Origin of the sequence: Shewanella sp. 10N.286.52.A9 (assembly GCF_041468985.1) — a bacterium.
Lineage (GTDB): Bacteria > Pseudomonadota > Gammaproteobacteria > Enterobacterales > Shewanellaceae > Shewanella > Shewanella japonica.
In genome coordinates this window covers 1-57,671 of sequence record NZ_JBFRJQ010000029.1, presented here as the reverse complement: position 1 = coordinate 57,671, position 57,671 = coordinate 1, and the positions used below count along the sequence as shown (strand labels likewise).

Sequence of the window (57,671 nt, the reverse complement as noted above, 5' to 3'; positions counted from 1 at the left end):
TTAATGTGGCAACAGAGTCAGTCAACGACGCCTCTTTGGTGCCAGGGCAAGGGGTAAAAATCAGCTGAGCACCGTTATCCAAAGTTAATGCATCAAACGGATGTGTCGACATTATCATCTCCTAATTTTAGCGAATTATTTTCAGTGATTGGCGACATTGATGTAAGATCGTTTGCCAAAATTCAAGGGTTGTATTAAGTAGATTATGTCACTTGATACATTCATTTGTACAAGTAATTTAAACTTTTTACGAAACGAGTCTTGAGTCCCAATAGGGTTTGATGATATTCCAAATAAGCTCCTGATGCTGCCGGATAGGCGCTTCTCCAAAACTTGCACTAGGTCCAAACTCAAATTGTGGGCTAGTGAATGATTTTTGCAGCTGCTCGCATATGTAAATATCTTCTCGCATAAAGTCTGCCGATCCTAAAGGATGGTTTTGATCGAAACTTGCGTATTTCGGTTTCACTTTTTTGTCCCAAAAAGCCGCTGAACTTAGACTTTGTTTAAGGTAGTCAAGTGTGCCACAGTCCTTCATTTTAGTTCGAACAATAACCCTGCTTTTGGATGGCGAAATGGGATTAATGTGAAAAACAGACCAAGAGGACTCCAACTCAGCTAAACCGATTCCAGGAAATAGCATCGGCACCCACACACCAATATTGTTCAGTCCAGATTGATAAACCAATGGTGAGGCAGCATTTTGTTGCAGGTTGCGTTGATAATCATCAGTCAGTGGCTCCCAGAATTTAAAATGTTGACCCACAAAACCAAACTGAGCTTTTTTATGGTTATACATATTAAGTGTGCCAGCATGAAGCTGAGCAAGGTGGTAATGGTCGATGTAGTTCTCAACAATCACCTTCCAGTTAGCATTTATGTCTTCAATAACCACACTGTCTTTAAATTCTACTAACGATTCAACCTCGTGGGGGCCTAATTGATTTTCTATTGGTCCAAACCAATCTTGTAAAGAAGTGGAATTGGGATCTGGGTGTACCCAAATCATGCCTCGCCAAATCCCAACATTTGCAGGTTTCAGGTTCAAACAATCTTTTTCAATACCAGCAAATTCACTTCTGAATTTTGGTAAGGACACAAGCTCACCCGATAACTGATATGTCCAGTCATGATAGGGGCAGGTTAACTTTTTCAAGCCACTTCCTTTACCTTCCAATAATTGGGTCCCTCGATGGCGACACATATTATGGTAAGCAAGCAGGTCTCCATGTTCATTTATAATAATAACGATGTTACTCAGTCCAGCTTGCACCGTTAGGTAATCACCGGGGATTTTTACGTCCTCAATTAATCCAGCAAATGCCCATGTATTTGAAAATATATGCTTCTGCTCTAACTCAAAAAAGTGAGAGTCAATGTAAGCTTCAATAGGTAAACCATTATTTGAATTCATTTTTCCCTGCCACTACACAAACGGCCAATAAGGATAAATAAAACAACTCGCTGCAACGGCAGTCCATATCAGCATGGTAAACCAATACATGGCTGGTTGAGTGTCTCTTTTATATGACTCCCAGATATACGCCTCCCCTCTAACGAGATCGAATAGCAACCAAAGAATTAACGCAAAGCCTAACCAATAAGACCAAGGTAAAGATAACCACATAACCACACTCCCCAATACGTTTATTTTCACTGTGACAATTTATAGCTTATATTGAACCAAAGTTAATTGTCAAGGTGACAATTAAAATCAAAATGCTATCATGTTAGCTTTGATGACTAGGGAGAATGGTATGGCAAGGCCGAGCATGGCGACTCAACGTCGAGAAGAAATTCTCGATGCCCTCGAAGCGTGTATATTGGATAAAGGTATTCAAGCAACGTCTTTAGAAAATATCGCCGAAACCGCAAATATGAAGCGTACTATTTTGAGGCACTATATTGGTAATAGAGATGATATTATCTGCGCATTAAGTGAACGTTGGACCTTGCGATACACGCAACAATGGCAAGAAATACTCAATTGGCTCCCCAAAACAAATAGAGCTCAAGCCCTTGTAGATAGCCTTTTTAGCACGAGAACTAAGGAAATGGTCAATAACACCGTCATAGGTGAAGCGATATTTTCAGAGGCTAAAAGGTTAGAGACAATTAAAGCGCATCAGCAACAAATCATGCATGAGTTTATACAGCATTTAATTACCGAGTTTACGGCTCAATACCCAGAAGTCAGCCAAGAAAAAATTGAATTAATTGCATATGGTATTTATTCAAACTATTTAATGAGCGAATCCTTGTTACCTCTTGGTATGTTTGAAGAAATGTACAAGTTAAAGCAATCATCTGTTCTGCTGTGTGAGCAACTTGTTTTAAAATAGTTAATTTTCATGTTGACAATAAATATCCAAAAACGTAAATTGCACTGACTATTTTTTGTATAGGTGTCATTTATGAATTTGTTCAACTCGATATTAACCTCGGTATTGATAGTGATACTAGTCTGGGGTGCTGCTCTATTTCAAAGCCCTGATGCCAATGCGCTCATACAAGCATCTCCACAGCCCAATAAATCGATAACGTCAAACACTATCGAGCCTACATCAGTTGATTCAAACTCAACCCCTGCAATCAAGGTTAATCAGCAAATTAACATCGCAGGGATTAGACAAAACATTGCCATAGCTGATATCCACCAGCTTTGGCAAACATTCAATGATCAAGCAGAGTTACATGCCTCATTAGTTGTGCAGCCCACTAAAGTGTTTGTCTTATATTCAGCAATGACAAATAGCTTTGAGCGAGCTGATGTCACCATTGGCTATGATGTAAAAGAACTAAAACCACATCCCAACACATATAGTATTGATACAAAAAATGGCGACATTATTTTGCCAGAACACGCTTATACCGCTGCGCAATTGGCAACAGCCTGGGAGAAAATTGACTATAGTAAAACGGTCAACTTTGTCCTTGAAACTCACTTTTTAGATAATTCCGGCAATGCAACATCGACGACGATGCTTGTTTCATATCAATAGGGAGCAATGATGGATTATTTATCACAACTGCTTACGCCTAATGATGTGTGGGGATTAGAGGTCTGGATTGATAATTGGTTTTTTGTCCTCGCCATTGGGTTATTTATTATTGAACTGCTTCGATATGGAATAAAGAAGCAGTTCACTAAAAACCTGTTAGGGGACAGCGTAGCCAATTTTGTCACGCTAGGACTATTTGGGTTAATTATTACGATTGTTGCTGCGAGTTATGCTGGCGTATTTCTTTTTTCTTATGAACACTTTAGCCTAGTACAACTTCCTATAACGGGATGGACAGTGCTGTGTTGTATTATACTTGCCGATCTTGCCTATTACTGGGAACATCGCTTTTTACACATGAATGGCTTTGGCTGGGCAACTCATACTGTGCATCATAGCTCTCCCCATTTTAATATTTCGGTGGCATACCGACACGGACCAATGGATTGGTTTTTTCCGTTGTTCTTCTACTTACCATTAGTCTTTTTAGGCTTTCACCCCTTTGTGATTTTTTTAGCAGAAATCATTGTGCAAGTTTTCCAAACACTACTGCACACTGAAACAGTGAAAAAACTTCCACGCCCGATAGAAGCCATATTTAATACGCCTTCTCATCATCGAGTGCATCATGCGACCAATAAACAATATCTCGATAAAAACTATGCGGGTATGTTCATTATTTGGGACAAAATGTTTGGTACTTTTGCGGAAGAAAAAGAACCAGTGAAATATGGTGTCTACCCAAGAATAAACACAGTAAACCCCATTAAGGTGTTCTTTTCTGGTTACGTCACGCTTATCAAGCGGCTATGGCATGCCCCTAGCTGGCGTTACCGCATTCACTTACTGATAAAGTCCCCAACGTGGGCTTGGCAGCAGGAACAAATAAATAAAAACTAGCCTGCTTAGACTGAGTGTCTTTAGTTAAGGGGTTTAGTGTCTTGGTTAAGGCGCAGTTAGCAATGGAATTATCCTCAAGCTTCCGCATTCGTTTCGTTTGATTGGCAAATGAAGACACAAAAAGCGAACCTCGTCGTTCGCTTTTTTTTGTTTTTGCATCGATATCAACCTCATTGACGCTGACCAGCTTCATATCGACTAATAAGCAACAGCTGAAACATAGCAACGAGAAAACTAGCGATTAATCTCGTTTGCCTTACAACTTGAGCTGTTCTCTAAATACATCACCAAACCGTTAACTGACTGTTTTTAGATATTAAAGACTTGCCAATGTAAATTATTGCAAAGAACAACAGGATATTGGCCAAATATTGATCTAGATTTATAAAACGCCAAAACAGCCGTATACAATAATTCCGCTTTGAAATATTTCTTACTGTGTTTACCCCACGCTAAAAGGTAATACACAAGTACGGCTTCAAAGTCAGCTTTAACATGTAGGCTCAGCCATCTGTTAACTAGCCGAGCCTATATAACCGTTTAATTTCTCTGTCTTTTTTAATGGTAACAACGATTTAAGTACGTTCAATCAAGAACTCACCTAATTTAGTGGGAGTTCTTGATTATGTTTATCACATCACTCAGCAAGGAAATAGCGTAATGGATAGCTCAAAGTCAGCCGGAAAATGCCCTGTCATGCATGGGGGCAACACCAATCAACAAAGCCAAGATCAGCTATGGTGGCCCAAGTCGCTTAACCTCGATATTTTGCATCAACACGATACTAAAACCGATCCTATGCCCAACAGTTTTAGTTATGCCGATGCGTTTAATGCATTAGATTTAGATGCAGTTAAGCAAGATTTAATTGAGCTAATGACCAGCTCACAATCCTGGTGGCCTGCCGACTGGGGACATTATGGTGGCTTGATGATCCGCATGGCATGGCACTCAGCTGGGACATACCGTATTGCCGATGGGCGCGGTGGTGCAAGCCGCGGTAACCAGCGCTTTGCTCCTTTAAACAGCTGGCCTGATAACGGCAATTTAGATAAAGCCCGCCGTCTACTTTGGCCAATTAAAAAGAAGTATGGCGACAGTCTATCTTGGGCAGATTTAATGATTCTTGCTGGTAACATGGCTTACGAGTCAATGGGCCTTAAGATGTACGGTTTTGCTGGCGGACGGGAAGATATCTGGAGTCCAGAGAAAGATATTTTCTGGGGCGCTGAAAAAGAATGGCTCGCCACCAGTGATAACGAAAATAGCCGTTATTCTGGCGAGCGAGATTTAGATAATCCATTAGCTGCGGTCATGATGGGGCTGATTTACGTTAACCCAGAAGGGGTCGACGGTAAGCCAGATCCAATTAAAACCGCCCATGATGTTCGCATCACCTTTGCGCGTATGGCCATGAATGATGAAGAAACCGTCGCTTTAGCGGCTGGCGGCCACACTGTGGGTAAATGTCACGGTAATGGCGATGCAGCGCAATTAGGCCCTGAGCCAGAAGCGGCTGAAATCGAAGATCAAGGTTTTGGTTGGCTCAATAAACAACACCGTGGGATCGGCAGTGACACTGTCACCAGTGGTATTGAAGGCGCTTGGACAACAAATCCTACCCAGTGGGATAACGGATACTTTCACCTGTTGTTAAACTACGATTGGTGGACAACCAAGAGCCCAGCTGGTGCATGGCAATGGGAACCGGTCAATATCAAACCTGAAGATATGCCAGTTGATGTTGAAGACCCAACTAAGCGCCATAACCCGATCATGACCGATGCCGACATGGCATTAAAATTTGATCCTGAATATCGAAAAATTGCCGAGCGCTTTTATAACGATCCCGACTACTTTGCCAAAGTGTTCACCCGAGCTTGGTTTAAACTTACTCACAGAGATCTTGGCCCTAAAGCTCGTTACTTAGGCAATGATGTGCCAAATGAAGATCTAATTTGGCAAGACCCAATCCCTAGTAATCCTCATACTCTCAGTGAAACTGAAATTAATGGGCTTAAAGCGGCTATTTTACAAAGCGAGTTAACGGCGGCTGAACTCATTACTACCGCATGGGATAGCGCCAGAACCTATCGTGGTTCTGATAGACGTGGTGGTGCAAATGGCGCTCGTATTCAACTTGCTCCGCAAAACCAATGGCAAGGCAATGAACCTGAACGGCTTAATAAAGTTCTCGCGGCATTAGCAGCGATTAAAGCACAAAAGAATTCATCCATTTCGATGGCTGATTTAATTGTGTTAGCCGGTAGCTGCGCTGTTGAACACGCAGCCGCTCAAACAGGCGTTAATGTGTCAGTGCCATTTAGCCAAGGTCGAGGTGATGCAACCGCTGAAATGACAGATGCTGAGTCATTCGATGTTCTTGAGCCCATTCATGATGGCTTTAGAAACTGGTTAAAGTCTGACTATGTTGTGACCGCTGAAGAGCTATTGTTAGAGCGCAGTCAACTCATGGGGCTTACAGCAGCAGAAATGACGGTCTTAATTGGTGGCATGCGAGTATTAGGCACCAACTATGGCGGTGAAACTCACGGCGTGTTCACTGATGATGTCGGTAAGTTAACTAACGACTTTTTCGTTAATCTCACTGACATGAACTACGCTTGGAAGCCTGTTGCTAACAACCTCTATCATATTGTTGAACGAGAAAGTGGGGTTCAGAAATGGACTGCGACACGTGTTGACTTAGTCTTTGGTTCTAATTCCATCTTACGTGCTTATTGTGAGCATTATGCGCAAGATGATAATAAAGCCAAGTTCGTGAATGACTTTGTTGCTGCATGGGTCAAAGTGATGAATGCCGATAGATTTGATTTATAATTTATTGGATTAAGTTACCCGCGCGAGCCCCCTTATGCTCGCGCGGATTCTATTCTTGTAAGGACAGTATTTTCGTAAAGATAGTATTCAGTAAAGCTAGTATTCTCGAAAGGATAGTATTCAGTAAAGCTAGTATTCTCGCGCAGATAGTATTAACCGTTATCCTGTTTAACCATAATCTAATACCGATCAATAGATCCCGCTTAACCGTTTAAACATTCACTAAAGTGCCAGTTTCATTAAGTTGATTCGTCACAATATAAACCCAATAGAAAGGGCTAATGCTCCTGCTGCAATACTAATGAGTGATGGGACTTTTAATTGCGGTAACTGCAGTGTAATCACTACCCCACTGATAATGCTAAATGCTAAACTTATCCCAAACAGGATAGAAAATACTTTGAAAAAAGACCCTGCAAACCCTTTATGAATAATTAATAATTGCATCAAAAAGTCATGCTCTTTGATGTGAATTTCTAAAGTATTCGGATCATCAGTCTTGGCTAAAATCACCTCTTGTCGATGCCCGTACCAATCGTGCACGCCTTCCCAATAATAATCTTCTGGCAGCGGTAAATGTGACTTCCCTTCTAAGAAGTTAACCACAAACTTTTTAGCACTTTGCTCGTTATCAGGCCAGCCTTCAGTTGTTGGCACAAAGTATTCGATATCTTTGCTGACTTCACCTTTAATATCAAAAAAATACAACATACCTGTGATGATATAAATCAGGGTGATGGGCAGAAAAAAACACGCTATATAACCGTGTAACTTCATCCACAACAATCGTGTTTTTGCTTTCATTCTTGTCACCTATCAAACTAAAAAACGGTTATGGCAAGCGCCATAACCGCGACAGTCATTAAAACAAAATTAAAATTGATAACTTAGCGACACTCTGATGTCACGACCAGCTTCATACAAACCGGCTACGCCTTCCCAGCCAGGAATATCGTTATAATCGCCGACACTTGAATGGTCACGATAGTGCTCATCAAATAAGTTTTGAACCGCAAGGTTTACTTTAAGTTGATCACTGTCTAGTGGTAGCCATTGCACATAAATATCATGAACGTCATAGCTTGGTTTATCGATAAACTGTGTTTGATCGATCCAGCCAATTTCAACACCTCGTTGCAACACTTCGATATTGTTCAGATCATCAACATACATGAAGTTCCAGCCTAGCTCCCAGCTATCAGATAATAGATAGCTGACATTTAATCCCCATGTATCACCACGGGCATTGGCTAAACCAATATGCTCATAGCCTTCTACGGTATTGCCATTAAGCACTGAATCATTGTTACTGTAACTAGCAACAACATTCAGGCCGTCATACCAATAGTTTGCCTTCAGCTCAAAACCTTGCATTTCAAGCTCGCCGACATTTTCATAAAATACACCACGGCCAATTTGATCTAATATCACATTATCAATATTACTTTGATAAACCGATGCAGTTACTTGCCAATGGTTGTCGCTGTAGGTTAAGCCTATTTCAGTATTGTCCACTTCTTCCGCTTTTAAATCAGGATCTATTGATACCCAATCTGGCGCTTGCTCTAAGGTAAAGGCATCGCCGACTTCTTTGCCGCGCATGGCTTCTGCATAACCAACAGTTAATAACCAATTATCATTAAACTGATAATTCAAACCAATATTTGGGCTAACACCGTCACTGTCGGTTTCATTTTGATAAGTGGTTTGCTCTAAGTCATATTGATCGTAACGTACACCCACACTCAACAATAAAGCATCGGTGATTTGCCAATGGTCTTGGATGTAAATACCCAGTACTTGGCCTTCTTCTTCGAATTGACCGACACTGGCATCCCATGCCCAATCTTGCCAGATAGCATCCTCTGCTAAGTATTCACTAGAGACTTCGTCTTGGCGCAGCTCAAATCCATAGGTCAAGGTATGGCTGCCAACTAGCGATACATTGCGAATATCAAAACCATAGGTCGTCATGTCTCCACCGTATTTCCCCCAGCGATCGTACCGGTCTTGCTCAACGCTAGCACTGGTATGGTATAAGCTGGTTTCAAGGTTCACATATCGGTTGAGGTTAAATTGATGGTTCAGCACAAAGGTGGTTCGATCACCTTCGATAGGAAATAAAGTGTCGCCCTCTAATGTCGGCCAGTTTGGACGTGCGCCAAAGTCACCTTGTTCATTACGCTGCTCAACACTGATGCTCAGTTGCTGATTTTCAGTTAACTCACCATTCAGTTTGAAAAAGCCTAATTGCTGCTCTGCTGCCGTGCCAAACAACTCGTTACCAGCACCGTCTTCCATGTTTTCTCGATCAACATAAACATAAGACCCCATCGCGCCCCAGTTATCCGTCAATCTGCCATATAAAGTCCCGCTGGCTTGATAACCATCATTGGTGAAATAACCCCCTTTAACTGTGCCTCCAAAGCGTTCATCAGCTGCAAGTAGATCATCAACATTTTTGGTTTTAAAGCGAATGGCACCACCTATCGCTCCAGCACCACTGGTCGCTTCACCAGCGCCCGCTTGCACATCGACTTCTTTTAATAACTCAGGGGAAATAGCCACACGGCCTATGTGATGAAATAGTGTTCCCGTTTGAGGAGCACCATCGACGGTAATATTGAGTAAGGTATCTTCAAGACCACGGATATAGATTTTTTGCGCAATCCCAACTGAGCCACCGACAGATACAGAAGGCACAAGCCTAAAAATATCTGCAAGATCATTTGCTTGAAACTTTTCTAGTTCTTGCGGTGTAATGACGGTGTTAGTGGTTTGTCCTACCACTGTCATTTTCTCTATCGAGGCTAAGCTTTGCTCCTCTTCAGATTCAACCGCAATGGCTTGGGAGCCAAATGTGGCTAGCGCAACGGCTACTACCAATGGTTTAAGCGTCATTGGTGCTCTAGTGTTTTTCATAATTCGCCTTTATCTACATCCAAAAGTTAATGCGAATTATTATCATTTACTAACATTTACGATAGTACTTTTACAATTGTTACATTTACACAATATCCACTTCATTATAACTGAGCCACAACTGAGCCGTTAGCTCCTACAATGCATGCATAAAGCGTTAGCACTTAAGCTTTACACTTTAGGTAAGACAACTGTCATACAAAGCCCACCATCGATACGATTATCTGCTGTGACTTGACCTCTGATTGCCAATAGCTGCCTTTTAGCCAAGGCTAAACCTAATCCGAATGAGCTACCATCACGCTCTCGTGATTTATCGACTCTGAAAAAAGGATTAAAAATGGTGTTCAATAGATGATGTGGAACCCCAGGCCCTTGATCTTCAATAGTGATTAGATATTGATATCCATCATCCTTAAGCTTCACCATCACACTTTTTCCATTGGGTGTATAACGCAGTGCATTACGAAGAATATTCTCGATTGCCTGACCTGCCGCGCGGTGACTTGAGTGCTCAATCAGTGCGCTTGCGGGGAGTTCACATTGAATGTCCACTTTCGGGAATTCAAACTTAGCATCATCAATGACCACATCAAGTAAGTCAGTTAACTCCAGTGATTCACTTTGAAGTTTGGGCTGCTCATTCTCAAGCCATGCAAGGGTTAAGGTGTCTTCTACTAGCTTACGAATATGTTTCGATTCTCGGCTAATGCGATCAAAATGCGCCGAAGGTGCTGAGGTTTCGGCCGATGCTAGCGCAATATCTAAGCGTGTTAATGGGGTGCGCAATTCATGGGATAAATCAGCAATAAGTTGCCGCTGGCTAATTAATTGCTCCCCGATGCGAATGGCCATTTGATCAAACGCGAGGGCTAAATCAGCAAACTCGTCATTTCGGTTTCCCATCAAGGTCGCAGCTCTAACATCATAATCACCTGCACTAAAATGACGAGTGGCTAATTGCATTTGTTGTAACGGCCGCATGATGTAGCGATAAAGAAAATACGACAATAAGGCTAATAAAATCGTTGGCACAATGATTTGCATTGTAGCCTCTGTATATTGCCAATAGGTACCGGGTCGCATTCTATTAGGGAGTTGGATCAGTAAACTCGTTTGACCTTGGCTAAATGGCAACTCCATTACTGGGTTTTGTTCAAAATATAAATGGATTTTCCAATCCACGCTGCGCCCTAAGTTATACCCTGTATAAAAACGCTCTTTTAACTTATCTCCGGCGATATGCTCGATGTCATAGCTGGCAATGGTAACCCAAGTATTTTCTTGAGTTTGTAGCTCATTTAACCAAGCGTTTAATTTATCTAAATCACCCGCTTGATAAAGCTGTTCAGCTTTTTCTCCCCACTGGGTTAGTTGCTGGCGATCTTGCAGCGCCAGTAAACTCATCCCTTCTTCTGTTCGAGTAGTGAGATGGTTAATTAAGTAAAATAGCGCAACAACGCCCGTGGCAATGACTAAGCAAAGCTTCCAAAATAATCTACGATTCATATGCAGCAGTATCCTTTTCCATGACAGGTGGTAATACGCTGGCCGGGGCCTTGAGCTTGATTAATTTTTTTTCGCACACGGCTTAAATGCATGTCTAAACTGCGGTCATAAGCGCTAATACTGCGATTTAGCACTTTTTGATACAGGTAAGCTTTACTGAGCACTTCACCTTGATTCAGCATCAATTCCCATAAGAGCTTAAATTGAATCGGGGTAAAATCGAGGATCAGGCCATCTACTGCAACCTGTTGCGATTTGGCATCAACTAATAAGTTTTCAAGGGTCATTTGCTGCAATAGCACAACCCTGTCTTCGGGTGAGCTGCGTCTTAATAACGCCTCTATGCGAAAGAGTAATTCTGTGGTGCTAAAAGGTTTAGCCACATAATCGTCAGCGCCTTGACTAAAGCCTTGAATTCGCTCTTGCTCAGCCCCCTTTGCCGTCACCATGATCACTGGAGTTTGAGAGGATTTTCGTAAAATATTAAGTAATGAAAAACCATCTCTTTTAGGGAGCATGACATCTAATAAAATAAGCTGATAATGATCTGACGATGCTTTAATTAATCCTGTTTCACCATCAAAACATTGCTCAACTTCATATCCTTTTTGGCAAAGAAGCTCTGCCAGTTGATTGTTTAATTCTTGGTCATCTTCAATGATAAGTATCGTCACGTTATATCCATAATCACTGGTTAAATAAAAGCCATTAATCACGTAGTGTATTTCATCAACGGCTCTCATCTCTATAATTGACAATGTAAATATTGGGGAAAGTAAAAAGGTTATTTAGGCAATATCAATTGCTGCAGAGGTTTTCTAAATGAAACTAAAATGAGTTTACTGGCGATCTAATTGTTAGGTAAGACACTTTTATTATGCAAAATATGTTACTGATGGCTGTAAAGCTTAATCGTCAATTTACTAAACCTAACTCTATTTTAAAGCTTTACCAATACACCCATTAAAAGTAACTTAACAGCAAATTAATCTTTATAATGAAGCATATAAACCTAGCAGTTAAAGGAGTAACGACATGAAATGCCCAAGAACGGCGTCTGAACTAACACCTATCAAAGTCGGCGGTATAACGGTCGAGTTTTCCAAAGCCTCTGGTGGTGTCTTTTTTGACAATTATGAGCTGATGCATTTTGACGAAGAACATGAAAAGCGCGGTTCGGTGCTGGTAGAGCATTTATCTCAATTTACCCCATCTGCAATAGATTATAGCCAAAGAATTAATTGCCCGAAATGTCCCGATATCGTCATGCGCCGATATTTTTACAGTCCGAAAAATCAAGTAGAAGTGGATGAATGTCCTGGCTGTGGGGGGATGTGGTTTGACTATAATGAACTCGCAAAAATTAGGGAGCTCTTCCCTAATCAACAGGATCGAGACAAAGCTGGCAAAGATTTTGTACTTGCTATGCTAGAGACTAATATTCAGAAAAGCCATGATATGAAAATACAACAAAAAGACGCATTAGCTCAAAAATTACAACGATTATTTATGAGCGTTTTTTAAAAAATATTCGTGATATCGACGAATTTCTATAAACTTAAAAAGCGAACCATGAGGTTCGCTTTTTAATGTAAGTCAGTGACAAAATCAAATCATAATCAACCACTTAATTTAGCCAGCACTGTTAGTGACTCACATTGATATGATATCAGTTTTATGGTTTTTCAATTAACTCATAAGGCGTGCCGAGCGGATTGTTGTATAACGCTTTAAGCACTGCTTTGGCTCCATCCCCCCAAGCTGCGCCATGACCATAATCTTCAAAATGATCGGCAAGGCCGATCAAGTGGCCCAACTCATGATCAATAATGCTATTACTGACATTATTCAGGTTATTGCACGTGCCCGATACTACGCCTAAATTGACCCACACAAAGCCTTCATTACTCAAATAACCCTCTGAGTCTATGACTTGTGATGGAATGTAGTTTGTTTTAGGTGCATAGCTCACCGAACCTTTAGAGTCGCCACAGTTTTTGTAAACCACATTGGAGCCAACAGACATAATAATGCCACCTGCAACATGTGGATTCTCTTTAATCAGTTGTTTATAAGAGGTAGCAACACCATCTGCACTCAACTTACTGTCATTCGTCATATAGCTGCCGTTATATAAATCATCTCGGCTAACAGCGAATTCATCCTCTACATGAATATCGACATACAGTATTTCACGTTGAAAAATCCGCTGACCAATTGTGCTTTCAATACGTTTTGCAGAATCAATCAATCGGCTTTCCCAGTCACTGCTGTAAGAATAGGCTTTATTAATAATCAATGGGATCAAATCTTGTTCAGGGTTTGTGGCTTCATTGAAGGTTTTAAAACGCACGGTTTTATTATCTAAATCAAGCGCCTGATAGTTTTCTACCCAATCCTCATCGTACCCTACTCGGCCATCAAATGATGTCTCTGCACACACTTGCACAGCAAGGCTTCCATTGAAGCAATAGCCTAAACGAGGACTAATACTTGGCAAGTCGTAGTCCATATACGCACGACCTTCAAAGGCGGTGTTTTGATCGTATAAAGCGCCATTTGATGCGGTTAGACTTTTTTGAATGTAGTTATTATTGATCTCAACATCATCACAACCCAGTAAAAACACTACTGAAGCAGCTAACATCGTCACTTTTATCTTTGTCATTATCATGTCACTCTGAAAGAAATATTTTGAGTTTATTGTTATTTCTCATCATGTTAATCAACCTGAATGACAAACAAGCCTAAAACCGCTAAAAACATTCTTATTCAACAGCTTAGTTACAAAAACAAAGAGAAAATATCAACATAACCATCAAATAACACCCACCAGCAAACCTTACTCAAACAATTGTATATTTGTGCAATCACTATGGTTGAACAACAAGGTTACAACTTCAAAGTACACACGAACATTACCGCAACCCGATGTAAATCATCATAAATAGTACTTTGGGAATAAGTAGTGCTTTAACGATAAAGAGTGCTTTTGTTAGTGCAAGGGAATGAACTGAAATCAAATGAAATGAATGCTGAAAATGAATGAAGCAATAACTTGCTAAAATAACAATAAAAATGCCCATTAGTGAGTCACTAACGGGCATTAAATTCATTTCAATAAACGCGATTTAGCATTATTAAGCAGCGTTGAGCTTATAACTTAGCAGCCAATTTACGCGCTTGATGCAGTTTCTTATAGCTTTCAATCAAGCGTAAATGAGGCTCAATGCCTTCAAGGTTGATGCTGGTTTCAGTTAGGCCATAGAATCTCACTTCACCTGTTACGCTACCAACCACATTTTGCATCACTTCTTCGCCGAACATACGGGTAAAGTTATGGATAAAGTGCTCAAGTTCCAGCTCTTCATCTAACTCAACTTCTAATACAGCATTAACAGCTTGATAGAATAAGCCACGCTCAACCGTATTATCGTTAAATTGCAGGAAGTCTTCGACTAACTCAAGGGCTTCTTCAAGAGCACCTAGTGCAAGGTAAATTAAGATTTTTAACTCAATAATCGTTAACTGTCCCCAGACGGTATTTTCGTCAAACACAATACCAATCATGGTGCGAATGTCAGTGTAGTTATCTTGCTGACTTTCATCTAAACGGTTAACCAAATCCACCAGCTCTTCATCAGATAAACGATGCAGATTTAAAATATCTTCACGATAATCTAAGGCTTTATTGGTGTTATCCCAAATCAGGTCTTCCACAGGGTAAACTTCAGAAAAATCAGGGACCAACATACGACAAGCTGATGCACCTAACTGGTTAAACTCAGCGGTATACACCTCTTTACCTAAGGCTTCTAAGATGCCGAATAAGCCGTTTGCCTCTTCTTCAGATGTACCTGAGAAGTCCCATTCACAGAATTCATATTCTGAATTGCTGCTAAAGAATCGCCATGAAACCACACCCGTTGAATCAATAAAGTGCTCAACAAAGTTCTCTGGTTCACTCACTGCCATGCTGTTAAATGTCGGCTTTGGCACGTCATTTAAGCCTTCAAAGCTGCGGCCTTGCAGTAACTCAGTAAGGCTTCGCTCTAATGCCACTTCAAAGCTTGGGTGTGCGCCAAATGAGGCAAATACGCCGCCTGTTTTAGGGTTCATTAAGGTCACGCACATCACTGGGAATTCACCGCCAAGTGAGGCGTCTTTTACCACAACTGGGAAACCTTGTTCTTCTAACCCTTTAATACCCGCAAGAATGCTTGGATACTTTTCTAATACGGCCATTGGCACGTCAGGAAGGACAATTTCTTGCTCAATGATTTGGCGTTTAATGGCTCTTTCAAAGATTTCAGACAAGCACTGCACTTGGGCTTCCTGCAGGTTGTTACCCGCGCTCATGCCGTTACTTAAAAATAAATTTTCAATCAGATTTGATGGGAAATAGACCGTTTCACCATCGCTGTGACGTGTGTAAGGAATCGTGCAAATACCGCGCTCAATATTGCCTGAGTTAGTATCAATCAAATGCGAGCCATTTAGCTCTTCATCTGGGTTATAAATTTCAAGGGTGTACTCATCTAAAATGCCTTGTGGTAAAGCATCGTCTTCTTCAAGTTCAAACCACTTTTCATTGGGGTAGTGAACAAACTCGCTGTTGGCGATCTCATTACCAAAAAACTGATCGTTATAGAAGAAGTTATTGTTTAAACGTTCAATGAACTCGCCTAACGCTGAGCATAATGCACTTTCTTTGGTTGCACCTTTACCATTGGTAAAACACATTGGCGATGCTGCATCACGAATATGTAATGACCACACGTTAGGGACGATGTTGCGCCACGATGAGATTTCAATTTTCATCCCAAGATCAGCCAGCATCCCGGTCATATTTTTAATGGTTTCTTCAAGCGGTAAGTCTTTACCTAAAATGTAGGTAGACTCATCACCATCAGGTTGTCCCATTAGCATGGCGTTCGCATCACTATCGAGGTTTTCAACCGTTTCTATTTTAAATTCAGGGCCTGTTTGCACGACCTTTTTTACCGTACAACGGTCAATGGAACGTAATATGCCAGTACGATCTTTCTCTGAGATATCATCAGGCAGTTCAACTTGAATTTGAAAAATCTGGTTGTAACGATCTTCAGGGTCAACAATGTTGTTTTGCGATAGGCGAATATTATCGGTCGGAATATCGCGGGCTTTACAATAAACCTTGATGAAGTAAGCCGCACATAACGCAGATGATGCAAGGAAGTAATCAAACGGACTTGGCGCTGAACCATCACCTTTATAGCGAATAGGCTGATCGGCCGTAACCGTAAAATCGTCAAACTTGGCTTCGAGCCTTAAGTTATCGAGAAAGTTAACTTTGATTTCCATTGAATACACCCACAACTTGCTTAGCTAATATGTTTAAATCAGCGCTAACGATCGCGCCTATCTATCGAATTGGGTGAATTATCGGTGTTTTTGCTCCATTAGTCTTGGATTAATTAAAATAAAACTCGATTGTGGCTGATTATCCGCTATTTTCCGCCAACAGCTACAATCAAATATCCAATGCTTGTACTGGCCTATCGACTTTAGCATAGCTCAAGCGTGATAATCTGGTCGTCGTATGATAACTATCAAGCCCCGACACAGCAGCGGTATTTATCGACTCGATATCAATATAACCATCATCTTTCACCGCGATGTTATCCACTAATACATGGCTGACTTCGCCAATCACCAATATCGTATTGTTGATAGTTAATGGCGTAATCTCCCGCACTGACAGCGAAAACTTTAGCTGGCTTTGTTGAACAAATGGCGCAGCAACACCATCGATATAGGTTTCTGTAAGCCCTACTGCATCAAACTCTGAAATAGCATCATCGTACCTAGCCGAAGTTTGGTGTGCCTGCTGATAAATATCTGCCGATACGTGGTTGATGGTGTAAACCCCAGTGCGTTTGATATTGGCTAAGGTATTTCTGGGAACAGCTTTATTATCAGCATCGTTGATGTTCGCTTTTTTGAGGGTGTTTTTTGCTGGAGGCAGCACAGCGGTTGGGCGAATGATCATACCGACTAACGCAGGCGATGCGCCAATGTGAAACACCGAGCTTATCATCGCCAAATTAGTGATGCCTTGTTCGTCAATTGTTGCCACTAAATTGGCACTTTTAAACCCTGATAAGCTATTGATAAACCTCGCTCGTTGACGATCTGCAAAGCCATTAATGTCTGTTGAACTGAAATGCTTAATTGCCATAATATGGTGACGTTTCCTGTGAGTTGTAAAATAAAACAAAGCGAGACTTAGCCCTGATTTAAAGTAAAAGTTCTCGGTGCCAATGTGTCGAGACTGAGATTGAGACTGAGACTGAGCATTAGATATTATCTAAATTGGCTAATAACCCGTGGGCATGCTTAAGTATACGAGCCCTGTCAGCCTCTGATTTTTTAAGCCAATTGGCGTACACCATTCTAGTGCGAGGGTTGGCATTAAAACGGTGTTGATGCTTATCCATAAAGTGCCAGTACATCGAGTTCAGCGGGCACGCATCCTCTGTGTCAATTTGATTCACCTTGTAGTGGCAGTCTGTGCAATAGTCGCTCATTTTTTTAATATAGTTACCGCTAGCGGCATAGGCTTTTGAACCTACAATGCCACCATCAGCAAACTGGCTCATCCCTCGGGTGTTGGGCATTTCAACCCACTCAATCGCATCGATATAAATACCTAAATACCACTGGTCTACTTCATCAGGGTGAATGCCTGCAATCAGGCAAAAGTTACCCGTGACCATTAAACGCTGAATATGATGAGCATAGGCATAATCGAGGGATTGTTTAATGGCATGATGTTGACAATTCATCTTGGTATTAGCGTCCCAAAACCAGCTGGGCAAAGCTTGGGTTGCATCTAAATGGTTTAACTGTTGATACTCGGGCATATTGGCCCAATACACGCCACGGACAAATTCACGCCAACCTAAAATTTGACGAACAAATCCTTCAATTTGAGCTAGTGAGATGGCACCCTCTGCTTGGCGATAAGATGCAATCGCGGTATCGACCACATGTTGTGGACTGAGCATTTTGCTATTAATGGCAAAGGATAACCGAGAGTGGTATAAGCTCCATTGTCGCTGAGAAAGCAAGGTATCAAGTTGGCCTGTCATCGCATCTTGAAATTGGCCAAAACGCACTAAACAAACACGACAAAAATACACTAATAAATCCTGTGACTCCTTACGTGTTACTGGCCAAAGCAAGGTCTGTGACATGTTACCTATGGTGTGAATGTCATGGCGTTTTAGCCGTGCAATTATTTCGCTAACATCATGACTAAAGACTAACGCTTCGGGTACATGTTCAAAGTCGGCAGGAGTTAACTTTTTCCTGTTTTCAGCATCATAGTTCCATTGCCCACCTTCTGGATTGTCTCCATCCATCAGTAAATTAACGCGTTTACGCATCTTGCGATAAAAGTGCTCTAAACGATGTTTCTTACCCGCTTTGAAGTACTCATTGAGCTCTGAATCAGACAAATAAAAGTGTTCAGTTTCGTAGGCTTGAGTCGTAACACCTGTGTTGAAATTCATGTCATTTGCTAACTGCTCTCGCAGGCGATACTCATCAGGCAACTGATACTCAAACTGCGTAGCTTGGTATTGCTCAATCAGGCTATGGAGTAATTCAGGTAAATCTGTAAATGACGCAGTGTCATCTATCGTTAAATAGCACACACGATGCCCAGCTTGCTGCAGTGCCTTAGCAAAGGCGGCCATTGCTGCAAAAAAAGCACACACCTTTTGCCCATGATGACGGGTGTAGTTTGTTTCTTGTTTTAGCTCAGCAATAACATATAAAGTCTCTGGACAGGTCTGGCGAAACCAAGAGTGTGACGCATTAAGTTGATCGCCTAAAATCAGTCGTAATCGATTGGCTGTTTTCATGACGTTTCCTTTTTAACTAATGGCTTATTAGCTAATTCAGCCTTAGTCAGTGTTGTATTAACGAGTAAGCTATTTGCGGGTAAGGTTTTCGCTACGCTTGCAATGACTGATCGTCTTTCACCCGCACAGCGCTTAGAGCAGTACTTCACATTAGGCCAATCCCGCTTCCATTTTTTACGCCAACTAAATGGTCGCTGGCACACTAGACATATTTTGTTTGGTAAGGTGCTTTTTATCCCTTGTGATTTTCTCATCAGTCCTGCCTAACATGTCGCTGCAATAAGCGTTGGGCCTCTTGCTTGACTTGAGGTCGGCTGCGCCATTGCCACAATAGGCTTTGTGCAGCTTTATAGCTTTGGCTTAGGTCGACAATTGGCTCAGGGTATTCAATACCGAGTTGCACTTGATGCATCATTTGCTCCATTGGTGACAACATCCAAGGGGAATGCACTAAAGGAGCTGGAATATCTGCCAGTTCAGGTAACCACTTTTTGACAAACTCGCCATCAGAATCTTTTTCGATACCTTGCTTTACAGGGTTATAAATCCGAATGGTATTGATACCAGTAACCCCAGCTTGCATTTGGAATTGGCTGTAATGGATCCCTGGCTCAAAGTCTAAAAACAGCTGGGCAAGATGCTGCACACCTAAACGCCAATCAAGCTGTAAATGATGGGTCAAAAAACTCACTAACATGGCACGCATTCTAAAGTTGATGTAGCCCGTGTGAATTAAACATCGCATACACGCATCCACCATAGGAATACCTGTTTTACCGGTTTTCCAAGCCTCTAACTTGAGCATAGCAGCAACCCCTTCGGCTCGTGGTAAATCAATGTAGCCACGATTGACCGGTCTAAACTCCATTGCTGATTCACTTTCAAACTTTTGGATAAAATGGCAATGCCAGTGCAGCCTTGAGCTTAACGCCACCAGACTGCGCCGCCAGCCTTTGGTGTTCCAGTGTTGTAAAAGTTGCTGGTATACCTGACGCAAACTTATGTTGCCCCACGCCAAATATGCCGACAGGCGTGAACAGTGGGTTTGGCTTAACAGTGGGCTCGATAATGAGTACGCATAAGATTGGCCACGCCCTTCAAAAAACGACGTTAGCGTTTGCCAAGCTGATTGTTCGCCACCATATTGAAATGTGCCTATAGCGTTGGGCAGCGAGGCAGCACATCGACTCAATGAACCTCTCGCTTCATCATCAATCAGCCAATCAATTACCGATAAATCAATATTTGCTAAGGGCGCACGCATGACCTTTTGCCAGTGCTTGTCCCAATTTTGCCTATCAGATAAACCTCGTATCACTGCCGCATAGGGTGTTTCATGCCAATCAATACCTTGAATTTCACACCATTGCCCAACCTCAATGTCACGTTCAAAGGTACTATTAAGCCCCACCTCTTGATGTGAATATAACGCAGATATACCAAATTGCTGATGTAAGTCTGTTAAGGTTTCTGTCACGTTATCAAGGCTGCAACGTAATGCGCCTTGAGGGACTCGGTGCTGGATATCCTGCAAGGATTGATTGATAAACTGTAAGTGGCGAGCGGAAGTGTGTTTGTCGTTAACGACTATGGGCTCAAAACAATATAAAAGTAATACAGGCAAACCCGAATTAATTGCCTCCAATAAAGGTGCGTGATCAGACAAGCGTAGGTCTCGTTTTAGCCACACAACCGCTATAGGCATTAGCCAGCCTCCTGATGTTCTTGTGGCCAATCGGCAGCATCAAGGCTATCTAAGTTTAACGCTAGCTCTTGCTGCCATTGCTCGCCCAACCAATGGCGAATAAAAACATGCTGAGGGTCGTACATGGCTGTTTGTTTTTCGATATTGAAATGGCGACCACCACGTGGATCGACACCAACACCAGCAATGTACTGCCAGTTTCCCCAGTTAGATGCCACATCATAATCAATCAATTGTTGCTCAAAATAGGCAGCGCCATAGCGCCAATCAAGGCCTAATTCATTCACTAAACAACTGGCTACAATCTGTCGTCCACGGTTAGACATGTAACCCGTCGTATTAAGCTGTTTCATGCAAGCGTTGACCAAAGGATAAGGAGTATTACCTAAGCACCATTTTTTAAATCGCTCAGGGAAAAAACTCGTCAGAGGCTTGACTGTTGCTTGGCCTTTAAAATGGAATAACTGCGGGCCATGCTGCCAAGCAAGCCAATGAAAATACTCCCGCCAAAGCAGCTCAAAGCCTATCCAGTATGTAGACTCATTCGCGCCATGTATGCGCTCATATTGCTTTAGCTGTGACCATAACGCCCTTGCCGACACATTACCGAAAGCGAGAAATGGACTGAATTTAGTCGAATGTTCAAAGCCATCGAGTGCATTACGAGTTTGTTTATAGTCGCTGGCATAATGACTCGAAAAATAATGTTCAATATGCTTATTAGCCGCCTTTTCACCGCCAGAAAATATAGCGGAAGATGGCGCTTGAAACTGACTGAAGTCGGTTTCATATTGGCTGACTAAGGTGATTGGTTGTAGCGAAATACCATTGAAGGTATCGCAAGGTAACTCCACCGCTAACTTCGCCTTTTCAACTTTACGGCGAAACTGCGAGAAGCTGTTCATTGCTTCAGTATAAGGCGCCATTTGCTGTTGATTGAACAAACCATTATTCCACTGTGCAAGTAGAGTGACATCTGGCAGGTTTTTACCTATTTGCTGCCAAGATTGCCTTTCATCCCAGCCCACTGATTTACTGTAACCTAGCGCATTTATGCGGTTTTGTTCGGCCAACTGAGTAACCACTGCAACTGGATTACCAAAATATAACTGCAATGAGTGCCCTAATACACTGAGCTGTTGTTGAAGGTCTGCCAAGGATTGCAGTAAAAAACTGAGTTTGTGTGGCCCCATTGATTGCTGCTGGTAACATCTTGGTGTAAACCATTGCTCATCAAACACATAGGCAAAAGCCAAACTTGGCGTTTGCTGGTTTGAGCGACCACCATGCTGCACCGATTGCGCGTGACGCAATAACGAATTCAGCGCCACGTTGTCGTGTAAGCGAAGGTCTTGAGTAAACACAAATAAGCAGCGATTGTCTGACAAAACACACCCTAGAGATTATTCAAACATGCTATTGATACGAAGCGCACACCAGAAAGGTTTACTAGAAAAGTGAACAGCTAAGTGAGAGGTGGGAAGATCTGTACTGAACAATAGCAAATAGGCTATACCGCTTTGCTATGGTTTATGTCGCTCTGCTATGGTTTATGCCGCTTTGCTAAGGGTTAAGTCGCTCTGCTATGGTTTATGCCGCTTTGCTAAGGCTTATGCCGCTCTGCTATGGTTTAAGTCGCTCTGCTATAGCTTTTGATTCACAGCTAAAGGAAATGTTAGGGATCGTTTGGCTGCCCTTTGGTGCGAGACTTGCGACTGGCATTTTGTTGCTGCTCAAGTTCACGTTGATGGTTTTCATGATTAACCAGCACTAGGGTTAAATACATTTTCGTCGGCAATGACAACACCATCCCAAATGCCACACACATGGCGCTGAGAATAATCCCCTTCACGCCCATCACTTCAACAGTATGGTTAAAGTTATGTAGATAAATGCCAAGTAAAATCAGACAAATGCCACAACAAATACAAGTTCTAAGTATCACTATTAACGTTGAGCTTTTTATCATGGTTCACATCCTTGATAATAAATCTGAGCAAGTTATATCTCGAATCGAGCGTATATCGCTATTTAGGTGCTCTACATCCTTATTCTAGGTAAACATGAGACGCTTGATCTACCCATTCAAATTAAGCAATTTATCCTTAGCCTAAGTTTTTTAAACGGTAACTTATATCGTCTAGCAAAACGCTTAGTGCTTAAGTAACCAACCTAATTACCCCAAGGGTTATTTGGATCTTGTGATGGCGCTGGGCGATTTTTATTACGAGATTTATTTTGAGCATGATTATTTTGAACATAGTTATCTCGCGCTCTGGGTTTATCTTTACCGTACTTGTTAGGGCGACTGTTGTTTCGTTTCATTTCTTCGTAATCAGCTGTGGCCTTTTCACGCATTTCTGCAATTAACTCAACTGTCAGCTCTTGCGGCTTACGTGGCACGATGCCATCAGCAAAGCCACGTTCACGGGGTTTTAGCTCAAACTGGGCTGCACTGCCTTTTGGCATGCTTTTAAAACGATACAGATAAAAGCTTTCAACGCGTTCTCGCGCCCATTCGGTTTTCTTTAAAAACTTAAGGCATGACTCTAAACTGGGATTATTATTGAAACACTCTAAGCGCAGGGCTGCGTATAAAATCTTCCAGTCATAAAAATCGACTAGCTCAGCGACCATTGTTTCTGATTTTAAACCATGCAGTGGATTGTTTCGTTGTAGTTCAACCATAAGAGATCCCAAAAATGCCGATGAGCGAAATATAAACCTCATAATAGCAAGCAATCTACACGCTTAGCTATCTCGCTGGGTGTTTATCCCAAAAGCTTTTTCTGTTCACTACGATACTTTTTACTCTGATGGCGATAATTGGTCTTTCCTTGTTCTAATAAACTCGGTATAACGGCGCAATGAAAATCCCAAAACGAATCCAACCTCTGGTTGAAGAAGGCTTAGTCGACGACGTCCTGCGCCAATTAATGAGCGGCAAGGAAGCCAGTGTTTATGTAGTGCGCTGCGGCGATGATATTCGCTGCGCCAAAGTCTATAAAGATGTTGATAAGCGCAGCTTTAAACAAGCCGTTCAATACCAAGAGGGACGAAAAGTTCGTAATAGCCGTCGCACCCGAGCGATGGAGAAAGGCTCTAAGTTCGGCCGAGATCAGCAAGAAGAAGCTTGGCAAAACGCCGAAGTTGATGCGCTATATAAATTAGCTGCTGCGGGTGTTCGCGTGCCTGAGCCTTATGGTTGTTTTTCTGGTGTGTTACTAATGGAGCTCGTCACTGACAGTGAGGGCGTTGTCGCCCCTCGACTTAATGATGTTGTCTTTTCAAAAGAAGATGCCATACGCGATCACGCCAGTATGATTGAATACGCTAAATTAATGTTATGTGCTGGGCTTATTCACGGAGACTTATCAGAGTTTAACGTGCTGGTTGATGACAAAGGCCCGGTGATTATCGACTTGCCACAAGCGGTTGATGCCGCAGCCAACAATAATGCTGTGTGGATGTTCGCCCGTGATGTAAACAACATGACAAACTACTACAGCCAGTTTGCCCCAGAGCTTGCTAACACCCAATATGCCAAAGAAATGTGGGCATTATTTGAAGCAGGAGAACTAACGCCAGACACTGAACTTACTGGTGAATTTGCAGAAAGCGAACACATCGCTGATGTTGACTCTGTGCTTGAAGAAATCAACGCAGCACGGGAAGAAGAACAAGAAAGACTGCAACGCATTATTGATGCTAATGAAGATTGATGCCAATGAAGATTGTTAAGCGAAACCTGAATGCAAATCATATCTACCAGCGAGTGAAGTAACTTACTCACTCGCTTTGGCAACGATAAAACACGACTAAAATAATCGCTAAAGCAATCACTAAAGCCCAAGCGTGTTGAACATTGGGCTTCATCATACAGCCTACCTATTTAGCTAAGTTCCTCCCTCCTATCAAATCAATTTGAAAATACTACCCCCGTTAACAATGTTAATTTCAGGTTAGTGATATTGCGCATTTTATTTGTGATTTTTATATTAAATTTACGAACTCATTCACAATCTGAAATGGGATAACGAACTTAGATTAACGAGCTTGGCTCTCATAAGCACTTACACAATAAATAAGTCATCTTATGAGTACTATCGAATCAATCACCTTAATGCTAGCGCTAGTCTATAGCATCAGTTTACTTTACTGGAGTAAACAAAAATGGGGCGCAGCTATTAGCGCTGTATTACTTGGCTCTGCCCTGTTAATGACTCTCCATTGGCCGTTATTTGTCGGCCTAGTCGTGGCACTGGTTGCGGTGACAATGTTAAATAAGTTTCAACCTGCACTGGCCCAAGGCGGCGCTGTTGCTGGCGAAAGCTCAAGAGGCAATAACAAAGCCAACCAATTACGAGAAATGATAAGACACTTACTGGCGTTATCTATGCTGCTTGTTGGGGTACAATTTGCCATCAATTCCGCCATGCTTAAAGCAGGAGTCGAACCCATATTGGTTCGTCCAGATATCGGCGATGCCTTTTTACCGATTGCAGGCGGAATAGAACTTAAAGCCATTTTAGGGCTAGGGTTATGGGATAAAAATCACCCTTCTGCTGCCGTCATGTTAGTGGTGGTTTTACTCACAGGCTTATTATGTAAGCGCGCCTTTTGTGGCTGGGCATGCCCACTTGGATTAGCTGGCGATTACCTTTACGCCCTTAGAAAGAAGTTCATCAAACAAGAGTTTGCTCCACCAGCTTGGTTAGACTGGATATTGCGCATGCTTAAATACTTGCTAATGGCAGCGCTGATTTTATTAGTCTTCACAATGCCACTTGCCAGTATTCCTCATTATCTTGATGGTTATTATCACAAAGTCGCAGACTTAAAGATGGCGCTGTTTTTCTTAAAACCTACCATCATAAGCCTTATCTGTTTCAGTATTATTCTTGGTATTGCCGCTTGGAAGAAACAAGGATTTTGCCGATATATTTGCCCTTATGGTGCATTTTTAGGGCTACTCAGTTTTTTAAGTCCGTTCAAAATACGCCGCACCACTGAACAATGTTTAATTGAAGGCAAAGGGATGAAGTGCGATAAATGTACTCGCGCTTGTCCAGCTAACATTATCGTTCACACTCAAACGACAATTCGTAGCGACGAATGCCAAGCTTGCATGAAGTGCATCTCAGCTTGCCCTAAACAAGAGGCGCTGCATCTTAGCACTCGTTGGGGAACTAAAATGTCTGCTAGAGGCTTAACAATATTACTGCTGTCATTGCTATTTATGATCCCACTTTGGGCATATGTTGGTGGTTTTTGGCATAGCGAAACTCCAACAGAAATAAGAATGATGTTAATACAACATTTAGGCAGTATTGGTCATTAACAGCTATTTGTTAGCTTCAAAGTGATATCACTGAATCCACAATATCATCCATAAAAATGATGCTAACGTCATTGAGGCAGCATTGGTCACTAACAGCTATTTGGATTCAATGGGGTATCACTGAATTCACAATATCATCCTTAAAAATGACGCTAACGTCACTGAGGCAGCATTGGTCATTAACAGCTATTTGTTAGATTCAAAGTGATATCAATGAATCCACAATATCATCCTTAAAAATGACGCTAACGTCACTGAGGCAGTATTGGTCATTAACAGCTATTTATTAGATTCAAAGTGATATCAATGAATCCACAATATCATCCATAAAAATGCCGCTAACGTCATTGAGGTTAGCGGCATTACTTTTACCCGTTCAGTTAAACTGTATTTGAGGTACTATGCCGCTTTACAGGCGGCTTCTGCCTGGCTTGCTAAGTATTCATCAAACGTACCGTGGAAGCTCACTAACTGCTTGTCTTTCACATCAATGATATGAGTTGCCAATGACGATACGAACTCGCGGTCATGGCTAACAAAAATCAACGTACCTTCAAATAATTTAAGGGCGTTATTTAATGCTTCAATGGCTTCCATATCCATGTGGTTGGTCGGTTCATCCATGACTAATACGTTAACGTCTTGCATCATTAACTTGCCGTATAACAAGCGATTCTTTTCACCACCTGAGCAATTACGGGCTTTCTTGTTCGCGTCATCTTCAGTGAATAACAAACGCCCTAGCATGCCACGCACCATTAAATCGTTATGCTTTGGCGTTCGCCATTGCGACATCCAATCAAACAAAGACAAGTCATTATCAAAGTCTTTGCTGCTGTCCTGTGGGCAGTAACCAATCGCAGCGTTTTCAGACCATTTGATGGTGCCATGGTTATTAGCTAATTCGTTGACTAAACAACGCAGTAATGTGGTTTTACCGACACCGTTTTCGCCAATAACCGCAAGCTTAGCCCCCGCTTCTAATATTAAATCGCCACCTGCAAATAAGCTTTCACCGTCAAAGCCATGACCTAATTCTTCAAGCACTAATGCCTGACGGTGCATTTTTTTACTTTCATCAAATCGCAGTGATGGCGTCATACGGCTCGATGCCTTCACTTCATCTAAACTGATTTTCTCAAGTTTTTTAGCACGAGAGCTTGCTTGTTTTGCTTTCGAGGCATTGGCGCCGAAACGATTAACGAAGTCTTGCAGCTCTGCCATTTCGGCACTCTTTTTAGCATTACCTGCTAATAATTGTTCTTGAATTAACCCAGAAGCTTCAAGGAAGTATTCGTAGTTACCAGGATAAATTCGCAGCTCACCGTAATCAATATCGGCCATGTGAGTACAAACGGAGTTCAAGAAATGTCTATCATGTGAAATGATAATCATGGTGCACTTACGTTGATTAAGTTCACCTGCCAACCAAGAAATAGTATGAATATCCAAGTTGTTGGTCGGTTCATCAAGTAACAAAATATCTGGGTTTGAAAATAGCGCCTGTGCCAGTAAAACCCGCAGTTTCCAGCCCGGTGCAACTTGTTGCATTAAACCAAAATGATAATGCTCTTCAATACCTGCTTCTAATAGGATTTCACCGGCACGAGATTCTGCGCTGTAGCCATCCATTTCAGCAAATTCACTTTCAAGTTCAGCGACTTTCATGCCGTCTTCTTCACTCATTTCTGGTAACGAGTAAATACGGTCACGCTCTTGCTTCACTTCCCATAGTTTTGCATCACCCATGATCACAGTATCAACCACACTGTATTGCTCGAATGCGAACTGATCTTGGCTCAATGTACCGACTTTCAAACCGGGAGTAATCGAGACATTACCAGAACTCGGTGCTAACGCGCCGCTAAGGATTTTCATGAATGTTGATTTACCACAACCATTAGCACCAATTAGACCATAACGGTTACCGTGGCCAAATTTAGCGGAGATATTTTCAAACAATGGCTCTGCGCCAAACTGCATGGTGATGTTGTTTGTACTAATGATAGTGGTAACCCTCGGGATAAATAGTAGAAAAAGTGAGCTTAAAAGCAGCGCGGCAGTATACAGACTCTACTGTGTATTAGATACCCGAAAGATGAGTTTAATAGGTATTGTTAATAGATATTTGTTAATAGGTATTTGTTAATAAGAACTTGTTGATAAGAACTTATTAATAAGAACTTATAAATAGCCACGTGTTAATAGGGGCTTGGAGCATGGACTGGGAAGTAAGGGACATATTCGCAGTTTTGGTTAGCTATCGGCTTAGTGTCCCATAAGCAAAAATGTAAATTGAAAGACACTATCATGCAAAATATTGTTGGTGTATTCATGGCCACGATAATTGGGGGACCAAAATAAAGGCAGAACAGTTATCGACTTACTCTTGGACAGAAATGGGTTAGGAATTAAGTCTTAGCTAATGAGCATTTAATAGAAAAATAATTATGTTTACTCTGCCCCACTTATTCAGTCTACCCCTGTTTTCAAAGAAACTTATCAGCGACTAGTCGCTGCTGGAAAGCCAAAGAAAGTAGCCATAATTGCCTGTATTAGAAAGTGGGTTGTAACACAGACTTCCATGCTAAGAGATGATGTAATGTGGGAAGTACCAAAAGCTCAAAATTAGCTATTGACGCCATAGTCTCTTGTTATGTGTTTTTGCTCATCTCATATTTAACTAATGACTTCAATGTAGAAAGAACTTCTTTCACAGTATTAGTGCTATTTTCATAGGACTCATATGATGAACGATCCGATTTATTATTTATTTCAACCATATCAAATTGATGATGGACTTTTAACAACGTAGTTTGAGTCGATTTTGGGTCAAAAGTTATACTTGGAAAGTAAAGTGTTACAAGCATTTCAATTTTGTCTGAAAGCTCAACACTATCAGCCATTTTATCAAGTGTTATTTGGTCAGATGGAGAATTATTGTATAGTCTTGATAATATATCAAAACATAGCCTTTCATAAGCATAAGTAGCAGATGCTAGTTCTTCTAATTTTGTAACTTTAAGATTTTTAATATCCTTTCTGCTATTAAACCATTGGTTTAATAGCAACAAGAAAATAGCCAAACATGTTGAAACTAAAATAGAAAATAGTGTCGCTTGCTGTGCTGCTGTCTCAAAGGTTTTTTGGAACCACGCAATCATAAATACACTCTCAAAATACAATTAAACACATAACGCCTCATTAAGAGGCTTAATATAGTGGGCTACAATTGAGCGGAGCGAAAGCCCGCTGTATTTAGTCCAGCTTAAATGACTTGTTATGTATTCCATTGATAACACCATTCGCTAGCTTATTGAGGTATTCTTTTGCAATGCTTGCTATGAATGAATGTGCTTCTGATAACTCCATACTTGGAGTTTTGTTTTCTTTAACAGCTTGTTTAAACCCATGCCTAGAATCCAAGCCTGACAATGTGTAGTTGTTAGCCGTATTCGTAAAAGCTTTCCTTAACTTCTTGTCTACCGAAATTTCTATACTTGTTTTTTTTGATAGCGCTTCTAATGTCTCAAGAGTTTTATAATAGTTAATATAACTTCCTTCAACTGCGAAGTATTTCAATATCAAATAAGCATCTTCACGCTCAGTGGCCAAGTTCATCATAAAAAAACGAACATCTAATTTTTGTACTTTTTCAAATTCCTGATTATATAGGTAGTCTGAAATATTTGGTTTCCCTAATAAAGCTAATATATTTCTTTTTTGGGGTTTTCCAACTCTAACTCCATCATGTAGTAATTCAGCTAACTCAAGTTTCCGCACATTTTCAGATAATATTGACGAAACTCCATTGTATAAGCTTGCTAGCTCATACCCTATTTGCCACACAACGTCAGGATCGTCTTCGTCATCAAAATATACAGATGAAAGACGAAAGTCATCATTCATGCAATCATTGTGGTGATCAATCCCACCAGAAATATCAAAGTATAAATTCTCTCGTCCCTCTGAGTAACCTCTAAAACATTGAGAATCACCGTCTAAATAGAATTCCCATTTTACCGCATCGGTCAAAACTAGCTCCTGATACATAACAGCTTATTATATAGCTGCTCGATAATCTTCCGGCTAAAATTCAGCTTAGCAGCAACCATGCCAAGCCAACCGTCTGTTTAGTATGGATAAAACTAAAATTTAAGATCTGTTTTATTAATATAAAGCCCGCAAAAATGAGCGCTTTGATGTAGAGGTCTCTACAACCTTTTATCAATAACTTTAGATTCAACAACTTATCAAATAACTAGAAGTTTATCGAGCGTAAATCAGCCAATTTTTACTCTCTTTACTCAAGAATCATTCGTGTAAAATTATAACAACGCTCGTGTATACGGAAACGCCCAAAGTTATTAGCTTTGGGCGTTTCTTCTTACAAATTTGGTTACAACAAACCGAGCTTTAAAGTGTCATATGCAGAATTGGAAATGGTTTTCCCATATCATCGAGTGGCGATCGCGAAACGACTTTAAACCCCATATGCTCGTAGAAGCCTACTGCCTGTGGGTTTTGTTCATTAACATCGACCTTGGTTGCACCTAACTGCTCTAGTGCGTATTGCAGTAGCACTTTACCAACGCCTTGCCCTCTTGCCTCGTTTAAGATGAAAAGCATTTCAATCTTTGAGTCGTGGATACCCACAAAACCTTGTATTGAACCTGTTTCATTTTTAACACATCTTAACGTGACAGCAGGAAAAGCCTGCTCAATGATAATAGGTTTAAAAAATTCAATGTCTGCTTCTGTTATGAAGTCATGCGTAGCTCGGACTGAGTTTTCCCAAACATTAAGCATTTCTGCGTAATTTTCGGGAAGCACATTTTCTACAATCATTATGGTTTCTCTATCGTTGACTGAAATTTATGTGCAGCCGCGAGAGTGTATTTTATCGACAAAATAGATAACCGTCCATGTACTATCGACTTTGCTTGTGTCGACTTTGCTTGTGTCGACTTTGCTTTTGTCGACTTGGCTTTAGCCGACTTTGTTTTAGCCGACTTTGTTTTTGTCGACTTTGCTTTTGTTCGGCAATAAACCAAGCATCATCGCAGGAGTGAATAGCAACGCTTTCACAGAGTGAAGTAGAAACTGATTGAGGCAAAAACAGAATTAGCACAGCAAACGAAGAGCAAAGCTAAATACCCATCACAGGAACTCTTTCGCCATCTTGTTCATTTCGTCTTGTCTATCTCTTCTTGCCTATTTCGAGAGTTGTCACTTTCGCCGTTCTATCAATAAAGAGTGAAAAAGCCGAAGCGACATGGCTGATACAAAAAGGGGGGAAGCTGGGCCACTCTTCGACGTACACTTAACAAAAGAGGGGGCAAAGCACTACGACGTTGACTTGTTCAAATGGCCAATAAGGCATAACGCGCCATCATACATTGCTAAACCTCTTTATTACGGCGCTGCCCATGTTAATGGTTCACACTGCTGCGGTTTAACTTGTAGTGGTTTGGGTTTGCGTTGTGTAGGTTTATCAAGCTCCTTTTTAGGCGCTGATTTAGCGGTGTAAAATTGTTGTTTCCACCAAGCGATGTCTTCACACCCATGACCTGGTTTTATCGGCTTTTGCGCCTTACAGTCTGGATTATCTTTGGGGCAGTTAAGGCGAACATGCATATGAGCGCTGTGCCCCCACCAAGGGCGCACTTTATTAAGCCAAACATCATCAGCTTGTGTGCGCTCATTACACAGCAGCTGTTTGATTGCACCATTAACAAATATTCGTGCAACTTGTGGATCTTGAGCTGCAACTTTTATCATCAGTTTATGTTGTGGGCTCCAAGCAGCGGTATCGATTGCGAACTCTTGGTTATCTACCACTGTCAGCGCACGCGGCGATTTAAGCTCAGCTTTACTAAGCGGCTTCTCAGTTAGTCTCAACCAGATATCAACATCTAAACCAATCTGATGACTGTTATGGCCATAATCAAACTGGCCACCACGGGGCATCGACATATCCCCCACTAGAATTTGCTCAATCCCTTCACCTTGCAATTGCACAGCATATTGCTGCACAAAGTTCACCAAATTCGGATGACCATAATATCGATCTCTTTGCGGCCTAATCACTTGAAACCCTTTGCCTGATAAGGGCAAAGCTTCTGCACCAGATAAACAGCCATTTGCATACTCGCCAATAGCTGCAGCGGGCCCTTTAAAAGGTGTTTTAGTATGCTCCCAAGGATTAAAGCGTGCCTGAATATTTGAGCTCGCCATAAGTAGCATCAAAATAATAACAACAGAAAAATACCGCATAACGACTCTCTTTTATTTGAACATTAAGCAAGGTACTAGCAAGGCTCAAAGCTAGGTTAAACTTCAGTTTTATAAGTGTAGAGGGGAATGACAAGAAGGTGGTTACTGTATGATAAAAATTAATAGAAGATTGCTATAGCAGACCATAGATCAAGTCGAATTAACAATGAAAAAAGCTGTCAAAACGTTTTGCGCAGTTACCAAGTATCCGCTTCAAATCTGGCAGTTCTAGCTTGCACTTCGGTACATTGCGTTTGCTGGATAAGCTCTGCAAGCGTAATACTAGGGGTTTCGGTGATTAATCGGATCAGTTTAGCTTCTAAAGGTTCCAGTTTATCGGCATGCACAATTAACGCCGCTGATACTTTCTTATTCAGGTAGGCAAAGGATTCTTGGCTTACTGAGTTAAGTTGACTATTAAAAGATTGAACCTTAATCGCCTCTCCTACTAGAGTCCAGTTTCTTGAACGGCGCACGCGCTTGAGCTCACAATGATGCTCAACAGCTATCACTTTTGCTTGATTAACACTCTCTCTGCCGATGCGATGAATAAGCGAAGGCAGTGAAATAGTGATAGCGTCTTTATGCATAGGATTTAGATTTTATTCTTAGGTGTTATTTTCAGATAAATGTCGAATTAACTTAGCAGGGGTGCCACCATAGAGGCAATCTGCAGGCACATCTTTTGTCACCACAGAGTTTGCAGCAATCACTGAACGAGCGCCAATTGTCACCCCTTGATTGATAATTGCATTACCACCAATCCATACATCATCTTCAACCACAATAGGTAAACAATGGGTCTGCCATTGCTGGCGCTGACGATAATCTAAATCATGGCTTGCCGAGTAAAACTGAGTATTCGGCCCGACAAGGACATTATTCCCCAGCGTGATAAAACTGCCATCAAGCATGGTGACATTAAGATTAATAAAGCTGTTATCACCTATTGAAATCGTTTTACCAAACTCACATGAAAAAGGTGAACGAATGACACTGCCTTCACCAAAGTGAGCAAATAAGCGCTTAAATAGCCCAAGGCGACTTGCGTCATCAACGGTCTGATTAAGCTCTACTAACATCAAGGTTGCATCATCACGCATGGCATTTAATTCTCTATCGCCACCATTAAATGCATGACCCGATGTCATTTTTTTAAACTCGCTCATGTTAATCCTTCGTCAGTCAATTATTTACCTTTCATCACTTTCAAAGATAATACTTGGGAATGGGTCGAGATGCTTTCAGTTTGTGTGAATTTAGCGACATACCTAAACTTTTTGAGATAAGAGAATCGTGTTTTTGAAGATAAAAAAATGCCAGTCAATTTACATCGACTGGCATTAGGCTGTAACAGTATTTGATTTGAACGGTGATAGTGGAGTGTCTATGTATTCAAATCACACTGTCTAAACTTAATTACTTAAGTTCAGCTGGCCATTCTTTCTCAACGCGTTTTTCTAGGAACAATGCTTTTGACGCTTTCATTGCTTCTAAGTCTAAACCGACAAGAGGTTGAACCTTCTCTTTAGTGTCGTATTTAGTCGCATCGTACTTGTACTCAGGCGCATACTTCTTCAATAACGCATTTGCTTCAGTTAATGCTGCATCTAGGATGGCATTAGACTTCTCAAGTAGGCGAATTGCTTCTTCAGGGTTATGAGCATGGATACCATGAGAGGCTGTTGCGCTATCCCAGAACCATTGCGCATTTCTGACTTTAATCAGTAAGCTATTCATTTCACCTGCTAGTGGTGTTTTCGCTTTTAGCGCAGCTTCATAGTTCGCTTTAGCTTCAGCAATACCTTTATTCGCTTCTAAACCTTCGACGCCATTGGCAGCCCAAATAGCTTGTGCTTTGAAGTGAACTTCAGTCAAACGAGGGTCGGTACCGTCAGCTTCAAAACGTAGCTTATTGATTTCAGCTTTACGCTCAGCAAAGATTTCTTTGAAGTCAGCACCATCATGACAGCCGATACAGCTTTTCGGTAATGTATCTGCTTCAAATGTCACTTTATGGTTCGAGTATTTAGCCCCTTTGTCGTTTGTTGCTTTTGGCATATGACACGTCGTACAACCAAACTCTAAATGGTTATCCATAGCGTGTTCGGTACGATCCATCATGTTCTCATATTCTGGATGTTGTGCTTTAAGCATTGGTGCACCAGATACGGCATTAGTCCAATCTTTAAAGCCACGGCTATCAAAGTAAGCGAGTTGCGCTTCAGCTGCAAAACCTTCATATAAACCGTCTGTTCCTGTGTAACCAACAAACTGTTTGTAGTCTGTTTTCTCACCTGGCACCCAGTAATCCATTGGGTATTTCACTTTCTTTTCATCAGTACCATCGAAGTAGTACTCAACATGACACTGGGCACAAGTTTGGCTTGCTTGCATCGTTGCATCTTGCTTAGAAAACTCTTTACCAATGGCTTTCATTGCACGGTCAGCATAAGGACGGCTAAGACGTAAGTCTTCTTTACCTAACTCATGACAATCCGCACAACCAATGGTGTTCGACATTTCGTGGCCCCAAGTAGACCATGCATTGTCTGAAAACTTGCCTTCACCCACTTCATCATACATGCGTGCTACATCAGGGGTTTTACATGACCAACAACTTGCAGCCATTGCTTCACCGACCATTTTTCCATCATGGCCGACCATTGGATGGCCTACACGTAAGGTTTTAATGATATCTGTTAGCGCAAAGTGATGACCACGTGCACGGTTGTAGTCTTTAGCGAAACCATACCCAGCCCAAGCACTCACGAGATTTGGATTACTGGCAAGTAAGTCGTCAAGTTTGCCTGATGCTGGCGTGCTTTCTTCTGTTTCAGCCCAAGTTTTATATTGTTCTGGGAAAGTTTTTTGCCAGTTTTCACTTTTATATAAATCAACTTCGCCAGCAACACTATAGCCAGTAAATGCGGTAGTAAGCATTACTGCAACAGCTAGTTTTCTTAATTTCATCATCATTCCTCATTAGGATTATTATATTTATGCTGGCATTGTTATCCCCTACAATTACCAAACACATTTTAAATACTCTCGTTAAAGCAATTAGTGCTCTTAGAGATTTTTTAAAATTTAAAAATCTAAAATATTTAAAACAATTATTATCATAATGAGCTAGGTGAAACAGGGCTTTGCTATATTAATGTGACTCCCTACAAACCAACGCTATTTACTTGTCTCAGTTCAAATTTTTACCTCTAAAAGAGATACCCCTTTAGGGGTAAAGTTTTCTGATAAATTCAAAATGGCCGTGCCTAACTTTCAACCTATTAAGGTAAAAAAACAGCTATAACGTTAAGATGAAGCTGAAAACAAAATAAAACAAATTTAAAAACCATTAAAAAACAAAAGCTTAAATTTATTCAAAATAATATAATTAAAATTCACTCGAATCTTAAATGGGTAACAGTTAGCACATTTTTACCTCACAAAAATCATTTAAATATAATCAAGATCAAGTTAAACAACCTATCTAACTTGCATTATTTTCAGAAAATAAAATTACTAGATCACTAAGCTTAATTTAACCTTAAATATAAATTAATTATCATTTCAGCTTATATTATTAACAGCAAATTTAGCAAAAAATATAATAAAAGAACCTAATTTAGTATCAGTAAACAATAACAAAATGACACATTCGTTAATTGTTACGCTGTATAAAGATGACCGTTATTTAATATAAAAAAAACGATATTGAGTGATACCCTAGACAATTAATATTTTCCCTAATATGCCAATGTCTTCACTATTTATTTGCTTGGCTTAAATATAATTTAAGGATAGTTAATGTTTGATGTACTGCTTTCAATTTGGCATCAAGATTTTGATGCTTTAATGGAAACTGTTTCGATATATCACTTAATGTTGATATTAGCGTTAATCTTATTTCTAGAATCAAGCTTTGTATTCTTACCCCTTCCCGGTGATGGTCTAGTGCTATTTGTTGGCGGCTTAGTCGGTTTAGGTGTTGTTGAGCTGCAATTGGCCATCGCATTACTGACCGTTGCTGCGGGTCTAGGCTCCTTTATTGCCTATATGCAAGGACGATGGCTGTCACACCACCCTATGGTCAACAAAATCGAGAAAGGACTACCAGACAATACCTTACAGCGGGCATCTGATTTACTCGAGAAGTATGGCTTCCTCGCACTGTTTTTTTCACGGTTTATACCTTTTGTGCGGGTACTCACTCCAATGCTAATGGGGATCAGAAAGCTTGGCGTTAAACGCACTGTATTAATGAGCGTTACCAGTGCACTGATATGGACTACAACCCTGTTATTTATTGGTCAATGGGTAATGAATAACCCCCTGTTGAGTGACTATCAAGAAACCTTAAATAAAGCATTTTTAGTGGTGAGTATGAGCTTAATGCTATCAGCTACTGCAGCCATGGTGTTTCGTTTTTCAAAAAAGTCTAAAAGTCATAATCAATGATTTCTACTGATTGTCTAAAGCAAAAGTATTAGCGTAAAGGGCTTGTCATCACATATAACACAGGGTTGTGCTAAGCTTCATTTGATATCAATAATATCAAGTCATTAGCTTGAAATAACTTGCCTAACTAGCAGCTCAGTTATGTTCAATCCAATACAGCATATTTGTTGAATCTAAGGTAAGTATCCCTTTTATGCAGGAGGCATTAAATGCAAGACTATGTGAGTCAAATCGATATTAATCAATATTTGCCCATCATCATCGATGGCGGGATCAATGTATTACTCGCTGCGCTTATACTCATCGTTGGCCTATATGTCGCTAACAAAGCAAGCGCAATTATTAATAAAATTGGTGAGAGCTACGATAAACTCGACAACACCCTATTTCGTTTTTTAGGCAGTGTCGCTAAGTATGTCATTCTTGCATTTGTGGCCATTGCCGTATTAAACCGCTTTGGGGTACAAACCGCATCCATTGTTGCCTTATTAGGTGCAGCAGGTTTGGCAGTTGGCTTAGCACTGCAAGGGACGCTGTCTAACTTAGCTGCCGGCGTTATGCTGTTATTATTCCGCCCTTATAAAGTGGGCGACTTTATTAGTGCAGCCGATCGATTCGGTAATGTTCAAGAAATTGATTTATTCACAACCATTCTTAAAACCTTCGATAATCAGCATATTATTGTTCCTAACAGCCAAATTTGGGGTGCGCAAATCGTTAACCATTCATTCCATGATATTCGTGGTGTGGATATGCATTTTGGCGTGGCTTACAAAGAGAATACCGATGAAGTAAGAAAAGTGATTGATGCAGTGCTTGCCGCTCATCCTCATGTGTTACAAGACCCAGCTCCTTTTGTTGAAGTTGAAACCCTCAATAACAGTTCAGTGGATTTTCTCGTAAGGCCATTTTGTCATGGTGAACACTACTTTGACATCTTGTACTCGATCCCTGAGCAGGTTAAAAAAGCCCTTGATGAAGCGGGAATCGAAATTCCTTTCCCACACAGAAAAGTCATTATTGAGAAAGAAAAATAGTCAATTAGCGGTTATCATTAACGAGCAAGCGCCTATAGCCTTGCTCGTTTTCTATTTATCATAACTTGCTATTGTTACCCCTTGAGCCTCAATCCTTCGCTTAAAGCACATTTCAGTCGAGTTTATCGCCGTTTTAACGTTATAATCCCTGCGCAAAAAATCGTGATAACGATTCATCCTATTATTCAAAGAAGTAGAAATAACCCCATGACGCCAGAACGTTTAGCCCGCATCAATGAAATGCTTGATAACCGCCAAGTCGACCTCACTGTGTGTCTCGATAAGGTTCATAAAACCAATAATATCGCTGCTACAGTCCGCACTGCCGATAGCGTAGGTATTCATCAAATTCATGCTGTCATGCCAGAAGATTCATTATGGGTGTCGGGTAATACATCGTCAGGTAGTCACCGCTGGGTTAACACGATTAAGCATGTAACTTATCAAGAAGCGTATCAGCAGTTTAGAGCACAGGGAATGCAGGTATTAGCGACGACATTTTCAGACACTGCCGTGGATTTTCGTGAGATTGATTACACTAAACCGACGGTAATTGTACTGGGTAACGAACGAGATGGTGTTAGCCAAGAAGCAATTGACTCCGCCGATCAGCATATCATTATTCCTATGGTAGGCATGGTGCAATCACTCAATGTCTCTGTTGCTGGTGCTTTGATCATGTATGAGGCGCAGCGTCAACGCCAAGAGGCTGGACTGTATAACAACAGGCAATTAGACCATGAATATTGCCAAACTAAGTTATTTGAGCAAGGTCACCCTGTTTACGCTAAAGCCTGTCGAAGAAAGAATATTCCTTACCCAGCGATAGATGAATTAGGACAAATCAGTGCTGATGATGACTGGTGGGATCGCATGCGCGCTCCCGATCCAAATGAAGCATTGGATGAGTAAATATTACTCGTATTAGCTTCATCACGTTAACTCAACAGCGCCGCTCTGCCATGTATTTGCCGGAGCGGATGTTGAGAAAAACCGATATACGCCAAAGTTGAATGCCCTCTTGATTACCTAAGCAAAAATAACGCTATTGCGACGGCCAATTTAAAAATAATTTACAAAAATAATTTACAAAAAATATAAACTAAATAAATCATATGGTTAGATAGTTTTATTGATTTTAACTCAATATCTAAACCCACTCCCCCTTTTCAAATAAAAACTGCATATCACTGAATATTAAATCACACACTTCGCAAAACAGAACAATAAACCTCATCTCAATTTGAATATTTATTCATCAAAAATTCATTTCATCGAGCACGACTCCTTTACTTAATTTTATTTACATTTATTTTACAACTGTAACAACTAAAGATACATTGATCGTCACAGCGAGCTAAAACAGATTTTTTCGCTGTAAAAATTATAATAAACAATTTTTTACTCTGAATAACATGGAAGATAGTTATGACAAAAAATAAAGCCACAACAGTGCTAGGACTGTCTGTGTTGGCACTTTCGATCTCTGCCAGCATCAACGCAGCACCTGTTTTTACACCAAATGTGAATAGTAATTCACCTCAGCTCGACCAACAAAACCCACTGCCAAAGCGTTATATCGTTAAATTTAAAAATGCCAATGCTGCAGCAGCTGGCTTTTCAACATCTGCATCCTCCGATGCCATAAGTGATGCCCAATACGAACCTAGAAGCAATGAAGTCTTTTCTCATTTTCGCGCCATGAACAGTGTTTCAGCGAAAGAAATGAAGCGAATTGGGCGCAGTAATAGCTATAGCGTTAAGCTCGATAGTAAAAACCTACAAGCACTGAGATATCGTGCCGATGTTGATTACGTTGAAGAAGATGTACCACGTCGATTATTAAGTGAAAGCACTCCTTGGGGTCAGACTTATGTCGGCGCAACAGCTGTCAGTGATAGCCAAGCGGGCAATCGTACAATCTGTATTATTGATTCTGGATACGACTTGGGTCATAACGACTTAAACGCCAACAATGTCACTGGCACCAATAACTCTGGCACTAACAATTGGTATGAGCCAGGAGCTGGAAATGCCCACGGTACTCACGTTGCTGGTACCATTGCAGCTATCGCTAACAATGAAGGTGTTGTTGGTGTTATGCCAAATCAAAACGCGAACATCCATGTGATTAAAGTGTTTAATGCTTCTGGTTGGGGTTATTCATCCGATCTAGTCGCAGCTGTCGATACTTGTGTGAATAACAACGCTGATGTTGTCACCATGAGTTTAGGTGGTTCAGGCTCTAGTAACACAGAGAGAAATGCGCTCGCTGCCCATGAAAATAACGGTGTGTTATTGATTGCAGCTGCAGGTAATGATGGTAATTCAACTCTGAGCTACCCAGCATCTTATGACTCTGTCATGTCAGTAGCGGCGGTCGATAGCAATAAAGACCATGCGGCATTTTCGCAGTTCACTGCGCAAGTCGAAATCTCAGGTCCCGGTGAAGCAATTTTATCAACGGTGACCCGAGGCGAAGGTCGTTTAGCTGATATTACTATTAACGGTCAATCGTATTTTGATAATGGCGTTGTGCCGCATAACCGCTATGTACTTTCTGGTTCAAACCATGTCAGTACTCCTTTTATCGGCTCTGCAACGGGTGAGTTGGCAGAATGTACCGTTAACGGCAGTAGTTTTAACTGTGGCAACATGAACAATAAAATTTGTTTAGTTGAACGTATTGGCAACCAAGGGACAAGTTACCCTGATATTAACGCTGTTAAAGCTTGTGAAGCCGCAGGTGCTAGCGCGTCAATTGTCTACAGTAATACCGCCTTACCAGGACTACAAAACCCATTTTTAGTCGACAGTAATAACGAAGCCCCTATTGTGTCTGTCTCAGTCGATCGCGCTACAGGTCTGGCACTGAGAAATCAAATCGGCGCAACTGCAACAGTCAGCAATACCGATAATGAAGATTACGAGTACTACAATGGTACATCTATGGCCACACCACATGTATCAGGTGTCGCAACATTAGTGTGGAGTCATCACCCAGAATGTAGTGCGGCCCAAGTACGTGCTGCGCTTAATGCAACAGCTGAAGACTTAGATGTTGCAGGTCGTGATAACCGAACCGGTTATGGCTTGGTTGATGCCCAAGCAGCTAAAGCTTATTTGGATGCTTCTTGTAATGGGCCAACAGATCCTGGCACAGGTGTCGGTGATAATGAGCTGGTCAATGGCGTGGCTAAATCTAATTTAAGTGGCGCAACAGGTGATGAGTTATTTTACACAATTGATGTACCTGCAGGAGCTACAGACTTAAGCTTTACTATGAGCGGCGGTAGCGGTGACGCTGATTTATACGTGCAATATGGCGCAGCACCAACCACCAGCAGCTATGACTGTCGTCCTTGGAAAGGCGGAAATGCTGAGTCTTGTCCTATCGCTTCAGCGCAAACGGGTACATACCATGTCATGGTGCGAGGTTATAGTGCATTTAGTGGCGTGAGTTTAGTGGCTAACTACACTGATTCGACTGGCGGTGGCAGTGGCGGCACCGGCGGCGCTGCAACTTACTCAAACAATACTAGCTATAACATTCCTGATAACAGCAGTGTAGGCGCTAGTAGCACCTTATCTGCAACACGCACGGGTGACTCAGGTGAAATCACCGTCAGCGTCAATATTAGTCATACTTACATCGGTGATTTAAAAGTCGAGCTATATAGCCCTACTGGTCAAGTTGCTGTACTGCATGACAACAGTGGCGGCAGTGCCAATGACATAGTTAACACCTATACGGTTGATATGTCAGGTGTTGAGTCATCTGGAAATTGGACGCTAAAAGCGGTTGATAGTGCACGACGAGATACTGGAACAATAAACGCTTGGGAGTTAAGTTTTCAATAACTCGGCCCTGTACGTAATGGGCAAGTTATAGTGCCTATGTTGCTGTAGCACTATATCTTTCTTATGCCTGCCAGCTCCCCTCTGGCAGGCATTTTTTATCAATCACTTACAGTTAAGTTCAACCTTGCGGCCGCCTTCGACTTCTGTCACTTGATAATGCCATCCATATTGATTCACTAATTTTTCAGTTAACTCTAACCCTAATCCAAAGCCCAAATCATCCGCTTGATTATGATCATCAGGGTCAAGGTTATAATTGGTAATCGATAAGTGATCGTTTAACTGCTCAATCACCACCTTGCCGTTAAAAGTATGCTGAAATGCATTACGAATAAGGTTAGTAATAATGATCCGATATAAGCCTTCAGACATGGTTAATTCAGTATCGTCTGTACTCAAAGTGACTTCTACCGTTTTACCTTGTAAAAGATAATGTAACTCTGCTGTAATCGCTTCGACTAACGCGCCAACGGCCACATCACTGGTCGGTAATGACTTGCCTTCTTGACGGTTTAACCACAATAAGGTTTCAGTTAAATCAGTCATTGTTAGCCCTGCTCGCTCTATTCTATCAAGCACAGCCAGCTGTTTTTCTGCGGGCAATTGCTTCGTTATCATTTTACGTAATAGCTCAGCATTGGTACGAGAAACGGCAATAGGAGTGCGCAGCTCATGGCTTGCATAGCCTAAAAAGCGTTTTTCTCTGTCTAAGGTTTCCTGCACAGAGCTTAAACTTGACTGTACTATATCGGCTAACGTGTTTAGTTCACTGTAATGAAAATTAGGACGAGGCTGAGTTAGCTTGTCTTTATCAAGCGATTTAGCCCACTCTTTTAACTGCTCAACGGGATTGGCGACTTTGCGCAGTACTAAAAAAAGCACTAATGAAAACAACATAATCGCAATCAGTCCGACAAGTAAAATATAGATAAATTGCGGCGGTTTATTACTGCGCTTTTGTTTGTCTTTCTTATCTAGCATGACAGAGGCATAACGCACTGTATCGCCAGATATTACCTTCATTGCAAACAAGGCTCTTTTGGGTTGATCGATTATCGGTAACCCATCGATTTTTTTGGTTAACTGATTAGGCTCTAGGTCATTAACATCAATGTTATCTTGGATCACTTGGGGCAATGACTCCCAACGAGTCGCGACGGTAAGTTCCCCTATCGTTAAGGGCTTGTCGCCCTCTAATGTTATTTCATTCGCTTGAGAGCGAACAAAGTTCGTCATCGCAACATCTAACCCAGAAAAAAAATAACTGACCGCAACAGCTGACATGCCGACAACGATAACAGTGCCAGTGAGTAACATGGCAAGTAAAAAGTATATTTTTATGCTGGGTCTTATCTTCATGATGTGGGCACACTCTTTTCAGATTCAACTTTAAGAACAAAGCCTTGGCCTGTTATCGTATGAATTAACTTATGCGCTTCTTCGCAGTTTCCATCCACCGCTTTACGTAAGTTAAACATGTGCACTTTAAGACTATTACTGTCTGGCTGCTCATCTCCCCACACACTTTGCATGAGCTTTTCTCGTGAAACAACTTTCGGACTTTCTCGTAATAAACACTCAAGTATTTTAGTCGCTGTGGGTGACAATTTAAGCGGCTGCTGTTTTCGTGTAACCGTTTTACTGTGCAGATCTAATGCTAAATCCGCTACCATAAGTTTACTTACCTCGCCGCTGCGTCTGCGTGATAGCACTTGCGATCGTACAATTAACTCTTCCATCGCAAAGGGTTTAATGAGGTAATCATCTGCCCCTTTTGAAAAGCCAACTAACTTATCATCTAAGGTATCTCGGGCGGTAAGCATTAGCACTGGTACATCAATGCCTTGAGCGCGTATACGTTCACACACTTCAAGGCCATTCATTTTTGGCAGGTTTAAATCCAACACCACAACATCGTATTGATTGGTTTCAATTAAATTAACACCGACAGCGCCATTGGCTGCGTGATCGCACTGAATATCTTCCAGTTCAAGGTAGTCAATAATCGCTGTTGCTAGGTCAATATCATCTTCAACCAGAAGTAACTGCAAATGATCAGACATTGTTTTCCCTCTTAGATTCCATATCAGTGCGAAGCTTTATCGCCCGCGAATAATTGTGTATTCAATAGCCGTTACGCTGCACAAAACGAGCATCATTCACTGAGCAATAAGTTCACATACTCAGTCTAACTGAATCGAACGATGCGTTACATTTCATTCTGCTATCATTGCGTTTGCAAAGTGTTAGCTGAGCCAAACATACGTTGCTTTAACCTTTTAATGCCGCTTTCAGCATCGGCTTGAATCATCAGCAACGACGGTGTTAATACTAAGGTTATCACTGTAGCAAATAGGATACCGTAACCTAATGCCGCTGCAGCAGGAATTAAGAACTGCGCTTGCATTGAGGTTTCACTTAATAGCGGAGCAAGACCTGCAAATGTGGTAATCGAGGTCAGTAACACAGCACGTAAACGTCCTGTACAAGCTTGCTCAATAGCATCGCCAATCGGCATCGACTTCTCACGTACTAACTCATTAAAACGTGATACCAGTAGTAGACTGTCATTCACCACCACGCCACTTAACGCCAAAATACCATTTAGCGATAAGATACTGATAGTTAAATCATTCCACCAGTGTCCTAAAATCGCCCCCACAATACCAAATGGAATCGCTATCATAATGATCATTGGCTGCACGTACGATTTAAGCGGTATCGCCAACAGCGCAAAAATTAATATTAGCGCCAATACAAAGGTCGCTTGCATTGAGTCTGTGGACTCTTTTTGCTGCTCAGCTTCACCTGTAAAGTCAATTTTTACCGTTGGGTAGTCAGCATTTAATTGTGGCACCATGCTTTGCTGCAATTGCGTGACCAACTCATTGGACGCAATCACCTCTTTATCAACCACAGCGGTAATGTATACCGCGCGCTGGTTATCAATACGGGTGATTTCTGACTGCTGATAATCAGAGTAAACGTTGGCGACCGAAATTAACGGCACAACAGTACCATCAGCGGTTCTGACATTGGCGGTCGTGACATCAGCAAACGTCTGACGGTTTTCCTCAGGGTAACGAACACGCACTTTCACTTCATCTTTACCACGTTGAAAACGCTGGACAATATCACCACCAAACGCTTGCAATACTTGCTTGGCTAAGTCAGCGGTATCCATCCCTAAAGCGCGCCCTTGAGGTGTTAACTCAAAACGGTACTGCGGCTCACCTAAGTCAAGGTTATCATCGATGCCACTCACGCCGTCTATGGTTTGCAGTTTTTGCTTAAGTTTATTGGCCGCTTCAGTTAATAAGCCATCATCATTGGCTTTAAGCTCAACTTTAAAGTTATCGACCATTTCCTGCATCGACAATACTTTAAGCTTACTTACCCCTTCCATTTGCGCTGACATATCTGACCATGCATTGGCAAAATCACGAGCGGTATAAGCAGCGTCACTGTCTAATTCGATGATCACCGAACCTGACTTATCGGCGCTAGCGGTAACCTGAATGCTGCTAATATCAGAGTGTGAATCAGCACCAAAATCACTTGAAAACTCCGTCTCGCCTGCGGCTAAACGCAAGGTTTTATCAAGCTCAATGGCATTGGCTTCCAGTGTCATCAAATTGGTTTGAGTTTGGCCGTAGCTGCTGTCGTTAACCATGCGTATTTCAGCTCGCACTGTATCGCCTGCAATTTCAGGGAAAAAGGCCACGCGAACGCCACCGGTAAATGGCATACCAATCACTAACAAAAACAGTGCGATAAATACCATCACCACCGCATAACGCAACTTAAGGGCTTGGCTAATGACCTTTTTATAAACATGGTTGTTAAACCAATCTAGGCTATTATCAGCGCCTTGTTGAATCGTATTCCAAAAGGTTTTTTTATCACTGCGCTGTGTATTCACATGCGCTAAATGGGCAGGCAAAATCAATTTAGATTCCACCAAAGACAGTAACAAACAGATGGTCACAATCGTGCCAAACTGTGCGTAAATTTCCCCTAGCTTACCTTCAATTGCGGCTATCGACATAAAGGCCACAACCGTTGTGAGTACCCCAAAAATCGTCGGTGCGGCAACTTTATGGGTACCGATAATAGTGCTTCGGATTGAGTCGCCTTGTTGCTTACGCGTGGTATAGATACTTTCACCAATCACTACCGCATCATCAACCACGATCCCAAGGGCCATGATAAAACCAAAGGTGGTCATTTCATTTAAGGTAAACCCAGCAAAGGTGTCCGTCATAAAGAATAACGTGCCGCTGAAGACAAACGGTAAGCTGGCTGCCACCCAAAATGCGACACGGATATTTAAGAATAACGCCAAAATGATAAAGACTAACGCAATACCACTTAATGCATTTTTCGCTAACAGCGATAGCCGCTCAGTGATCAGATCACTCTTGTCATACCAACTTTCAATCTCAACATTTTCAGGTAATAGGTTGCTGCTACGCCATGTTTCGATAACCTGTTTTGCTTGTGCAACGATATCAACCACATCACTGTATTCATCCATGACGACCTGAATACCCATCGCGTTTTGTTGGTTATAACGAGATAAACTGAATGTATCTTCTTCAAACGTATCGGTAACCACGGCAATGTCAGACAGTAGAATATGACTGCCATCGGCATAGGTTAATACTGAGATATTTTTAAAGTCTTCAACTTCATAAGCTTGCTCAGACACTTTTAGGCGCACGGTTTTATCGGCATTACGTAAACTAGTCACGATACTGCTTGATGACTCAGCATTAATAGCATTAGAGACATCGGTCAAAGTCAGGCCATATGCCTGTAGTTTGACCTCATTCACCTCAACTGAAATCATTGGATCAAGTTTGGCGCTAATCGATAAGTCACGAATAGCACTTTGACTTAACAAATCTGATTTAAGCTGCTCTGCTAAATCTTGTAGGGTTTTGCGGTCAGCATCACCGTATAGTTGCACCCATATGGCATGCTCTTGGCGACGGGCTTTATCAATAACCGGATTGTCAGCATCGGTTGGTAAGTTATTGATCGCATCAACTTTGGTTTTCACGTCAGTTAGCAACGTATCTAGGTCATAGTTAGTTTCTTTTTCGATTGAAACATTACTGCCTGATGCATTAGAAGTTGAAGTAATACGCTTAACACCTGAAACGGTTTCAAGCGCTTCCTCAATCTTCATCGCGATACTTTCTTCAGCACGAATAGGGTCACCACTGTCGTAACTCACCGATACTGTTACTAAGTCTGGTTCAAGGCTTGGAAAAGCTTCTTTACGAATATCATTGAATGAAAACAGGCCGACAATGATCACGCCCATCATTAATAAGTTTGCCGCTACTGAGTTTTGAGCGAACCAAGAAATAATGCCTGATGGCAATGGCGCTTTGTCATTTACATGCTGACTCATTATAGCTCCTCAGTTGTTGGTACAACTTTCATACCCGCTTTAAAGTTGCTTAGTGGACGCTTAACCACTAGGGCTAATTCAGCCTCTTCTGTTGGGGTGACATAGATTTTATTCTGGCGCTCGAACAAGGTATGTGCTGTTGATTTTTGCAATAATCCTTGGGCATCAACCGTCCAAATTTCTCCTTGCTGTGAACGAGCTGATGAAGGCAGCTCCCATAGATAATCTAGTGTCATCCCTTCAATGGTTGCTTCAACAAAGGTACCAGGATAAAGCGGCGCACCTTGCTCAAGTGGTTTTTCGACCACTAACACTAATGAACGTTGACGTGTGTCCTTGGCAACATATTGATGAGTACGTTCAACATAGGCAGACCACTGTTGCCCTTGTGTGGTGTCGCTGCCTGTTGCTTTTATTGTTGCGTGCCATTGCTGCGCACTATCAGTATTAGCAGTGGCAGCATCAGTGCCATTACCCGCATTCATTACAGCTTGCGGTAAGTTAGCCCATTGCTTTTCGGATAACGGGATCTCAATCTCTATGCGGTCAACGCTATACAACATTGCGACTTCACCACCGACATTAATAAAGCTGCCTAATTGCACATTACGGCTGACAATCACCCCATCAAACGGGGCTTTTATTTCTGTATAGTGAAGATCACGCTCAGCTTTTTCTAACGATTTTTGCGCATTCTCTAACGCAGCTTCAGCGCTTGCCAGTTGCGGCTCTCTAAGCACTAACGGTGAACTAGGTTCTCCACTTAACCCTGAGCGTTGCCACTCACTTCTTGCCTGTTCGCCTTCACGTTGCTCTTCTAGAAGTGCAAGTCTTGCTGTTGCGACATCGGCTTTAGCCTGTGACACAGCTTGCTGAAAGCTGGTGTCATCTAATCTTGCTAACAGTTCGCCTTTTTTGACAACTCGACCAGACTCAAAACTGTCAGCTAACCATGTAATTCGACCACTGATTTCACTGGTATAGGTCAGCTCAAAGCGTGGTTTGGTTTCGCCATATCCGGTGACTTGCGCCTGATAAGACTCCACAGCCGTCAGCTGTACCGCCACTTGCGATAACAAGGTGGTATTCGACGATGAAGCGGGTTTACCTTCAGGGCGCTCAGGTTGGTGCGCTTGAGTCGATGCCGCTGGCCCCTTCCCTTTCTCACCAGGTCCCGGTCCCATTTGACTGCCGTTATAAGCCGCGACGACAAATATTGAACCAGCAGCAGCTAAAGTGATCGCAATCGTTAAGGCATTCTTTTTTAATTTACGGGTAATGATTTGCTTCATGCTGATACTCCTAAACCTAGTGCTAGACCTAATTCAATTCGGTTTAATAATCTTTGATAAGTGGTGTTAGTTAATTGCGCTTCGATATCGAATGCCTGTTGCTGAACAGTCAATAAATCCAATATGTCGACTAAACCTTGGCGATACTTTTGCTGGTAACTGACGATGCTGCGCTGTGCACTTAAAAACGCATCGTCAAGATGGCTTTGCTGCAAGGTTAAAGCGCTTTCTTGGCCAATCGTATTCTCAACTTCGTTAACTGCAGTCAACAGGGTTTCTTGATAAGCCCAAAAGCTTTGCTCTGTCGTCAGTTGCGCTATTTCAGCTTGTGATTTAAGTTCACCACCTTGAAATAACGGTGCCGACATTTGCCCTAACACACTCCAAAGTGGGTTAGTCTGTAATGCTTCACTTGGGGTTTGAGCAATATCAGTTAAACTTGCCGACAAGCTAAATGAAGGCAACATTGCTTTATAAGCTGCGTCAGTGCGCAATGCTTCAGCTTCAATATTAAAGAAGGCTTGTTGTAAATCGGGGCGGCCTGCCATATTTTGCACAGGCACAGCATCGAGCGGGTTAATGACATGGGGAAACTCACTGACAACATCAAGCGCTGGCATCTCACTTTCTGGCTGCCACTGACCAGTGAGTAACATCAAGCTTCGCTTGCTTTGGGCGACGCTCTCTTGGTATTGAACCACTGTAGCGCGAGTTGAAGCTGTACTCGTTTTAGCATTATCCAACTCTTCTAATGAGCCTAGGCCAGCTTGGTAACGTTCAAGCACTAAGGTTTCATTTTGCGCAAGGATGGCTAAACGGCGCTGTTCAATATCTAATAATTGTTGGTTAACACTGATCTCAAGCCAACCTCGCATGATATTAGCTGCAAGCAGATTTTTAGCCGCATCTAAACTGGCTTGAGTCGCAGCAATATCTTTTGTCGCTGCTGCAGAGCTATCAGCCAACTTTTGCCAGATATCCAATTCCCAACTGACGGTGACATCAGCGCTATAAGATTCATCGCTGTCTTCGGCATTTTGGGCATCAAATCCAGCACTCACGCTTGGCAAGCGACTAGCAGAGGTCACCCCTTGTTGTGCATAAGCAATCTTAAGGGCAATGATGCTTTGTTGTAAGCTTGGACTATGGTTTAACGCCGCCTCAAGGTAGGTATTCAATGCGGGTACACAGACTAAATCAGTCAATAACACATTGGCGTTAGTTGTATGTTGCACACCCGCATGACTCCCCGTACTTTCATTGACTGTTTTAATCAACTTTTCAATAGTTTGAGTACGATTGTCTGATGCTTGAGTCGCAAAGTTTGCACTGTCATTGGCAGCGCAGCCGACTAGGCTTGTTAACACGATTGCAATGATGGAATGTCGAAACGTCATTGATGCTCTCCCACTAATATTGGGATAAGCATAATGAAGTGTGGGTTAAGGCAGGGTTAACGTCGATAAGTTCTAAGTAACACACGACAAGGATTGAATAATGACTTCAAACTATTTAGGATCTTGCTATCAACATTCATTTAAGAAGTAACTCATGACCACCGAGCTTTATTTTATCTACGACTCACACTGCCCTTGGAGCTATGCTACCACTCCGATTGTGAATGCCTTACAAGATGCCTACCCTAAAATGAAGGTACACCTGCTGCACACAGCACATTACATGGGCAAAGACAGTGCAGGCGAAGAGCAAATGGAAGCGGCAGCCAGAGCCAGTGGCCTTAAATTTGGTCGTGAGCACATTCGTTATGTGAATAGTCCCAAAAATTCTGTCAAAACAGCAAACTTAATGGGCTGGCTGCAAAGCAAACAAGCCGACAAGCAATTACCTGTACTTAATGCATTGCAAAGAGCCCATTTTATTGAAGGTAATCCACTGGATACCAAACATGATTTTATGGACATTGTCGCCGAATATAAGCTGTCTCCATCAAACAAAATATTTAGAGATGAGCTAAGTGTCGATGCTGAATGTGTACTTGAGGCGATTGCAGAAATTCAGCAGATGTTAGGCACTGCAAACTTTCCTGCGTTAGTGATGACAGTTGGTGACAACGCGATTTTCATTGACCACTCAAAATATATCAGCACGCCACTTGCCGTTGTTGATGCCGTTAAAAAAGAAATTGCAGCTTTTAAATAACGCCAATATCAATTAAAAAAACACGGTTTATACCGTGTTTTTTTATGCCGATTACACCGGCTTTCTGCACAGGTTTACACAGCCTGAGGCAATTGATTTAGCCAATAATCAATTACCGCTGGCTGGTTCTGTTAGAATGTCGCCCATAATAATATCAAAACGCAGTAGATTGGATTTCATGAAAGAATTTATCATCATTGGCGCTGGCCAATCTGGGCTATCTATGGCTTACAATTTGAGCCAACAAAATAAAGATTATCTGATTCTCGATGCTAATGATTGTATTGGTGCCCCTTGGTTAAAACGTTGGGATTCTTTAACCCTGTTTACCCCAACTGAATATAACCATTTGCCCGGCATGAAATTCCCCTTCCCTAAGGGCTATTACCCCAATAAATATGAAGTCGCTGACTACTTGAAAAGCTATGTAGAACACTACACTATCCCTATCGAGTTTAATCAAAAAATCACTGCCGTCACTAAAGTAAATGGGATTTTTGAAATCACCAGTGCCACTACAAAATATAAAGCCAAACAAGTGATTATTGCCACGGGGCCTTTTCACACGCCCTATACGCCACCATGTCATGTCGATATCGCTGAAGGGGTAACTCAACTGCATAGCGAGAATTATAAAAATCCTTCACAGCTTCAAGACGGTGATTGTTTAGTTGTTGGTGCTGGTGATTCTGGGGTGCAGATTTTATCGGAAATTGCAGATACCGGCCGAACGGCATATTTTTCAGGTACCGATCAAATTAAGGCAATACCGCAAACTTTTTTGGGTAAAACCTTATGGTGGTGGTTTACTAAAATCGGATTTTTATCAGTCAATCGCTACAGTAAAATTGGCCAATGGTTAAGTAAAGGGGTTCAGCCCGTTATTGGTACAGATGTTAAGTCACTACTCGCTAAAGATAATGTCATCCACATGGGGCGAACCTTATCAGCAGAAAAAGAGACAATAACGTTTCAAAAAGGCAGCATCAGCACGATTAAAAACATTATCTGGGCTACGGGTTTTAAACCTAACTTCTTTTGGATTGATGGTATCTCATTTGATGAAATGAATTACCCCAGTAATTATCGCGGCGTCAGCAATGATGTTGAGGGCTTATATTTCATCGGCCTACCTTGGCTTTACACCCGAGGTTCAGCTACGCTTGGCGGTGTATACAAGGATGCTGATTACCTAATGAAATACATTTCTAACAACAAGGTAGCGGCGTAAAATCACCTTGGCTGCTGACTTTCCCATAAATAAAGCGAAATAAGATAGTCCTTATTTCGCTTTATTATTGAACCTCTATGATGACTTATCAGCAATAACCGCTTTACTTGAATTCACTCAACTGACTTAACTTGAGCTCTATTTAACTCAGTCTCTAGTTAACTTTGGAGCGACTAACTGAAAAGCCAAATCGTTTAGCTAAGGCTTTGCACTTGTGAAGCCAACAGCCAAATCGCTAACGCGAAAAATATTAACCCCATAAACTTGTTTTGGTAAGTGCGAAACTTTTCATTTTTAAGTAATGGCTTACCTAAGCTGCCAACGAGTGCCACCAGCAGTAAGTTGAACAACAGCCCCATCACATTAAGCAATAATCCCAGTGCTAGCATTTGTTCGCCAGAGCTGGCTGTAAGCTGAGTAGACACAAACTGAGGTAAAAACAGCACAAAGAAGATCAGCGCTTTTGGATTAAGTAGATTACTAAAAACCGCACGGCGATATAGTAACTTGGCTAAGTTATTTTGCTGCTCAATTTCAGGTGCATCCGCTGCACTGCTGCGCATGCAGTCCCACCCCATCTTTAATAAGTAAGCGCCGCCCAGAACTCTTAATACTTCTAACGCTATTGGGTTCATCGCCACTAATGCTGATACCCCCATAGCTGCAAGTAAGGTTAAAATTAACCCTGAAGTTGCATTACCAAAGCTTGCATATACGCCAACTTTTCGGCCATAACTCAGACTTGAGCTGGCAATCAGCAGCATGTCAGGCCCAGGGATCAACAATAAAGCGACCACAGTGGTTAAATAAACAGGGAGTAAAGCCAAGTCGATCATGATGAATTAGATAAGTGATTAAACAAGGCGCGGATTTTACAGCTATCCAACATGAATAAAAGTCATGTTGTTTTTAAATGTGAGCTATGGTCGGCAAAGTTTGTTTACGCCAGCTACGTGCTCATTACTAAGTGACACTCAATTAAGTGACACTCAACATAGACACCCCCTAGTAAACCAAAAAAGGCTTAGTGATTATCACTAAGCCTTTTTTAAGCAAGTTATACCAAGGTATTTAACGGTAGAACGCTTCCACAGTACCTTTAACAGTCATAAGTAAAGGTTGGCCACGACGGTCTAATGCTTTACCAGCTGGTACTTTAACCCAACCTTCGCTGATACAGTATTCTTCAACATCAAAACGTTCTTTGCCATTAACCTTAATGCCAATATCAAATTGAAAAATCGCCTCAACATGATGTGGGCTGCGTGGATTAACAGATAAGCGATCAGGTAAAGCGGGTTGTGAAGTTGTATCGTTCATGGTCATGCTCTGTAGTAATAAGATCTAGTGCTATTGTAGGCAATACCAACTCTTTGCTCAATGAATATATCTTTTGGTGTATCGCAATTTGCGGTTAATGAGACATTAACAACGCCATATTCAAGTCTCATTCTGCTATTTGACAACACAATTATTGCCAAGCCGGCGTTTACAGGTAAGTGATGACTAACCCACTAGGGAATAGCAACGACAGTGCAGTAATGTTGGCTAATTGACTAAGCGGCAACCACAGACGGTATTGCTTGGCTGAAACAAGACTACAGCAAAGTCTTTGGCATCATCTTGTTCAAGAACTTGTAAGCTCAGATTATGCATACCGTCTCGGCTTAAATTTAAGTTACTGACGTAGGAAAGATAACGATAATGCTCTGGCGGCTGCTGATCTTCAGCCAGTGGGCTTTCTTGCTTAGTATTCACCGAAATATCATAAATCCGATTTTGATTATCTATATGATTTACTTGGCCTTGCATAGAGACAGTGCCCGCAGTGGTACCATCGATATTAAAATAGCGATAATGCACTTGTACTTGGCCATCTTTTGATAATAAATCCACCAAAAGATAATGATTGCTGTCTTGTGTTTCATTATTGCGATTGTATAACTCAGAACTGCAACTCAACATAAAACTTGGGCTAGTTGTGTTCAATTGATACCCGCCAGCGATCCCCGTTGTGAAGAGTAATATTGCCACCAAGCCTAATAACCAACGCCATGAAAAACTCATTGGTGTCCCTCCTGCTCTTGAAGCCAAGCCATGAATCGATAAATGTCAGTCATGGCAATTACGTTAATCACAAATCTCAACCCCTTTTAGCCATTGTTGGCTGACAAACTTTTTGGGTTGTCTCAGGTCACTTATTTTGAGGTTACGAATAACAGATTGACCAATAAGCTCACCACGTAACGTAATATTAAGTACTTGCTCATCGTGTGACAGTGACAAATAAACACTTTGCAATGAAGACTGCTTACACTCAGCTAAGCTTTGCTCTAATTGGGCGCCCTGCTCTTTTAGTAAGGCATTATTTGTTTTCGATGATGAGTACAAAATCACATCAACAGTTTTGCCTGAGGCCAATGTCACCGTAGATTCACTAAACGGCTGCGCTGGCGATGTCGCTGTTTGCGAAAACTGTCCCCATAATATGATCGTTGTCATTATGGAGACGATGACAAAGATGCCAATGCATGTCGCCAAGATGATCACATTAGTGGGTAAGCGCTGAGATTGATGTTTGCGACTTCGGTGAGGTTTTAATAGATATCCTTGTCCTTTGACTGTTTCTATTAGCGTTTCATACTGCGGGCCTAGAAAAGCTCTAAGCGTGAAAATCGCATGAGTGACTGACGCATCGCTTAACGGTGGCGCTTGTTCGTCCCCTTTTTTCAACAAAGGTTTAGCCACAACTTGCCCTTGATAATCAATCAATAAGCTCAGCACTTGTCGTTCAGCTCGAGGAAGATGCCACACATCTCCTGTCTGTTGGTTAGTTAGCTCACCCTTAGCTTTATTAAACCGGCAATGCCCTAAATGCATTCATCTTTTCCCAACCACACTTCTATAAATTCAGTGTAAAAAGAAAGTATAAATTTTTCTGTGATCCTGATTAATTTAGCGGTCTTTTTGTAACAAGCTAAAGGGCTTTTATTTACCTTTGCACAACAAAGTGAGAGGCAAGTCACTTAAATTCATAATGTAAATAAAACCAATTAACCGTTAATAGTGCCGTTAATCTTGATTAATCTCATTAATAGCGTGATCCCCCTCGCAAAAAGTAGCAAGTTGCCTCAAAAAATCATCAGTGAGTAACGGAGTTAACGCTCCCAAAAGCCGTTTTTCTTACCTCCACATTAATTGGCTAATCATCACAAAATTTATCTGCACATTGCTTACATTAACTCTATCGAGCAACGCCTACCAAGATGATAAAAGCCAGTAAGCCACTGACTCGAAGAGATGAACAATTAACAACAAAACAAGCATGACAAGCATGACAAGCTTGAACTTAATCAATAAGAAAACAGCAAATAGGGTGATTATTATGAGCATAACTAGACGTCAAGCCTTAACCCAAATTATTGGAATCAGTAGTGTCGCAGCAGGTGCTACTTTAGTGGGTACTTCAGCATTTGCTGCCACTGATGCCGATGGAAATTTCCGTTTAGAACTCGGTGATAAATTAAAGTATGTACCATTAGATGCCATGGCCACAGCAAAACTCGCCTACGAAACAGGTGGGGGCTGTATGCATCAAGTTTTTCACGCCATTATTACTAAACTTGCAGAGTCATCAAGTGCAGATGCGGCTAACTTTGCCTCAATCCCTACAGCATTAGCTGGTTACGGCTGGGCAGGTATTGTTGGTCAAGGCACCATTTGCGGCAACTTAAATGCCGCAGGGATGCTAATTAATATCCTTGATGATATTAACGATCAAAATTCAGCGGTCATCAGCGCATCATTTAGATATTACGAAAGAGAAGATCTTCCACTTTCTTCTGATGAGTTTGTTGCTGGTATTGGATCAACTGCGGAAAAAAGCCTGTTAGTCGGCCTTACTTCTATCGCCAACAGTCCATTATGTCACTCATCAATCAGTAACTGGTCAGCAATCAATGGCGGCAAACCTTTTGTTGAAAAAGGCGAACGTTGTAAACGTCTATCAGCGAGCATGGCCTACTACATCGTCGATTTGCTCAATCGTGCATACGCTGGAGAAGATATTGGCGTATTACCAGAATCTATGGCATCAGAAGCAACAGCCAGTTGTCAATCTTGCCACGGCACAAGTGACACTATGGGCTCAGCAGCGAGTGTTAAAGGCGATTTAGAGTGTGAAACTTGTCATACCGGACATTTCAATTAAGGAGCCCATCATGAAACGCAAACTTTTGAGCGCCTTATTAACGAGCTCACTGCTACTCATAGGTTGTAGTGATGATGACAATACAACGGAACCTGTCGAGCCACCGGTAGTTGAACCACCGGTAACTGATCCTGTTGATCCACCCGTCAGTGAATCTGTAGCCATTGATGAAGCAGAAGCGGTAACGTTAACATTAAAAACATTCGACACCGAGTCTGGCACACTCACTTTTACTTTGACAAATGATGCAGACAAAGCAATAACCGATGCCTCTAGTTATCAGATTATGTATTTTGGTTATCCTATTTCTGAGTCTAATAATGCTAAAGCATGGAAGCGTTGGCATGTGAGTCAAAGTTATAGCTGTGATACGAGTACTGAAGATGCATGTAATGGGGTATTAACCGAAACAGATATTGCTGGGCAATATACCTTTAATGCCACAGACTTAGACCTTGATAGTAAAGCTGCAGCCGGCGCTGTCGAGCAATATAAAGTGGCCATTTTGATTCATGGGGCTAAGGCGAGTAATGAGTTCGAGCTAATTACAGCCGAAGAATAATCGTCGCCCAGCCTGATACCAATCCCCATACAAAGGCATTAGGCATTTATAGCCGTAGCGTGTTGCTACGGCTTTTTTTGTGACGATTTTTGCGATGAATTCGTCGATAAGAGTGATCAAGGTAACAAATTGAATCGATGTTTATACCTTCACAGTCACTGTGTTTGTAACTGTGAATTGGGTCAGATTCCACGTAAAAAAATGGTGATAAGCTCCGAACATCTTTTTTTATGGAATTGATATGCATACCCTTTTACGTCATCCGTTGATATACCTTGTTACTTTACTGACGCTCTTCAGTCAGCTGGTATTTGCTAATCCAACAACAATGACACCTAAGGGCAATACCCCATCAACTCAAACATCAATTTCAACTTCAGTAATAACGTCTAGCCATCATCAAGAGGCAAGCGACACATCATGCCAAGCTTGTTCAAACTGTCAGCATGAACATGAAAAAAACCAACAAACAGTTAGTTGCCAAAGCAATAATACTTGTCAATTAAATTGTGAAAATTGCTTATATATCAGCCTAGCAGATACCTTATCCATTCAAACGCCTTGGCATTTCAATCAAAATCTGGGACATGTCATTGTCACTCCCCAACCTTACTTTCAATCAATCGATGCGTCGCAAGCATTTAAGCCGCCTATCAGTTAACGTTATAAAACCGTTTTAGTAACAACGACTAATAACACTTTTATATCTACACAAACGACTATTTACGGACGAAACGACGCAGGTTATCGTCCGACTATTTCATGGAATTAAGCAATGAAAAATATTATCTATATCGTACTGAGCCTCTTTTTAATTAGCTCTACTGTGCAAGTAGCCACAGCCGCACATCACGTTAGCGAGCAGCATCAATCACATATCTGCCCTATGCATCCCGAAGTCACAGGTAACGCTGGAGATACTTGTCCTAAATGCGGAATGAACTTAGAACAAGCCCATAAAACCGACGGTGATCACTGCCCTAATAAAGGCCACTGCAAAGGTTGTGATGGCAAAACCAAATGCGAAAACTG

The 57,671-nt window shown here is 41.6% G+C and carries 50 protein-coding genes and 2 pseudogenes (1 of these 52 running past the window's edge); 19 read left to right on the top strand and 33 right to left on the bottom strand.

Annotated elements, in window-relative coordinates; genetic code table 11:
• From AB4128_RS18280 to AB4128_RS18270, 3 genes are all read right to left on the bottom strand, one after another.
• On the bottom strand, positions 1 to 112 hold the beginning of the coding sequence (locus AB4128_RS18280; protein ID WP_372038559.1) for a tyrosine-protein phosphatase. Its footprint begins 380 nt before the window's first position; the window shows 112 of its 492 coding nt (coding positions 1-112); it begins with the start codon at positions 110 to 112; its stop codon lies off the left edge, out of view.
• A gap of 135 nt (positions 113 to 247) precedes the next feature.
• Positions 248 to 1,414: an aromatic ring-hydroxylating dioxygenase subunit alpha gene (locus AB4128_RS18275; protein WP_372038558.1), complete on the bottom strand. Its 1,167-nt coding sequence runs from the start codon at positions 1,412 to 1,414 to the stop codon at positions 248 to 250.
• A 12-nt stretch (positions 1,415 to 1,426) separates the two neighbouring features.
• Complete coding sequence (locus AB4128_RS18270) at positions 1,427 to 1,627, bottom strand: hypothetical protein (RefSeq protein ID WP_065109925.1); 201 nt, start codon at positions 1,625 to 1,627, stop codon at positions 1,427 to 1,429.
• A 130-nt stretch (positions 1,628 to 1,757) separates the two neighbouring features.
• Here AB4128_RS18270 and AB4128_RS18265 point away from each other — a divergent pair, with 130 nt between their 5' ends.
• From AB4128_RS18265 to katG, 4 genes are all read left to right on the top strand, one after another.
• On the top strand, positions 1,758 to 2,342 hold the full coding sequence (locus AB4128_RS18265; protein WP_372038557.1) for a TetR/AcrR family transcriptional regulator: 585 nt from the start codon (positions 1,758 to 1,760) through the stop codon (positions 2,340 to 2,342).
• 72 nt (positions 2,343 to 2,414) lie between these two features.
• Complete coding sequence (locus AB4128_RS18260; RefSeq protein ID WP_372038555.1) at positions 2,415 to 3,002, top strand: hypothetical protein; 588 nt, start codon at positions 2,415 to 2,417, stop codon at positions 3,000 to 3,002.
• A gap of 9 nt (positions 3,003 to 3,011) precedes the next feature.
• A complete protein-coding gene (locus AB4128_RS18255) occupies positions 3,012 to 3,902 on the top strand; it encodes a sterol desaturase family protein (protein WP_372038554.1) in 891 nt (296 codons plus the stop codon).
• A gap of 660 nt (positions 3,903 to 4,562) precedes the next feature.
• A complete protein-coding gene (gene katG / locus AB4128_RS18250; RefSeq protein ID WP_372038553.1) occupies positions 4,563 to 6,743 on the top strand; it encodes a catalase/peroxidase HPI in 2,181 nt (726 codons plus the stop codon).
• A gap of 252 nt (positions 6,744 to 6,995) precedes the next feature.
• Here the strand turns inward: katG and AB4128_RS18245 are convergent, their stop codons facing one another.
• The 4 genes from AB4128_RS18245 to AB4128_RS18230 form a co-directional block, all read right to left on the bottom strand.
• Positions 6,996 to 7,547, bottom strand: coding sequence for a PepSY domain-containing protein (locus AB4128_RS18245; RefSeq protein ID WP_372038552.1), 552 nt, complete (start codon positions 7,545 to 7,547; stop codon positions 6,996 to 6,998).
• 69 nt (positions 7,548 to 7,616) lie between these two features.
• A complete protein-coding gene (locus AB4128_RS18240; RefSeq protein ID WP_372038551.1) occupies positions 7,617 to 9,665 on the bottom strand; it encodes a TonB-dependent receptor in 2,049 nt (682 codons plus the stop codon).
• 171 nt (positions 9,666 to 9,836) lie between these two features.
• Entirely contained in the window at positions 9,837 to 11,174 is a 1,338-nt protein-coding gene (locus AB4128_RS18235) for a sensor histidine kinase (RefSeq protein WP_192022170.1), read from the bottom strand.
• Positions 11,171 to 11,848 (bottom strand): response regulator transcription factor, encoded by a 678-nt coding sequence (locus tag AB4128_RS18230; protein WP_080915005.1) that lies wholly within the window; start codon positions 11,846 to 11,848, stop codon positions 11,171 to 11,173. The genes AB4128_RS18235 and AB4128_RS18230 overlap by 4 nt, the downstream gene beginning before the upstream one ends.
• Before the next feature lie 361 nt (positions 11,849 to 12,209).
• Here AB4128_RS18230 and AB4128_RS18225 point away from each other — a divergent pair, with 361 nt between their 5' ends.
• Positions 12,210 to 12,698 carry a zf-TFIIB domain-containing protein gene (locus AB4128_RS18225; protein WP_192022169.1) on the top strand — a complete coding sequence of 163 codons (489 nt, stop codon included), beginning with the start codon at positions 12,210 to 12,212 and terminating at the stop codon, positions 12,696 to 12,698.
• Positions 12,699 to 12,849: 151 nt separating this feature from the next.
• Here AB4128_RS18225 and AB4128_RS18220 read toward each other — a convergent pair whose 3' ends face one another.
• From AB4128_RS18220 to AB4128_RS18180, 9 genes and pseudogenes are all read right to left on the bottom strand, one after another.
• Positions 12,850 to 13,842, bottom strand: a complete 993-nt coding sequence (locus tag AB4128_RS18220) for a hypothetical protein (protein WP_372038550.1) — start codon at positions 13,840 to 13,842, stop codon at positions 12,850 to 12,852.
• A gap of 488 nt (positions 13,843 to 14,330) precedes the next feature.
• Positions 14,331 to 16,517 (bottom strand): OsmC domain/YcaO domain-containing protein, encoded by a 2,187-nt coding sequence (locus tag AB4128_RS18215; protein WP_055024842.1) that lies wholly within the window; start codon positions 16,515 to 16,517, stop codon positions 14,331 to 14,333.
• A gap of 169 nt (positions 16,518 to 16,686) precedes the next feature.
• The gene (locus AB4128_RS18210; protein WP_372038549.1) at positions 16,687 to 17,394 is read right to left on the bottom strand and encodes a flavin reductase family protein; all 708 of its coding nucleotides are present in this window, start codon (positions 17,392 to 17,394) and stop codon (positions 16,687 to 16,689) included.
• A gap of 118 nt (positions 17,395 to 17,512) precedes the next feature.
• Positions 17,513 to 19,084 carry a cryptochrome/photolyase family protein gene (locus AB4128_RS18205; RefSeq protein ID WP_372038548.1) on the bottom strand — a complete coding sequence of 524 codons (1,572 nt, stop codon included), beginning with the start codon at positions 19,082 to 19,084 and terminating at the stop codon, positions 17,513 to 17,515.
• Positions 19,085 to 19,191: 107 nt separating this feature from the next.
• A pseudogene (locus tag AB4128_RS18200) lies at positions 19,192 to 19,338 on the bottom strand (DUF2256 domain-containing protein); the annotation flags it as partial.
• Positions 19,338 to 20,789 carry an FAD-binding domain-containing protein gene (locus tag AB4128_RS18195; protein WP_372038547.1) on the bottom strand — a complete coding sequence of 484 codons (1,452 nt, stop codon included), beginning with the start codon at positions 20,787 to 20,789 and terminating at the stop codon, positions 19,338 to 19,340. The gene AB4128_RS18195 and the pseudogene AB4128_RS18200, both read right to left, overlap by 1 nt.
• A complete protein-coding gene (locus AB4128_RS18190) occupies positions 20,789 to 22,177 on the bottom strand; it encodes a DASH family cryptochrome (protein WP_372038546.1) in 1,389 nt (462 codons plus the stop codon). Before AB4128_RS18190 ends, AB4128_RS18195 begins: the two co-directional genes overlap by 1 nt.
• Before the next feature lie 287 nt (positions 22,178 to 22,464).
• Positions 22,465 to 22,755 carry a hypothetical protein gene (locus AB4128_RS18185; RefSeq protein ID WP_372038564.1) on the bottom strand — a complete coding sequence of 97 codons (291 nt, stop codon included), beginning with the start codon at positions 22,753 to 22,755 and terminating at the stop codon, positions 22,465 to 22,467.
• A 206-nt stretch (positions 22,756 to 22,961) separates the two neighbouring features.
• Positions 22,962 to 23,477: a VF530 family DNA-binding protein gene (locus tag AB4128_RS18180; protein ID WP_372038545.1), complete on the bottom strand. Its 516-nt coding sequence runs from the start codon at positions 23,475 to 23,477 to the stop codon at positions 22,962 to 22,964.
• Between the two features lie 179 nt (positions 23,478 to 23,656).
• Here AB4128_RS18180 and AB4128_RS18175 point away from each other — a divergent pair, with 179 nt between their 5' ends.
• Together AB4128_RS18175 and AB4128_RS18170 are read left to right on the top strand one after the other, a co-directional pair.
• Positions 23,657 to 24,511, top strand: coding sequence for a PA4780 family RIO1-like protein kinase (locus tag AB4128_RS18175; RefSeq protein WP_372038544.1), 855 nt, complete (start codon positions 23,657 to 23,659; stop codon positions 24,509 to 24,511).
• Between the two features lie 374 nt (positions 24,512 to 24,885).
• Entirely contained in the window at positions 24,886 to 26,130 is a 1,245-nt protein-coding gene (locus AB4128_RS18170) for a 4Fe-4S binding protein (RefSeq protein WP_055024850.1), read from the top strand.
• Positions 26,131 to 26,529: 399 nt separating this feature from the next.
• Here the strand turns inward: AB4128_RS18170 and AB4128_RS18165 are convergent, their stop codons facing one another.
• The gene (locus AB4128_RS18165) at positions 26,530 to 28,137 is read right to left on the bottom strand and encodes an ABC-F family ATPase (RefSeq protein WP_372038563.1); all 1,608 of its coding nucleotides are present in this window, start codon (positions 28,135 to 28,137) and stop codon (positions 26,530 to 26,532) included.
• A 460-nt stretch (positions 28,138 to 28,597) separates the two neighbouring features.
• On the opposite strand from AB4128_RS18165, the pseudogene AB4128_RS18160 reads away from it, so the two are divergent.
• A pseudogene (locus tag AB4128_RS18160) lies at positions 28,598 to 28,762 on the top strand (IS110 family transposase); the annotation flags it as partial.
• A gap of 22 nt (positions 28,763 to 28,784) precedes the next feature.
• On the opposite strand, the gene AB4128_RS18155 reads toward AB4128_RS18160, so the two are convergent.
• From AB4128_RS18155 to AB4128_RS18145, 3 genes are all read right to left on the bottom strand, one after another.
• Complete coding sequence (locus tag AB4128_RS18155; protein WP_299568374.1) at positions 28,785 to 29,294, bottom strand: hypothetical protein; 510 nt, start codon at positions 29,292 to 29,294, stop codon at positions 28,785 to 28,787.
• A gap of 94 nt (positions 29,295 to 29,388) precedes the next feature.
• Complete coding sequence (locus AB4128_RS18150) at positions 29,389 to 30,165, bottom strand: hypothetical protein (protein ID WP_372038543.1); 777 nt, start codon at positions 30,163 to 30,165, stop codon at positions 29,389 to 29,391.
• 381 nt (positions 30,166 to 30,546) lie between these two features.
• The gene (locus AB4128_RS18145) at positions 30,547 to 30,978 is read right to left on the bottom strand and encodes a GNAT family N-acetyltransferase (protein ID WP_119967611.1); all 432 of its coding nucleotides are present in this window, start codon (positions 30,976 to 30,978) and stop codon (positions 30,547 to 30,549) included.
• A gap of 45 nt (positions 30,979 to 31,023) precedes the next feature.
• Between AB4128_RS18145 and AB4128_RS18140 the strand changes: the two genes are divergently transcribed.
• Positions 31,024 to 31,179 carry a hypothetical protein gene (locus tag AB4128_RS18140; RefSeq protein ID WP_372038541.1) on the top strand — a complete coding sequence of 52 codons (156 nt, stop codon included), beginning with the start codon at positions 31,024 to 31,026 and terminating at the stop codon, positions 31,177 to 31,179.
• Between the two features lie 366 nt (positions 31,180 to 31,545).
• Here the strand turns inward: AB4128_RS18140 and mepA are convergent, their stop codons facing one another.
• From mepA to AB4128_RS18120, 4 genes are all read right to left on the bottom strand, one after another.
• On the bottom strand, positions 31,546 to 32,406 hold the full coding sequence (gene mepA, locus AB4128_RS18135) for a penicillin-insensitive murein endopeptidase (protein ID WP_372038540.1): 861 nt from the start codon (positions 32,404 to 32,406) through the stop codon (positions 31,546 to 31,548).
• A 197-nt stretch (positions 32,407 to 32,603) separates the two neighbouring features.
• Entirely contained in the window at positions 32,604 to 32,996 is a 393-nt protein-coding gene (locus AB4128_RS18130) for a ribosome recycling factor family protein (protein ID WP_372038539.1), read from the bottom strand.
• Between the two features lie 18 nt (positions 32,997 to 33,014).
• Positions 33,015 to 33,575, bottom strand: coding sequence for a sugar O-acetyltransferase (locus AB4128_RS18125; protein WP_372038538.1), 561 nt, complete (start codon positions 33,573 to 33,575; stop codon positions 33,015 to 33,017).
• A 250-nt stretch (positions 33,576 to 33,825) separates the two neighbouring features.
• Entirely contained in the window at positions 33,826 to 35,379 is a 1,554-nt protein-coding gene (locus AB4128_RS18120; protein WP_192022154.1) for an ammonia-forming cytochrome c nitrite reductase subunit c552, read from the bottom strand.
• A gap of 834 nt (positions 35,380 to 36,213) precedes the next feature.
• Between AB4128_RS18120 and AB4128_RS18115 the strand changes: the two genes are divergently transcribed.
• The 4 genes from AB4128_RS18115 (at position 36,214) to AB4128_RS18100 (ending at position 41,762) form a co-directional block, all read left to right on the top strand.
• On the top strand, positions 36,214 to 36,864 hold the full coding sequence (locus AB4128_RS18115) for a DedA family protein (protein ID WP_055022534.1): 651 nt from the start codon (positions 36,214 to 36,216) through the stop codon (positions 36,862 to 36,864).
• 209 nt (positions 36,865 to 37,073) lie between these two features.
• Positions 37,074 to 37,901 carry a mechanosensitive ion channel family protein gene (locus tag AB4128_RS18110; RefSeq protein ID WP_055022535.1) on the top strand — a complete coding sequence of 276 codons (828 nt, stop codon included), beginning with the start codon at positions 37,074 to 37,076 and terminating at the stop codon, positions 37,899 to 37,901.
• A 207-nt stretch (positions 37,902 to 38,108) separates the two neighbouring features.
• The gene (gene trmH / locus AB4128_RS18105) at positions 38,109 to 38,813 is read left to right on the top strand and encodes a tRNA (guanosine(18)-2'-O)-methyltransferase TrmH (protein WP_065109898.1); all 705 of its coding nucleotides are present in this window, start codon (positions 38,109 to 38,111) and stop codon (positions 38,811 to 38,813) included.
• Between the two features lie 516 nt (positions 38,814 to 39,329).
• Positions 39,330 to 41,762 carry a S8 family serine peptidase gene (locus AB4128_RS18100; protein ID WP_080914979.1) on the top strand — a complete coding sequence of 811 codons (2,433 nt, stop codon included), beginning with the start codon at positions 39,330 to 39,332 and terminating at the stop codon, positions 41,760 to 41,762.
• Between the two features lie 102 nt (positions 41,763 to 41,864).
• Here AB4128_RS18100 and AB4128_RS18095 read toward each other — a convergent pair whose 3' ends face one another.
• From AB4128_RS18095 to AB4128_RS18075, 5 genes are all read right to left on the bottom strand, one after another.
• The gene (locus tag AB4128_RS18095; RefSeq protein WP_372038537.1) at positions 41,865 to 43,121 is read right to left on the bottom strand and encodes a sensor histidine kinase; all 1,257 of its coding nucleotides are present in this window, start codon (positions 43,119 to 43,121) and stop codon (positions 41,865 to 41,867) included.
• Positions 43,118 to 43,825 (bottom strand): response regulator transcription factor, encoded by a 708-nt coding sequence (locus AB4128_RS18090; RefSeq protein ID WP_119967619.1) that lies wholly within the window; start codon positions 43,823 to 43,825, stop codon positions 43,118 to 43,120. Before AB4128_RS18090 ends, AB4128_RS18095 begins: the two co-directional genes overlap by 4 nt.
• A gap of 164 nt (positions 43,826 to 43,989) precedes the next feature.
• Positions 43,990 to 47,184 carry an efflux RND transporter permease subunit gene (locus AB4128_RS18085; RefSeq protein ID WP_192022149.1) on the bottom strand — a complete coding sequence of 1,065 codons (3,195 nt, stop codon included), beginning with the start codon at positions 47,182 to 47,184 and terminating at the stop codon, positions 43,990 to 43,992.
• On the bottom strand, positions 47,184 to 48,476 hold the full coding sequence (locus tag AB4128_RS18080) for an efflux RND transporter periplasmic adaptor subunit (protein ID WP_372038536.1): 1,293 nt from the start codon (positions 48,474 to 48,476) through the stop codon (positions 47,184 to 47,186). The genes AB4128_RS18085 and AB4128_RS18080 overlap by 1 nt, the downstream gene beginning before the upstream one ends.
• A complete protein-coding gene (locus AB4128_RS18075; protein WP_372038535.1) occupies positions 48,473 to 49,873 on the bottom strand; it encodes a TolC family protein in 1,401 nt (466 codons plus the stop codon). Before AB4128_RS18075 ends, AB4128_RS18080 begins: the two co-directional genes overlap by 4 nt.
• A 154-nt stretch (positions 49,874 to 50,027) precedes the next feature.
• On the opposite strand from AB4128_RS18075, the gene AB4128_RS18070 reads away from it, so the two are divergent.
• Positions 50,028 to 50,636: a hypothetical protein gene (locus AB4128_RS18070; RefSeq protein ID WP_055022545.1), complete on the top strand. Its 609-nt coding sequence runs from the start codon at positions 50,028 to 50,030 to the stop codon at positions 50,634 to 50,636.
• Between the two features lie 178 nt (positions 50,637 to 50,814).
• The gene (locus AB4128_RS18065; RefSeq protein WP_372038534.1) at positions 50,815 to 51,867 is read left to right on the top strand and encodes a flavin-containing monooxygenase; all 1,053 of its coding nucleotides are present in this window, start codon (positions 50,815 to 50,817) and stop codon (positions 51,865 to 51,867) included.
• A gap of 194 nt (positions 51,868 to 52,061) precedes the next feature.
• Here AB4128_RS18065 and AB4128_RS18060 read toward each other — a convergent pair whose 3' ends face one another.
• The 4 genes from AB4128_RS18060 to AB4128_RS18045 form a co-directional block, all read right to left on the bottom strand.
• Positions 52,062 to 52,703: a LysE family translocator gene (locus tag AB4128_RS18060; RefSeq protein ID WP_197495551.1), complete on the bottom strand. Its 642-nt coding sequence runs from the start codon at positions 52,701 to 52,703 to the stop codon at positions 52,062 to 52,064.
• Positions 52,704 to 52,938: 235 nt separating this feature from the next.
• Positions 52,939 to 53,187, bottom strand: a complete 249-nt coding sequence (locus AB4128_RS18055; RefSeq protein WP_055022548.1) for a DUF3297 family protein — start codon at positions 53,185 to 53,187, stop codon at positions 52,939 to 52,941.
• Between the two features lie 228 nt (positions 53,188 to 53,415).
• Positions 53,416 to 53,934, bottom strand: coding sequence for a hypothetical protein (locus AB4128_RS18050; RefSeq protein ID WP_055022549.1), 519 nt, complete (start codon positions 53,932 to 53,934; stop codon positions 53,416 to 53,418).
• Positions 53,935 to 53,997: 63 nt separating this feature from the next.
• Complete coding sequence (locus AB4128_RS18045; RefSeq protein WP_055022550.1) at positions 53,998 to 54,747, bottom strand: helix-turn-helix domain-containing protein; 750 nt, start codon at positions 54,745 to 54,747, stop codon at positions 53,998 to 54,000.
• Between the two features lie 505 nt (positions 54,748 to 55,252).
• Between AB4128_RS18045 and AB4128_RS18040 the strand changes: the two genes are divergently transcribed.
• The 4 genes from AB4128_RS18040 to AB4128_RS18025 form a co-directional block, all read left to right on the top strand.
• Positions 55,253 to 56,077: a cytochrome c3 family protein gene (locus AB4128_RS18040; RefSeq protein WP_055022551.1), complete on the top strand. Its 825-nt coding sequence runs from the start codon at positions 55,253 to 55,255 to the stop codon at positions 56,075 to 56,077.
• Between the two features lie 10 nt (positions 56,078 to 56,087).
• Positions 56,088 to 56,639, top strand: a complete 552-nt coding sequence (locus AB4128_RS18035; RefSeq protein WP_372038532.1) for a hypothetical protein — start codon at positions 56,088 to 56,090, stop codon at positions 56,637 to 56,639.
• A gap of 241 nt (positions 56,640 to 56,880) precedes the next feature.
• Positions 56,881 to 57,300, top strand: a complete 420-nt coding sequence (locus tag AB4128_RS18030; protein WP_080914970.1) for a hypothetical protein — start codon at positions 56,881 to 56,883, stop codon at positions 57,298 to 57,300.
• Positions 57,301 to 57,414: 114 nt separating this feature from the next.
• A partial coding sequence (locus tag AB4128_RS18025; protein ID WP_372038531.1) for a heavy metal-binding domain-containing protein occupies positions 57,415 to 57,671 on the top strand: 257 nt, incomplete at its 3' end.

Excerpts from the sequence above, each read along its gene's own strand:
- AB4128_RS18275 (WP_372038558.1), bottom strand. The coding sequence starts at position 1,414 with ATGAATTCAAATAATGGTTTACCTATTGAAGCTTACATTGACTCTCAC.
- AB4128_RS18270 (WP_065109925.1), bottom strand. The coding sequence starts at position 1,627 with ATGTGGTTATCTTTACCTTGGTCTTATTGGTTAGGCTTTGCGTTAATT.
- AB4128_RS18265 (WP_372038557.1), top strand. The coding sequence starts at position 1,758 with ATGGCAAGGCCGAGCATGGCGACTCAACGTCGAGAAGAAATTCTCGAT.
- AB4128_RS18260 (WP_372038555.1), top strand. The coding sequence starts at position 2,415 with ATGAATTTGTTCAACTCGATATTAACCTCGGTATTGATAGTGATACTA.
- AB4128_RS18255 (WP_372038554.1), top strand. The coding sequence starts at position 3,012 with ATGGATTATTTATCACAACTGCTTACGCCTAATGATGTGTGGGGATTA.
- katG (WP_372038553.1), top strand. The coding sequence starts at position 4,563 with ATGGATAGCTCAAAGTCAGCCGGAAAATGCCCTGTCATGCATGGGGGC.
- AB4128_RS18245 (WP_372038552.1), bottom strand. The coding sequence starts at position 7,547 with ATGAAAGCAAAAACACGATTGTTGTGGATGAAGTTACACGGTTATATA.
- AB4128_RS18240 (WP_372038551.1), bottom strand. The coding sequence starts at position 9,665 with ATGAAAAACACTAGAGCACCAATGACGCTTAAACCATTGGTAGTAGCC.
- AB4128_RS18235 (WP_192022170.1), bottom strand. The coding sequence starts at position 11,174 with ATGAATCGTAGATTATTTTGGAAGCTTTGCTTAGTCATTGCCACGGGC.
- AB4128_RS18225 (WP_192022169.1), top strand. The coding sequence starts at position 12,210 with ATGAAATGCCCAAGAACGGCGTCTGAACTAACACCTATCAAAGTCGGC.
- AB4128_RS18220 (WP_372038550.1), bottom strand. The coding sequence starts at position 13,842 with ATGACAAAGATAAAAGTGACGATGTTAGCTGCTTCAGTAGTGTTTTTA.
- AB4128_RS18215 (WP_055024842.1), bottom strand. The coding sequence starts at position 16,517 with ATGGAAATCAAAGTTAACTTTCTCGATAACTTAAGGCTCGAAGCCAAG.
- AB4128_RS18210 (WP_372038549.1), bottom strand. The coding sequence starts at position 17,394 with ATGGCAATTAAGCATTTCAGTTCAACAGACATTAATGGCTTTGCAGAT.
- AB4128_RS18205 (WP_372038548.1), bottom strand. The coding sequence starts at position 19,084 with ATGAAAACAGCCAATCGATTACGACTGATTTTAGGCGATCAACTTAAT.
- AB4128_RS18195 (WP_372038547.1), bottom strand. The coding sequence starts at position 20,789 with ATGCCTATAGCGGTTGTGTGGCTAAAACGAGACCTACGCTTGTCTGAT.
- AB4128_RS18180 (WP_372038545.1), bottom strand. The coding sequence starts at position 23,477 with ATGGTTGAACTACAACGAAACAATCCACTGCATGGTTTAAAATCAGAA.
- AB4128_RS18175 (WP_372038544.1), top strand. The coding sequence starts at position 23,657 with ATGAAAATCCCAAAACGAATCCAACCTCTGGTTGAAGAAGGCTTAGTC.
- AB4128_RS18170 (WP_055024850.1), top strand. The coding sequence starts at position 24,886 with ATGAGTACTATCGAATCAATCACCTTAATGCTAGCGCTAGTCTATAGC.
- AB4128_RS18155 (WP_299568374.1), bottom strand. The coding sequence starts at position 29,294 with ATGATTGCGTGGTTCCAAAAAACCTTTGAGACAGCAGCACAGCAAGCG.
- AB4128_RS18145 (WP_119967611.1), bottom strand. The coding sequence starts at position 30,978 with ATGATTGTAGAAAATGTGCTTCCCGAAAATTACGCAGAAATGCTTAAT.
- mepA (WP_372038540.1), bottom strand. The coding sequence starts at position 32,406 with ATGCGGTATTTTTCTGTTGTTATTATTTTGATGCTACTTATGGCGAGC.
- AB4128_RS18130 (WP_372038539.1), bottom strand. The coding sequence starts at position 32,996 with ATGCATAAAGACGCTATCACTATTTCACTGCCTTCGCTTATTCATCGC.
- AB4128_RS18125 (WP_372038538.1), bottom strand. The coding sequence starts at position 33,575 with ATGAGCGAGTTTAAAAAAATGACATCGGGTCATGCATTTAATGGTGGC.
- AB4128_RS18120 (WP_192022154.1), bottom strand. The coding sequence starts at position 35,379 with ATGAAATTAAGAAAACTAGCTGTTGCAGTAATGCTTACTACCGCATTT.
- AB4128_RS18115 (WP_055022534.1), top strand. The coding sequence starts at position 36,214 with ATGTTTGATGTACTGCTTTCAATTTGGCATCAAGATTTTGATGCTTTA.
- AB4128_RS18110 (WP_055022535.1), top strand. The coding sequence starts at position 37,074 with ATGCAAGACTATGTGAGTCAAATCGATATTAATCAATATTTGCCCATC.
- trmH (WP_065109898.1), top strand. The coding sequence starts at position 38,109 with ATGACGCCAGAACGTTTAGCCCGCATCAATGAAATGCTTGATAACCGC.
- AB4128_RS18100 (WP_080914979.1), top strand. The coding sequence starts at position 39,330 with ATGACAAAAAATAAAGCCACAACAGTGCTAGGACTGTCTGTGTTGGCA.
- AB4128_RS18095 (WP_372038537.1), bottom strand. The coding sequence starts at position 43,121 with ATGAAGATAAGACCCAGCATAAAAATATACTTTTTACTTGCCATGTTA.
- AB4128_RS18090 (WP_119967619.1), bottom strand. The coding sequence starts at position 43,825 with ATGTCTGATCATTTGCAGTTACTTCTGGTTGAAGATGATATTGACCTA.
- AB4128_RS18085 (WP_192022149.1), bottom strand. The coding sequence starts at position 47,184 with ATGAGTCAGCATGTAAATGACAAAGCGCCATTGCCATCAGGCATTATT.
- AB4128_RS18080 (WP_372038536.1), bottom strand. The coding sequence starts at position 48,476 with ATGAAGCAAATCATTACCCGTAAATTAAAAAAGAATGCCTTAACGATT.
- AB4128_RS18075 (WP_372038535.1), bottom strand. The coding sequence starts at position 49,873 with ATGACGTTTCGACATTCCATCATTGCAATCGTGTTAACAAGCCTAGTC.
- AB4128_RS18070 (WP_055022545.1), top strand. The coding sequence starts at position 50,028 with ATGACCACCGAGCTTTATTTTATCTACGACTCACACTGCCCTTGGAGC.
- AB4128_RS18065 (WP_372038534.1), top strand. The coding sequence starts at position 50,815 with ATGAAAGAATTTATCATCATTGGCGCTGGCCAATCTGGGCTATCTATG.
- AB4128_RS18060 (WP_197495551.1), bottom strand. The coding sequence starts at position 52,703 with ATGATCGACTTGGCTTTACTCCCTGTTTATTTAACCACTGTGGTCGCT.
- AB4128_RS18055 (WP_055022548.1), bottom strand. The coding sequence starts at position 53,187 with ATGAACGATACAACTTCACAACCCGCTTTACCTGATCGCTTATCTGTT.
- AB4128_RS18050 (WP_055022549.1), bottom strand. The coding sequence starts at position 53,934 with ATGAGTTTTTCATGGCGTTGGTTATTAGGCTTGGTGGCAATATTACTC.
- AB4128_RS18045 (WP_055022550.1), bottom strand. The coding sequence starts at position 54,747 with ATGCATTTAGGGCATTGCCGGTTTAATAAAGCTAAGGGTGAGCTAACT.
- AB4128_RS18040 (WP_055022551.1), top strand. The coding sequence starts at position 55,253 with ATGAGCATAACTAGACGTCAAGCCTTAACCCAAATTATTGGAATCAGT.
- AB4128_RS18035 (WP_372038532.1), top strand. The coding sequence starts at position 56,088 with ATGAAACGCAAACTTTTGAGCGCCTTATTAACGAGCTCACTGCTACTC.
- AB4128_RS18030 (WP_080914970.1), top strand. The coding sequence starts at position 56,881 with ATGCATACCCTTTTACGTCATCCGTTGATATACCTTGTTACTTTACTG.